Here is a 56,744-nt window from a genome sequence, read left to right as displayed (position 1 = left end):
TCTGCGCGCGATATCGACGCCTTCCCCGCGCAGCATCTCGACCAGCTTGTCGTCGGAGAGGACGCTGTCCGCCGTTTCCGCGTCGATCAGCGCGCGGATGCGGTGGCGCACGGATTCGGCGGAATGCGACTGGTCCCCCTCGGTCCCGGCGATGCGGGTGGTGAAGAAGTACTTGAGTTCGAACAGCCCGCGCGGACTGGCGATATATTTGTTGGAGGTAACGCGGCTGACGGTCGATTCATGCATTTCGATCGCATCCGCGATATCACGCAGCACCAGCGGTTTCAGATGCGCGACGCCGTGGCGGAAGAAGGCGTCCTGTTGGCGGACCAGTTCGCTCGACACCTTCAGGATGGTGGTGGCGCGCTGATGCAGGCTCTTCACCAGCCAATTGGCGGTCTGCAGCCGCTCGGAGAGATATTCCTTGTCCCGCCGCTCGCGCGCCGTGCCCGCGATCTCGGCGTAGAAGCGTTCGTTCACCAGCACCTTGGGCAGGGTGTCGGGATTCAACTCGATGATCCAGTCGCCCTTCGGCCCGCGTCGCATCAGCACGTCGGGGATCACGGGCTCGGCCGGCTCGAAGCCATGCGTCAGGCCGGGTTTGGGGTCGAGGGCGCGCAGCTCCGCCGCCATCTCCGTCAGGTCCTCGGCGTCGACGCCACACAGCTTCATCAGTTTCGCCCGTTCGCCCCGCGCCAGCAGGTCGAGATTGTCCAGCAGCGCGGCCATGGCGGGATCGAATCGGTTCTTCTCGATCAATTGCAGTTTCAAGCATTCCGCGAGCGATCGCGCGAAGAGACCCGCGGGCTCGAACCCTTGAAGCCGTGCCAACACGGCCTCGACTGTCGCGCGATCGGCGCCGAGGGCGTCCACCACCTCGTCCAGATCGATGGTGAGGTAGCCGGAGGGGTCCAGCGAATCGATCAGATAGAGGCCGATCATGCGCGCCGCCGGCTCGGCGGTGTCGAGGTGGAGCTGGGTGACGAGACGGTCCTGCAGGCTCTCCGGCCCGGCGAGCGTTTCCTCGAACCCCCGTGGATCGTCGTCGAAACCGCCCCCACCGCCGCCCATGCCGGGGCCGGTCAGGCTCAACCCCGCCTCGCCCCTGTCCTGTCCGCCATCGGCGCCGGGGCCGGCGATATCGCCCTCGTAGGTGCCGTCGTAATCCGCGTCGAGTGCCCGGTCATCGATGCCCTGGGCACCGTCGGCGGACAGCATTTCCGCGCTGTCGCGGCGCTCGTCCGTGGTGGAGGAGGGGGCGTGGCGGTCGGAATCCTCGGCGCGCAGGCGCTCGTCCGCCGCCTCGCGCTGGCCTTCGTCGCGCTCCAGCAGGGGGTTGCGTTCGAGTTCCTCCTCGACGAAGGCGGCGAGCTCGACGCTGGAGAACTGCAGCAGCTTGATCGCCTGCTGCAGCTGCGGGGTCATGACCAGCTGCTGGCTTTGTCGCAGATCGAGCCTTGCGGTCAGCGACATCGCTCTACGTCACTCCCCCTTCGGCACCGTCCCGCGCGGCGCCTTCCAAGGACCCGGGACAGACCGCCGCCCGATGCATCACAGGCTGAACCGGTCGCCCAGATAGACCCGCCGCACCTCCTGGTTGGCGACGATGTCGTTGGGCGAGCCTTCCATCAGCACGGTGCCATTGTGCAGGATGTAGGCCCGGTCGACGATATCCAGCGTCTCGCGGACATTGTGGTCGGTGATCAGCACGCCGATGCCGCGATCCTTGAGGTGGCTTACCAACTCGCGGATATCGCGCACGGCGATCGGATCGATGCCGGCCAGCGGCTCGTCGAGCAGGACGAAATGCGGCTGGCTCGCCAGCGCGCGGGCGATCTCGAGCCGCCGCCGCTCGCCGCCGGACAGCGCGATGGCGGGCGTGCGGCGCAGATGGCTGATCGAGAACTCGGCCATCAGCCCTTCCAGCGCGCTTTCCCGCCGGGTGCGGTCCTTCTCGATCAGTTCCAGCACGGCCATGATGTTCTGTTCGACCGTGAGGCCCCGGAAGATCGAGGCTTCCTGGGGCAGATAACCGATGCCCAGGCGCGCGCGCCGGTACATCGGCAGTTCCGTGATATCCTCGCCGTCCAGCTTGATCTCGCCGTAATCGGCGGAGATCAGCCCGGTGATGATGTAGAAGCAAGTCGTCTTGCCCGCGCCGTTGGGGCCGAGCAGCCCGACCGCCTCTCCCCGCTGCACCTTGACGGAGACATCGCGCAGGACCGGCCGTTTCTTGAAGGACTTGCCGAGGGAATAGACCTCCAGCCCCGCATTGGCGGCGATCAGCGTCGGCCCGTGATGTCCGGCCGCGGGCGTCCCGGATTCGGGCGCGGAACCGGCCGTGCGCGGCGTCCGGGGCGTGGTGGAGGCGGCGGCCTTCGGGCGGGCTTGCAGACGGCCTTCCGGATGCGGCCTGGCGGAAGCCTGCCGGTGGGGGCGTTCCTCTCCGCCGTGACCGGCGCGCTCCTCGTCCGCGGGTCCCTTTGCCGGCCTTGTGTCGGCGTCCTCGGTCGAGCGACGGCTTTTCTTTTGCGCGTCGCGCAGGCGTTCGCGAAGGCTGGGCGTCGCGGGTTCGTGCGCGCCGGATGTCCGTTCACGGGATGCCGCGCGCGGGGGCGCCATGGACTCGGCCCCGGTCGGCTCCCGTCGCGGGGAGGAAGGCCGGTCGCTCATCGACCGGGTCGAGGGTCGCCTATCCGGTTCGGTCTGGTTTGGCCCAGCTTGGCTTGGCCCAGCTTGGGGGGAGCGGCCCGGCAGGGCGCGGCTGCTATCGGCCGGCGGGGCGACCTCGTTGGCCGGGCGTTGGGAAGGCCGGGGGGAGGGTCGGGTCGGCGCTTGCGGGCGTGCCGCCTCGACCCAGGCCGGCGGTTCCGCCTGGGGTGGTTCGATATGGGACATTCCGGCGTGCGATGCATCCGGCCCACCCGATCGATAGGATGTGTCCCCCGATGTGGTGGGGCCCGATGTGGTGGGGTCCGAGGTGGGGGGCGGCGCGTGACGGGGTGGCTGTTCGCTCTTCCGTGTCGCCTCGGCGCCGGATGCGCGCGCGCCTGCCGCCGAGGCGTCGTCGCGTGGGGGCGTGTTCGTCGCATCGGTTGCCGCGTCGGCCGCCGCATCGGCCGTGTCCGCCTGATCGGCCCGGGACGGCCGGCGCAGCGGCGGCGGCGCGCCGAAGCGGGCAAGGCGGCGCGGCGGCTCCCCCTCGCCAGTAAGCGGGTCGCCGGAAAGGGGCGCGCGATCGCCGGCGTTCAGACGCGGCGGCCGGGGCCGCCATCCATCATCCTTTTGGTCGGGAGGATCGTCTCGCTCGCTCATTGCCCTCGAACTGGTTCCACCGGGGCCGTCGGCCCACCCACCGATTGATTCCGGGCCGGGTATCCGGTGCCACGGCGCCGCCGCCGATTCGGGCGTCGATGCCGATGCAAGAACCCTGCCTCGTTAACGAGTCTAACAGCTTCGTGCGCTATTGTGTGGGAAGAATCAACCCTTCCACCTTTTCGCCCCGCCCTTCCAGGCGCGAGCGCCCGGTCTTCATGTCGACGATGGCGCATTGGCCGTTGAGCTGGTTGTTCTCGCGCGTGATCTTGACGTCGCCGCACAGCGTGATGCGCTCGTTCGGGACGTCATAGACGCCTTCCTTGCCGGTGACGATCTCCTCCTTGGTGGAGACATGGACGCCGCCGGTGGCGTCGATCCGCTCGACCTCTCCGCCGCCGAGGGCATCCTCGTTCCCCGACGCATCCGATTCGCCGGTCGCGGCCTGCTGGGCCTTCTGCTTGATGAAGGCGGTAAGAACACCGGCCCGGAGACGCTGATCCTCGCGCACCACCAGCGCGTCGCCCCGCGCCACGGCGAGCGAGCGCGCCTCCCAATATTCCAGGCTCTCCTCCGCCGTGATCGTCGCGTTGTCGGTAATCATGCGGAGGTCGTCCCCCACCAGGACGGCCACCTGCCGCTCGACGTGATAGACGCCCTTGTCGCCATAGGCGATCCCGTTGGGGGAGCTGACGGTGACGTTGCCGATCGCGTCGAGGCGGAAGATCACCTGCCGTTCCCCATCCTCGCCGCCGCGATAATAGGCGATCAGCGTATCCGCATCGAGTTGCAGATTGTCCCGGATGGCGCGCGCATTGCCCCGGGCGCGATATTGCTTGGCGTCGCGGAACCATTCGATGCCGTCGTCGGCGGTGATCTCGATCGCGCCCCCGCCCGCGCCCCCGGTGGTGGCGCCTTGCGCCGACGCCGGCGCCGGAACCAACGCCAGCGCCGGGATCATCGCGAGCGCGGGCATCAGCAGCGCGCGCAACAGGCGCCGGGTCGCGGCCCCCCTCACGAGTCGCCGCCCTGGTCGGGATAGATCACGACCTTGCTCTTGCCGGTGAGCGCGATCCGGTCGCCGCGTTCGAGCACCCGGAAGCCCTCGCCCTCCAGCCAGCCGAACGGGCCCTGCCCGGAAACGGGAAGATTGCCGGAAGCCGTTCCTTCCGCCAAATCCAGCACCGCCTGATTGGTTCGGAATTCATAGCCGAGGTCGTGGAACAGATTCACGTCGTCCGTAAGCTCCAACACCTGCGTCGGGCGATTGAGCAGGCCGTTCTCCGCCGTGACCGCGACCCAGTTCCCGTTGGAAAGCAGAATGTCGGCCTTCGGCCGGACAAGGTCCACGAAGTCGGAATCGATGCTTTCCTGCTGCATCGATTCGGCCGTGATCGTAAAGGGTTGCCCGTTATCCTCGATCCCGGCGTAGCGTGGGTTCTTCACCGCCAGGTTCTCCGCCGCGCGGCGGTCGGCGCCGGTCAGCACCTCGACGAAGCGGCCGTCCTGTTCCGAGATCATCGGCCAGGCGATGGCCAGCAACACCAGCGCCACCGCCAGGGTCGGCAGCAAGACCTTGAGGCCGCCCACGAAACGGCCATAGAAGCGGTTGAAGCGCACGACGCGCTGGCCCAGCGGAATCCGGGCGCCGCGCGCATGCGGTGCTTGCGGGCTCTGGCCGTCATTGTCGCGGGGCGGGTTCATGCGGCTCCTCTTGGACGGGCCCGGATAGCCGGCGGGCCGGGGATCGCCCCCTTAGACCGTGCCTTCGTGGCACAGATAAGGCCGCATGCACGGCTTGCCCAGGCCCAAATTCCGCCGACGGGCGGGGCGTGGTGGCACGCTCAGGCCACGCCCGAGCGCAGGAAATCATGAATATGCACGATTCCGATCGGCCGGCATGCCTCGTCCACCACGAAAAGCGCGGTGATCGGTACCGTCCGCGTGTTCATGAAGGACAGCGCCTCGCCGGCGACCCGGTCGGGGGTGATGGTCGCGGGCGCGCGGGTCATGATCTCGGCCGCGTGCTTTTCCATCAGATCGGGCGCCATGTGACGGCGCAGATCACCGTCCGTGATGACGCCGACCAGGGCGCCGGTCGCCGGATCGGTGATGCCGACGCATCCGAAGCTTTTCGAGGTCATGACCAGCAGCACGTCCTGCATGCTGGCGTCGGGGCCGGTCAGTGGGATCTCCGCGCCGCGATGCATCATGTCGTCGACGCGGGCGAGTTGCCGGCCGAGCTTGCCGCCCGGGTGGAACAGCCGGAAATCGCTTGCCGTGAACCCCTTGCGCTCCAACAGCGCGACCGCCAGCGCGTCGCCGAGCGCCATGGCCATCGTCGTCGAGGTGGTGGGGGCGAGGCCCATGCTGGCGGCCTCCGGCTGGTCCGGCAATGTCAGGGTCACCTGGGCAACCCGCGCCAGCGTCGAATTCGACCGCGCGGTGATCGCCACCACCGGGATGTCGTAGCGCTTGGCATAGGACAGAACGTCGGAAAGCTCCGGCGTCTCGCCCGAATTGCTGAGCGCCAGGATCGCGTCGTCCTCGGTGATCATGCCCAGATCGCCGTGGCTTGCCTCGGCCGGGTGGACGAATTGCGAGGGCGTGCCGGTGGAGGCGAAGGTGGCGGCGATCTTACGCCCGACATGGCCGCTCTTGCCCATGCCGGTGACGACGACGCGCCCGCTGCGCCGTCCGTCGCGCCGCCGCGGGTCGGTGCCGCCCAGCAGCCGCACGGCAGTGGCGAAGCGCGCGTCCAGCGCTTCCGCGCAGGCGGCCAGCGCCGCGCTCTCCAACCGCAAAACGCGCTGGCCGGCGGCGAGGTCGCGGTCCGCCTGGCCTGCCCGGTCATGGTGGTCCGGGGAGGCGTCGTCCCGCGCGTCCCGCTCGTCGAGGTCGACGCGGCGCGCGGCCGCGTCCCCGCTGGTGATCGTCTTGCTCATGGATCGTTCCGTCCGATCGAGGCCGGGCCGGCCGCCGAGCCGCTTCCCGACCTTGGAAACTATGGTGGGCGGGCCCCTGTAAGTCAATGAATCCAGGATGTTCGGCCGTCCAGCGGTCGGGGTCGTCCCAGCTCCATCCGTTTGGCCCGCCCCTCAGGCCACCCCTTCAGGCCCATCTATTAGGAATGCGCGAAGATGTCGGTCTCCTCCCAACCGGCGAGGTCGAGCGCGGCGCGGGTGGGAAGGAAAGAGAAGCAGGCTTCGGCCAGATGCGTCCGGCCCTCCCGCGCCAGCATGGCGTCGAGCTTGGCCTTCAGGCGGTGAAGATAGAGCACGTCGGCGGCGGCATAGTCGAGTTGCGCGGCCGAGAGTTCCGGCGCCGCCCAGTCGCTCGACTGTTGCGCCTTGGAAAGATCGATGTCGCACAGTTCCTTCACCAGCGCCGCCAGCCCGTGCCGGTCGGTATAGGTACGGACCAGCTTGGAGGCGATCTTGGTGCAATAGACCGGCGACAGATCGACCCCCAGCCAGTGCCGGATGACGGCTACGTCGAAGCGCGCGAAATGGAAGATCTTGAGGACGTCCGGCCGGGTCAGCAGACGCTTCAGGTTCGGCGCGGCATAGTCGCCGGGCGCGAACTTGACCAGATGGCAGACCCCGTCGCCGGCGCTCAACTGCACGAGGCAGAGCCGGTCGCGCAGCGGGTTCAACCCCTGGGTCTCGGTGTCGATCGCGACGCTGTCGCCGAAATCGACATCGGCCGGCAGATCGCCATGATGCAGGTGAATGCTCAAACCGCTCGCCTTCCCCCAATGATCCACGTCCGGATGGTTTTCCCCGTCCGGCCCGCGCTATTCAAGCCTGTTTTTGCCCGGAAGGGCAATGGGGCGGCCGAAGGCTGTTGGTGCGGTGCGTAAAAACACGATCGGCCGGCGCGCCCCGGGGGATCGCTGGGCGATCGTCGGGGCGCGGCCGGCCGATGGTGAATGGTGCCCAGGAGAAGACTCGAACTTCCACGGCCGTTAGGCCACAGGTACCTGAAACCTGCGCGTCTACCAGTTCCGCCACCTGGGCATGGGTGCGGGCGAGTGGCGCGGGTTTTGCCGTTTGCGCCGGGGCTTGTCAACCATCTTCATCGATCTTCGGACGGGGGGCCGGTTTTCATGCGGCGGCGGTTGGCCTCGGCTCGCCGATCGGCTATATCGGGGGCGTCCGGACAGGCCGCCGGGGGCGGCGCGGCTGCGGAGAGCGGCTGGGGGAAGAGGACGGGAAAAGGCAGACAAATGACGGTTCAACTGGTCACCATCTTCGGCGGGTCCGGCTTCATCGGCCGTCAGATCGTGCGCGAGCTCGCGCGGCTCGGCTGTCAGATCCGCGTCGCGGTGCGCGATCCGCACGGCGCCCTGCCGCTGAAGCCATGCGGCGATGTCGGGCAGATCACGCCGATCCAGGCCAATGTCGCCAGCGAGCGTCAGGTGAAGGCCGCCTGCGAGGGCGCGGACGCGGTGATCAACCTCGTCGGCATCCTGCATGAGAAGGGCGGGCGTGGTTTCGAGGCCATGCATGTCCAGGCCGCCCGCCGCATCGCCGAGGCCGCGAAGGCCGGCGGCGCCGGGCGTTTCGTGCAGATGTCGGCGCTCGGCGCCTCGACGGAGAGCCCGGCGCGCTACGCCCAATCCAAGGCGCGCGGCGAGGCGGCGGTGCGCGAGGTCGTGCCCGACGCCGTCGTGCTGCGGCCGAGCGTGGTTTTCGGGCCGGAGGACAATTTCTTCAACCGCTTCGCTCAGTTGATGCGGTTTTCGCCGATCATGCCCCTGATCGGTGGCGGTCAGCAGAAATTCCAGCCGGTCTATGTCGGCGATGTGGCCGATGCCTTGCGCATGGCGACGCTGGAGCGCGCCATGGCCGGAGAAACCTATGAGCTGGGCGGCCCCAATATCTACAGCTTCCAGGAATTGCTGGAACTGATCATGGCGGAGACGGACCGCCATGTCGGGCTCGTGCCCTTGCCGTTCGAGTTGGCGCGTCTTCAGGCGGCGCTCCTGGAGCTGCTGCCGGTGCCGCCGCTGACGCGCGATCAGGTCGAGTTGCTGCGCGCGGACAATATCTGCACCGGTCGTCATCCGGGCCTGCGGGATTTGGGGATCGCGCCGACGGCGCCCGAGCTGATCCTGCCGAGCTATCTCGACGTCTATCGCAAGGGCGGGCGCTTCAAGCGAATGCGCCCGGTTTGAGCCACCCGATCCGCCGAGGCTAATCCGTCCCGTCCAATCCGCCCGGGCCACTCGTCCGGCATCTCCCGTTCCGGCTCCCCCCTGAACGGGCGTCCGCATGGGGCATGATCGACAAGATTTGGTATTAGATCGGGACCGCCCCGCTATAAACCCACCAGAGCAAGGCGCCGCCCAGCACGAGGCGGTAGATGACGAAGGGACCGAAGCCCGATCGGCGGAACCAAGCCATCATCGCCGAGATGGCGACGAAGGCGGAAACGAAGCTCAACCCCGCCGCGATGGCCATGTCCAGGCCGAGACGCAGGTCGCCCGCCCGATAGACGTCCCAGCCGGCGAGCCCGCCGGCGGCCAGGATGGTCGGGATCGAGAGCAGCATCGAGAAACGCGCGGCCTCCGAGCGCTCCATCCCCATGACGCGGCCGGCGGTCATGGTGACGCCCGACCGGCTCGCCCCCGGGATCAAGGCGAAGATCTGCATGAGGCCGATGGCCAGCGCCGAGGCGATGCCGATATGCTCGATCCGGCGGATCGTCATGCCGATCCAATCGGCGATCCAGAGCAGCAGGCCGAAGCCGATCGTCGCCCAGGCGATCACCTCCACATTGCGGAAGACGGACTCGACATAGGGCTTGGCGAAATAGCCCACGATCAGAACCGGCAGGCTGGCCACGACAAGGTTGACGACGAGACGCGCGGGCTCTCCGCCGCGTCCGGTCGCGAGCCGCCCGACGCCGGCCAGAAGCTGCCAGATGTCGCGCCAGAAATAGAGCAGCACCGCCAGCAGGCTGCCGAGATGCACCGCCACATCGATCGCGAGCCCCTGATCCGACCAGCCGAGAACCTTGCCGGTCACCACCAGATGGCCGGAAGAGGAGATCGGCAGAAACTCAGTCAGGCCCTGGATGAGTGCCAGCACCAAAATGTGGTGTAGCGCCACGGACTCCCCCCACTAGATGACTCCGCCATTGAAATAGCATGGCGCGCGGCGCGATGCATCCGGTTCGCGCTGGAAAAAATAGTACCAAAACGGGATTACTATAAAGCTCTATAGTTTCGTAACCCGAAACGATGACGTTGAGGGATCATGCTGCGGTGCAAAACAAGTAAGCAATATTGACCTATATTCGGATTTTCGCTGGATTCCCGGGCGATCGCCCTATATAGACTGCGGAATGTCAGCGCGGTGGCGCGGCCCGGCATCCGGGCGCCCGGACCCTGTTGAATGGTAACCCATGTTGAACGTGACGAGGAAGCGGACAGGGCGATGACCTCGAAGAGCATGCTGCGTTTCGTGTCGGTGGCGCGACAAACCCCGGAGAAGCGGGAGGTCGCCATCCGCCGGCATGATTTCGCCGAGATCTATGCCGGCTGGGCCGAGGCCAAGGCGGAGGAGCAGGCCGCGCGTTGCAGTCAGTGCGGCGTTCCTTTCTGTCAGGTTCACTGCCCCTTGCATAACAATATCCCCGATTGGCTGATGCTGACGGCGGAGGGCCGGCTGCGGGAGGCCTATGAGGTCTCCAGCGCCACCAATACCTTCCCCGAGGTCTGCGGGCGCATCTGCCCGCAGGACCGTCTGTGCGAGGGGAATTGCGTCATAGAGCAGTCGGGCCACGGCACGGTCACGATCGGCGCGGTCGAAACCTACATCACCGACACCGCCTGGGAGGAGGGCTGGGTCCAGCCCGTCGTCCCGCCGCGCGAGCGCGCGGAAAGTGTCGGTATCATCGGCGCCGGCCCCGGCGGGCTGGCGGCGGCGGAGCGGCTGCGCCGCCGTGGATATCAGGTGACCGTCTATGACCGGTACGACCGGGTCGGCGGGCTGATGATCTACGGCATTCCCAACTTCAAGCTCGATAAGCAGATCATGCTGCGCCGCGCCCAATGGCTGAAGGACAGCAAGGTGACGTTCGAACTGGGCGTGGAGATCGGCCGCGACATGTCTTTCGCCGATCTGCGCGCCCGGCATGACGCCGTGCTGATCGCGACCGGGGTCTACAAGGCGCGTGACATGCAGGCGCCGGGCATCGGGCTTGGGAACATCTTCCCGGCGATGCGCTTCCTCACGGCGTCCAACCGCAAGGGTCTCGGCGACACGGTGCCGGATTTCGAGGACGGCACCCTCGACGCCGAGGGCAAGCGCGTCGTCGTCATCGGCGGCGGCGACACCGCGATGGATTGCGTGCGCACGGCGGTGCGGCAGGGCGCCAAGTCGGTTTCCTGCCTCTATCGCCGGGACCGGGCGAACATGCCGGGTTCCCAGCGCGAGGTGCAGAACGCCGAGGAGGAAGGGGTCGAGTTCCGCTGGCTTTCCCAGCCGGAGGCGTTTCACGGCGACGATGTCGTGACCGGCGTCAAGGTGCAGAAGATGCGCCTCGGTCCGGCCGACGCGACCGGCCGCCGCGCGCCCAAGCCGGTGGAGGGGGAGAGCGAATTGCTCGACGCCGACATGGTGATCATGGCGCTCGGCTTCGATCCCGAGGATCTGCCGACCCTGTGGGAGCAGGAGGACCTGCCGGTCACCCGCTGGGGCACGGTCAAGATCGACCACGGCAGCAAGATGACCCGGGTGGAGGGTGTCTTCGCCGCCGGCGACATCGTGCGCGGCGCCAGCCTCGTCGTCTGGGCGATCCGCGACGGGCGGGATTGCGCGGATGCGATCCACAAGTACCTGACGGGTCTGGAGAAGGTCGCCGCGCCCGAGATGAGCCCCAGCCAGAAGGCCCCCGCGGCCGCCGAGTGAGGATGAGAGAGATGACCGACCGCGAGAGCGATTATCAAAGCTGGGTCGAGAACTATCGCCGCGACGCCGCCATGCTGGCCGAGCAGGGGATGTACAACCCGGCGGACGAGAAGGCGGCCTGCGGCGTGGGGCTCGTCGCCTCCATCGACGGGGTGCCGCGCCGCGACGTGGTGCTGCGCGCGATCGACGCGCTGCGCGCCCTGTGGCATCGCGGCGCGGTCGACGCCGACGGCAAGACCGGCGACGGGGCGGGCATCCATGTCCAGATTCCCCAGGATTTCTTCAAGGAACATGTGCGCCGCACGGGCCATGAGCTCGGCCGCGGGCGCCTCGCCGTCGGCATGGTCTTCCTGCCGCGCACCGATCTGGGCAAGCAGGAGCGCGTGCGCCAGATCGTCGAGAGCGAGATCCTGCGCATGGGTCACCGGATCTATGGCTGGCGTCAGGTGCCGGTCGATATCTCCGTGATCGGCGAGAAGGCGAACGCGACCCGGCCCGAGATCGAGCAGATCATGGTCGAGAACGCGCGCGACGTGGATGACAGCCAGTTCGAGGTGGACCTCTATGTCATCCGCCGTCGGATCGAGAAGGCGTTCCTGGCGGAGAATGTGGCGGAGGCCTATATCTGTTCGCTGTCCTGCCGTTCCGTCATCTATAAGGGTCTGTTCCTGGCCGAGCAGCTGACCGCCTTCTATCCGGACCTGCTGGACGAGCGCTTCACCTCCAATTTCGCGATCTACCATCAGCGCTATTCGACCAACACCTTCCCGAGTTGGCCGCTGGCGCAGCCCTTCCGCGTGCTCGCCCATAACGGCGAGATCAACACGCTGACCGGCAACGTCAATTGGATGAAGAGCCACGAGACCCAACTCGACGATCCGGTCTTCGGCGACCATGTCGAGGACATCAAGCCGGTGATCCAGCCGTCGAGTTCGGATTCGGCCGCCCTCGACGCGGCCTTCGAGGTGCTGCTGCGCACCCGGCGGCAATTGCCGGAAGTGAAGTCGCTGCTGATCCCGGAGGCCTGGGAGAATTCCCCCGCCATGCCGGAGAGCCTGCGGGCCTTCTATCAATATGCCAACGGCGTGATGGAGCCCTGGGACGGCCCGGCGGCGATCGCGGCCTATGGCGGGCGCTGGGTGCTGGCGGGCCTGGATCGGAACGGCCTGCGGCCCATGCGCTATGTGGTGACGGGCGACGGGCTGCTGATCGTCGGCTCCGAGGCCGGCATGGTGAAGACCGAGGAGACCAAACTGGTCGAGAAGGGCCGTCTCGGCCCCGGCCAGATGATCGCGGTGGACCTGAAGAACGGCAAGCTGCTGCGCGATCCCGCGCTCAAGGAACATGTGGCGAAGCTGAACCCCTTCGGCGAGTGGGTGAAGAACATCACCGAGCTGGCGCAGCTCGACGGCGCGGGCGCGGGCGATCCCGGCGATACCGACCGCGACGCCTTGCGCCGGCGCATGCTGACCGTCGGCTGGTCGATGGAGGATGTGGAACTGATCCTCCACCCCATGGCGGAGGACGCGAAGGAGGCCACCGGCTCCATGGGCGACGACACGGCGCTGGCCGTGCTGTCGGAGACCTATCGCGGCATGCACCATTATTTCCGCCAGAACTTCAGCCAGGTGACCAACCCGCCGATCGATTCCCTGCGGGAACGCTATGTCATGTCGCTGACGACGCGGCTCGGCAATCTCGGCAATATCCTGGAGGAGGACGCGCGCCAGCTCGCCATTCTCCAGCTCCCCTCGCCGATCCTGCTGAACGGCGATTTCGAGGCCGTGCGCACCCATCTGGGCGGCGCGGCGGTCGAGATCGACTGCACCTTCGAGCCGGCCCAGGGCCCGAACGCCATGCGCCAGCAGGTCTATGCCATCCAGCGCCAGGCCGAGGACGCGGTGCGCGGCGGCGCGCAGCATTTGTTCCTGACGGACGAGGCGGTATCGGACGGCCGCGCGGCGATCCCGATGATCCTGGCCGCGGGCGCGGTTCATACCCACCTGGTCAAGAACGAGTTGCGCACCTTCACCAGCATCAGCGTGCGCACGGCGGAGGCGCTCGACACCCATTCGCTGGCGGTGCTGATCGGCGTCGGCGTGACGGCGGTGAACCCCTATCTGGCGCAGGCGGCGATCGCCGACCGGCACGCGCGGGGGCTGTTCGGCGACCTGTCGCTCGATGATTGTTTGAGGAACTACAAGAAGGCGGCCGAGGATGGGCTGCTCAAGATCATGTCCAAGATGGGCATCTCGATCGTCAGTTCCTATCGCGGCGGCTATAATTTCGAGGCGGTCGGCCTGTCCCGCGCGCTGGTGGCGGAATTCTTCCCGGGCCTGCCGAGCCGGATTTCGGGCGTCGGCCTGACCGGCTTGCAGCAGAATGTGATGGACCGCCACGCCATCGCCTTCGACGAGGAGGTGCTGGCGCTGCCGGTCGGCGGCTTCTACCGGTATCGTCGGCGCGGCGAGGCGCACGCCTGGGAAGGCAAGCTGATCCACACGCTGCAACAGGCCGTCGGCTCCGATAGCTATTCCGTCTATAAGCGCTATGTCGAGCAGGTGCAGGCCCTGCCGCCGATCAATCTGCGCGATCTGCTGGATTTCACCTATCGCGGCGAGCCGGCGCTGGTCGACGACGTCGAATCCATCACCGAGATCCGCAAGCGGCTGGTCGCGCCCGGTATCTCGCTCGGCGCGCTCTCTCCGGAGGCGCATGAGACGCTCTCGGTCGCGATGAACCGCATCGGCGCCAAGTCTGACAGCGGCGAGGGCGGCGAGGATCCGGCGCGCTACAGCCCGCGGCCGAACGGCGACAATGCCTCCAGCGCGATCAAGCAGGTGGCCTCCGGGCGCTTCGGCGTGACGGCGGAATATCTCAACAATTGCAAGGAAATCGAGATCAAGATGGCGCAGGGCGCCAAGCCGGGCGAAGGCGGTCAGCTTCCCGGTTTCAAGGTCTCGGAGATGATCGCGCGGCTGCGTCACTCGACGCCCGGCGTGACCCTGATCAGCCCGCCGCCGCATCACGACATCTATTCGATCGAGGATCTGGCGCAGTTGATCTACGACCTGAAGCAGATCAGCCCGGACGCCAAGGTGTGCGTGAAGCTGGTGGCGCGCGCCGGCATCGGCACGATCGCCGCCGGTGTCGCCAAGGCGCATGCGGACACGATCCTGATTTCCGGCCATTCCGGCGGCACCGGCGCCTCGCCCCAGACCTCGATCAAATATGCCGGCCTGCCCTGGGAGATGGGGTTGAGCGAGGCGCATCAGGTGCTGACCCTGAACGGGCTGCGTCATCGGGTGCGGCTGCGCGTCGATGGCGGCATCAAGACCGGGCGCGACGTGGTCATCGCGGCCCTGCTGGGCGCGGAGGAATTCGGCGTCGGCACGGCCAGCCTCGTCGCCATGGGCTGCATCATGGTGCGCCAGTGCCATTCCAACACCTGCCCGGTCGGGGTCTGCACGCAGGACCCGAAGCTGATCGAGAAGTTCAACGGCACGCCCGAGAAGGTGATGAATCTCTTCAGCTTCATCGCCGAGGAGGTGCGCGAGATCCTGGCCTCGCTCGGCAAGACCACGATCGCGGAGATCGTCGGGCGCACCGATATGCTGGCCCAGATCAGCCGGGGGGCCTCGCATCTCGACGACCTCGACCTCAACCCGCTGCTGGCCCAGCCGGGCGCCCATGGCGGGGCGACCCATTGCACGATCGAGGGGCGGAACGAGGTGCCGGACACGCTCGACGCGCTGATCCTGAAGGACGCGGAAGGTCTGTTCAGCGACCACAGCGCCAAGATGCAACTCCAGTACAATATCCGGAACACCTATCGCGCCATCGGCACGCGGACGAGTTCGGCCATCGTGCGGAAATTCGGCATGACTGGCCTCGCCAAGGGGCACCTGACCGTGCGCATGCGCGGCTCGGCCGGTCAGTCGCTGGGCGCCTTCGCGGTGCAGGGGCTGAAGCTGGAGGTGCTGGGCGACGCCAACGACTATGTCGGCAAGGGTCTCTCCGGCGGGGAGATCGTGGTGCGTCCGATCGCGGCCAGCCCGCTACTGTCCCAGAAGAACGCGATCATCGGCAATACGTGCCTCTATGGCGCGACCGCGGGTGCGCTCTTCGCGGCCGGGCAGGCGGGCGACCGCTTCGCCGTGCGCAATTCCGGCGCCAGCGCGGTGATCGAGGGGTGCGGCGCCAATGGCTGCGAATACATGACCGGCGGCCTCGTCTGCATCCTGGGGGAGGTCGGCGACAATTTCGCCGCCGGCATGACCGGCGGCCGCGCCTTCGTCCATGATCCGGACGGAACCCTGGAGGAACGGATCAACCCAGAATCGGTTCAACTCCACCGGCTGGAGACGGCGCATTATGCCGAGGAATGCCGCCGCCTCGTCCAGGATCATCTGGAGCGGACCTACTCCAAATGGGCGGAGGAACTGCTCGCCGAATGGGACCGGGTGCGCGGCCAGTTCTGGCACATCGTCCCGCACGAGATCGTGGCGAAGCTGGAGCATCCCCTGAGCGAGGACATGGCGGCCAAGCAACCTGCGGAGTGAGACGGCGCGGGGCGAGAAGGCGGCAATGCGCGGCGCGCGTTGCCGGGGGCGAAAAGAAAGCGGCGGAAAAGAAAACCGCCCGGCGGAGCGATCCGCCGGGCGGTTTGTCTTAACGCGATCGTCGGGCGATGCGCGCGATCACTCGCTGCGCATGATGCCAATGATGTTCAGGATGTGGATGAACATCACGACGAAGCTGCCATAGAGCTGCAGCGCGCCGAAGATCGCCATCTTCGAGACCGCATCCTGACCGTAATGCTCCGCGTACATGTTCTTGATCATCTGCGTTTCCCACGCCGTCATGCCGGCGAAGAGAAGGACCGCGATGACCGAGAAGGCCATGGAGAACTCGGTCGAGGGCTCGAAGAAGATCCAGTTCACGAGGCCCGCGATGATCAGGCCGATGACCGCCATGAACAGGAACTTGGCGATCGGCGCCAGGTCGCGCTTCGTCACATAGCCGAAGATGCTGACACCCGCGAACATGCCGGCGGTGATGAAGAAGGCCCGCGCGATGTCGAGCGCGCCGCCCTCCAACTGCAGGAAGGCGTAGATCAGCGGCGAGATCATCAGCCCCCAGAGCGCGCAATAGACCCAGTAGAAGATCTGGGCGCTGACCACGCTCTTCATCGTCACGATCTTGTGGGAGAAGAAGCCCATGCCGAGCACGGCGATGAACAGCACCCACTTCGCCGGACCCATGGCGATCGTCTGCATCAGCGCCGGATTGGCGGCCATGAAGAGGCAGATCACGCCGGTACCGGCGACACCGAGCGCCATGTAGTTGTAGACCCGCAGCATGTAGCTGCGCAGCCCCTCGTCGATCGCGGCGCCCGTCTGGGTGCCGGCGGTCGCCGCGTAGTTGCGATTCGGATTAAGCGCCATCGTCGTCGAACCCCTTTTCAGTCCCTGGAGATGCCCGTTTTCAGACCCGTTTTCGGACCCGCCTCGGGCCCATTCTTATCCCTGCGCCTATATTGGCAGATCGGGGCCCGATTGCAACGGGCGCCGCCGTCGAAAACCGCGCGATTCTTAGGGTTCGGGCGGTTATTCGTTGCGCAGCAGCGGGGCCGCCTTGCGGCCGAGCGCGATCCAGGTCCCGATCAACCCGCAGCCGATCGTCACCGCGACGGCCAGAAGCACGGTCGCGCCCAGCGCCTCCGGCACGAAGATCCACTCCGCCCCCATGATCCGGGAAACCACGACATAGGCCGCGCCCGCGCCGACGGTGCCCGCGATCAGCGCCGTGATCAATCCCATCAGGCCGTATTCCATGGAGAAGGCCGCGATCACGTCGCGCCGCGTGGCACCGAGCACCTTGAGCACGACGCTGTCGTAGATTCGCCGTTCGTGCCCGGCGGCGAGCGCCCCGGCGAGCACCAGGATGCCGGCCAGGATCGCCACGCCCGCGATGGCGCGCACCGCGATGCCGAGATTGCCGAGAATCTCGTTGACGCTTTCCAGCACCTCCTTGACCCGGATGGCGGAGACATTGGGGAAGCGATCGACCACCGCCGCTTCCAATTCCGTCTCCCGGTCCGGCGGCAGATAGGCGGTGGCGATATAGCTTTGCGGCGCCCGTTCCATCATGCCGGGGGAGAACACCATGACGAAATTGATGCCCAGGCTGGTCCAGTCGATGGCGCGCAGATTGGCGATCTCCGCCTGGATTTCGCGGCCCAGCACATTGACCGTCAGCGTGTCGCCGGGGGCGAGGCCGAAGGCGCGCGCCGCCTCCACGTCGAAACTGACCAGCGGCGGGCCGTCGTAGTCCGCCGGCCACCAATCGCCCTCGACCACCTCGCTGCCCTGATTGGGCGGGGTGCGAGCCCAGGTGATGCCCCGGTCGCCGCGCAGGATCCAGGCTTCCTCCGGCGGCGGGTCGATCGCCTCCACCGGCGTGCCGTCCATCGCCGTGATGCGCCCGCGCAGCATCGGCACGGTTTCCACGTCGCGCACCCCGTCGAACCCGCGGGTCAGTTCCAGGAAGGGCTCGATCTGGTCGGGCTGGATGTCGATGAAGTAATAGCCCGGCGCCTCGCCCTTCAGCGTCTCGTTCACCTGCCGGTTCAGGTTGGCCTCGATCAGGGCGACCGCCGCGAGTACTGTAAGACCCAGGCCGAGCGAGACCACCACGCTGCCCGTCGGCGCGCCCGGCCGATGCAGGTTGGCGAGCGCGAGACCGAGGCGGATGCCCTTCGGCCGGGGGGCCTTGGCGGCCGCGCGCATGACGGCCCAGGCCGCGAGGCGGAAGGCGACCAGCGTCGCCGCCGCGCCGGCCACGAACCCGGCGGCGACGCGCGGGTCGTCCGCCGTCAGCAGTGCGAGCCCCGCGAGGCCCGCCCCGCCGATCGCGATCGCCACCAGGGTTCGCGGTCCCGGCCGGCCCGTCACCGGCGTCAGCACGTCGCGGAACAGGGTGGCCGCCGGCACGCCGCAGGCCTTGGCGAGCGGCCAGAGCGAGAAGACGAGCGTCACCAGCAGCCCGAATCCCACCGCGATCAGGAGCGGTTCCGGATAGAAGCCGAGGCGTGCCTCGACCGGCAGGCGGTCCGCGATCAGCGGACCCGCCACCATCGGCGCGCCCGCGCCGATGACGAGGCCGATGGCGATTCCCGCCAATGCCAGCACGCCCACCTGCATGAGATAGACCGAGAAGATCGTGCGTGCCGGCGCGCCGAGGCATTTCAGCGTCGCGATCGTCCCGGTGCGTTGGTTCAGGAAGGCGCGTACCGCATTGCCGACCCCGACGCCGCCGACCAGCAGCGCCGTCAGCCCGACGAGCGTCAGGAACAGCCCCACCCGGTCCACGAACCGCTGGATATTGGGGGCCGCGTTATCGAGCGCCTGGATACGCCATCCGGCGTCCGGGAAGCGTTCCTTCAACGCCGCGATCCAATCGCCGACCGCCTGTTCCGGGGCGAGGCGCACGCGGTAGTGATAGCGGATCAGGCTGCCCGGCTGGACCAGGCCCGTGGCCGGCAGGTCGTCATAGGCGATCATCACGCGCGGGCCCAGATTGAAGGCCTGGGTGCCGCCGTCCGGTTCCTGCGCGATGATGGCGGCGAGATGGAAGGTCTGCTCCCCCACCCGGAACCGGTCGCCGACGGCGATATCGAATCGCCGGGCCAGTTGCGGCGCCACCGCCGCGCCGGGCACGCCGTCCACGGGGTTGAGCGCCTCCTGGATATCGCCGCCGCCTTCGAGCGCCACCGCGCCATAGAGCGGATAGGCGCCGTCGACCGCCTTCAATTCCACCAAACGCCGGTCGGAACCGTCGGGCAGGATCGCCATGGCGCGCATGCGCACGGTTCGCCCGATCGCCTCCGTGTTGTCGTCGAGCCAGGTGAGTTGCGCGTCGCTCGCCGTCTGGTGGGTAAGCCGCAAATCGACATCCCCGCCGAGCAGCGTCTTGGCGTCGCGGCGCAATCCGTCCTCGATCGAGGACGCGACCGAGCCGACGCCCGCGATCGCCGCGACGCCGAGCGCGAGACAGGCGAGGAAAACCCGGAATCCCTTGAGCCCACCGCGCAGTTCGCGCCGCGCGATGCGCCAGGCGAGGGGCAGGGTGGCGGGCCGTGACGTGTCGTTGGTCGTCATGCGCCCGACCCTAGCCCGCCGCCGCCATGGAAGGCGCGCCCGCATCCTCGATGATGCGGCCGTCCGCCATGCGGATGACCCGGTCGCACCGCTCGGCCAGCTTCGGATCGTGGGTGATCAGCATCAGGGTGGTGTCGTGCGCGCGGGAGAGGTCGAACATCAGTTCCACGATCTGCTGACCGGTTTCGCCGTCGAGATTGCCCGTCGGCTCGTCCGCCAGGATCAGATCGGGTTCCGCCACGAAGGCGCGGGCCAGGGCGACACGCTGTTGTTCCCCGCCGGAAAGCTGGCCGGGATAGTGCGTCGTGCGGTGGCCGAGGCCGACCGCCTCCAGAATCTTCCCGGCGCGGGCGAAGGCATCGGACCGTCCGGCGAGTTCCAGCGGGATCGCGGTATTCTCCAGCGCCGTCATGGTCGGCACGAGGTGGAAGCTCTGGAAGACGATGCCGACATGGTCGCGGCGGAAGAGCGACAAATCGTCCTCGCTCAACCCGCCGAAATCGCGGCCGCCGACGGCGACCCGTCCGTCCGTCGCGCGTTCCAGCCCGGCGATCACCATGATCATCGATGTCTTGCCGGAGCCCGAGGGGCCGACCAGGCTGACCGTCTCGCCGCGACCGACGGCGAGGTCTATTCCGCGCAGAATATTGACCTCTCCCGCCCCCGACCCCAGTCTAAGTTGGACGTCCTGGAGCGAGATCATGGGGCCGGTCGGCCCGCTCTCGGAATTTCGCCGCGGCGAGGCATCTGGCATGGTATTTCCCTTGAGTAGAACCCGTGGCGCGCGCGTGGCGCGCTTGAGCCGATATGGCGCGGATGGGCACGGTTTCAACGGATTCCTGGCTGTCTGCTTGTTGACGGCCGTGATGGCTGTCGTCCTGGTGGGCTTGGGGGCGGCCATGAGCGCTGGCGCGCGCGCGCAGGAGGGCGGCGGGAAGCCGGTGATCCTGGCGCTGGGCGACAGCCTGACCGCGGGCTATGGGCTGTCCAAGCAGGACAGCTTCCCGGCGGAACTGGAACGCGCGCTGGCCGAGGCCGGGACGCCCGCGCGGGTCGTCAATGCCGGCGTGTCCGGCGACACGTCGAAGGGCGGGCTCTCGCGGGTCGATTGGCTGCTGGCCGAGGACCCGGACGTTCTGCTGCTCGAACTCGGCTCCAACGACGGGTTGCGCGCGCTCGACCCGACCCAGACCCACGACAATCTCAAGGCCATCATCGAGAAGGCGGAGAAGGCGGGTATCCACGTCCTGCTGGCCGGCATGATGGCGCCGCCGAATCTGGGGAAGGAATATGGCGAGGACTTCAACGCCATCTTCCCCCGCCTCGCCGAGGAGCATGACGTCACCTTCTATCCCTTCTTCCTGGAAGGGGTGGCGGCGCGGCCCGCCCTCAACCAGTCCGACGGCATGCATCCCAACGCCGAGGGCGTGGACGTCGTGGTCGAGAATATCCTGCCCAGCGTCCAGGAAGCGTTGAAGCGCGCCGGCGCGCTTTCGCGCGGGCAGGCGTCGGGATGAGTTCGAACGCGGAGAGCGAGAGCACCGCCCCGATCCGCTCCGCCTACGCGGCCGGGGACAATTGGCAGGTGGCGGCCGGCGCCCTGGTGCGGCGGCTGGGCGCGCTCGATCAGGGCTATCGGCTTGGAATCCTCTATGTCACCCCGCCCTTCGCCGCCTATCTGAAGGATATGGAGATATTCCTGCGGCAATCGACCGGTGTCCCGCATTGGGTCGGCACGGTTGGGCATGGCGTCATCGCCACCGGCATGGAGGCGGTGGAGGTGCCGGCCATGGCCGCCATGGTTCTGCCCATCGCCGAGGATGCCTTCCGTGTCTTCGACGGCGTGGAGGAGGAGACCGACGGCGTCACCCGCGCGCATGCCGACTGGCTGGCGACCACGACGGCGCCGCTGATCGTGGCGCATGCGGATGGCGCGAACGCCTATGTTCCGGGGCTGATCCGCGATCTGGTGGAGGAGACGGACGGCTATCTGGTCGGTGGGCTCGCCTGCGCCAGCGGGTCGGCCGCGCAACTGGCGGACGGGCCGACCGGCGGCGGTTTGAGCGGGGTGATGATCGCGCCGGAACGCACGCCGCTGCAGACCGCTCTGACCCAGGGGTGCAGCCCGATCGGCCCGGTGCATGCGGTCACCCGCGCCGAGGGGCCGGTTATCCTGGAGCTTGACGACCGTCCGGCATTGGAGGTCTTCAAGCGCGATATCGGGGAGCCCCTGGCGAGCAATCTCCAGGATTGCGCCGGGCGGATCTTCTCCGCCCTGCCGGTGCCGGGCTCCGACCGGCGGGACTACATGGTACGGCCGTTGACGGGGATCGACATGGGCCATGGCGCGATCGCCATCGGCCAGGCCGTCTCCGCGGGGGACAAGGTGCTGTTCTGCCGCCGCGGCACGGAGGCGGCGGTGGAGGACATGCGCGGCATGCTGGCCGATCTGAAGCGGCGCGTCGGGGGACGGCCGGTGCGCGGCGGGCTTTATGTCTCCTGCGCGGCGCGGGGGCCGCATCAATTCCGCGCGCCCGAGCGCGAGCACCAGTTGATCGCGGAGTGTTTCGGGGATATCCCCCTGGTCGGCTTCTTCGCCAATGGCGAGATCAGCCGCGACCGGCTCTATGGCTATACCGGGGTGCTGACGCTCTTCTTCTGACGGCGCGGCCGGTAGGGCCTTTCGGAAAATCCACCCATTCTCCCCCCTCTTATTCGCGAAGGAACCCGCGCGCATGGAATATCGTAAGCTAGGCCGCACCGATATCGAGGTCAGCATGATCTGCCTCGGCACCATGACCTGGGGCGAGCAGAATACCGAGGCCGACGGCCATGCCCAGATCGACCGCGCGATCGAGCGTGGGGTCAATTTCATCGACACGGCCGAGATGTATGCCGTTCCCACCCGCAAGGAGACCGCCGGGCGGACCGAGGAAATCCTGGGGAGCTGGCTCGCCGAGAATAAGGCGAAGCGCGGCGATCTGGTCATCGCGACGAAGGTCGCGGGTCGCGCCGGGAAGCTTTCCTATCTGCGCCCGCACCTGCATGGTGGGGAGACGCGCCTCGACCGGCAATCGATCACCGAGGCGGTGGAGGGAAGCCTGCGTCGCCTGGGCACGGACTATATCGACCTCTATCAATTGCACTGGCCGGATCGGAAGACCAACACCTTCGGCGCGCTCAACTACAGGCATCAGGCGGACGACGATCCGATTCCGGTGGAGGAGACGCTGCGCGCCCTCGACGACCTGGTGAAGGCGGGCAAGGTGCGGACCGTCGGCCTCTCGAACGAAACGCCCTGGGGCATGATGGAATTCGCGCGCGTGGCGGAGCGCGAGGGGCTGGCCCGCGTCGTTTCCTGCCAGAATCCCTATAACCTGCTGATGCGCAATTACGAGTTCGGGTGCGCCGAGGTCTCGATGCGCGAGGATATGGGCCTGCTCGCCTATTCGCCGCTGGCGATGGGGGTGCTGTCGGGCAAATATCTCGACGGTCAGTGGCCGGAAGGCGCGCGCCTCACGCTTTTCGGCGACGAGTTCAAGCGCTATCTGAGCGACCGCGCCCGCCGGGAGACGGCGAAATATGTCGATATCGCCAAGCGCCACGGCCTGGACCCGTCGGCCATGGCGTGCGCCTTCGTGAACCGCCGTCCCTTCGTTACCAGCAATATCATCGGGGCGCGGACGATGGACCAGTTGGAGGTGCTGCTGGACTCCGCCGATCTCGACTTGTCACAAGAGGTTCTTGGGGAAATCGAGGCAATCCACGCGGAAACCCCTATCGGATACTGAAGAATCGGGTATGAAGGAAGGGAAGGGGCGCCCCGCCAGGGTTCGCGCGGCCTTGCAGGAAGTTAGCACGAGCCCGCCCCGGGACGCTTCGCCATCGACGGTAAAGGAGCGCGCCCATGGTTCGTCTTTTCGTCGCGCTGCCGGTTCCCGACGCGGTTCGGGAAAGCCTGCGGGTCATCTCCAACGGCTTGCCTGGCGCCCGCTGGGTCCCGCCCGAGAACTTCCACATCACGCTTCGGTTCGTCGGCGAGATCGATCACGGCCTTGCCCACGACGTGCACGATGCGCTGGAGCGGATCGACGCCCCGGAAATCGATGTGGCGCTCGACGGGTTGGATTGGTTCGGCAGTAAATGGAAGCCGGCCAGCGTCTATGCGCGCGTGGCCAAGACCGACGCCATCATCCATCTTCAGCGTAAGGTGGAATCGGCCGTCGTGCGCGCCGGCCTGAAACCGGAAAGCCGGAAATACTGCCCCCATGTGACGCTGGCGCGCCTGCGTCACACGACGATCCAGGATGTGGAGCGTTATATCCGCGAACGCCACGCGCCGGAGCCGACGCGCTTCACGGCGGAGCGGTTCATCCTCTATTCCAGCTTCCTCAGCTCCACCGGCCCGATCTATCAGGAGGAGGCCGACTATCCCTTGCGCATGGTGGCGGAGCCGGTGTTCTAACCCCCTTTCGGCGCTACCCCACCGCGCGCCGCAGGATCGCGTCGGCCCGGCGGCCGTAGCCCGCGCCGAACAGCGTGGCATGCACCAGAAGGGGATAGAGCAGGTAGAGATCCCGGCGTATGTCGTGAAAGCCTGGGGCGATCGGCCGGTGCTCCGCATAGCGGGCGAAGAAGGTGCCCCCGAAGGTGCCGAACAGGGTGGTGAAGGCCAGTTCCACCTCCGGATGGGCGTAGTGGATGGCGGGGTCGATGAAGCCGGTGATCCGCTCCCGCCCATCGGCCGGCGCCACGATCACATTGCCACCCCACAGATCGCCATGGATCAGGCTGGGATGGGGCGGTTCCTCCAGATATCGGTCGAGGCGCGCGGTCAGCCGTTCGATGCGAGTCATGGTCTCCGCGCCGATTCCGCCGGCCTCCAGCGCGGCGCGGCCGAAGGGCAGCAGCCGCCGTTCGGCATAGAAGTCGAGCCAGCGCGCCGCCCATCCGTTCGGCTGGTCCAGCGGACCGATCAGCGTATCGCGCGCGAGCCCGAAGGCTTCCCCCCGAACGGCATGAAGGGCCGCGATGTGATCGGCCGCGTCGATCTCCGCCGCGCGGGTGATGGCGCCGCCGCCCGCGACATGGTCCATGATCAGCAGGCCAGGCGCGGCGTGATGCACCGCCGGGACGGGCAGGTCGCTTAGCCGCGCGAGTTCCCGCAGCATCCAGCCTTCCCGGTCGAGCCGCCCCGCCGCGTCCGACCCAATGGTGCCCGCCGTCTTCGCGACGAGTCGTCGCCCGCCGGCCATTTCCAGCAGCAGCACCTGCCCCGCCGCCCCGGCGCCGAGGGCGCGCATGGCGGCGGGCACCTCGCCCAGGGCCTCTTCCAGCGCGCGTGCGAGGGGGGCGCCGGTCGTGTCGCCGTCCCGGGTCAAGCCCGCTGCAGCCGGTCGATCCAGCCGCGGCATCCCGCCTCGATCAGGTCGAGGGCATATTCATATTTCGCCGGGCCGCCGTAATACGGGTCCGGGACCTCGTGGGCGGCGGCGTCCGGCGCGGCGGCGAGGAAGAGGGCGATGCGCGCGGCCTGATCGCCCCGGGCCATGCGGCGCAATTGCGCCTCATGGCCGCCATCCATCGCCAGGATCAGGTCGAAGCGGTCGAAATCCACGCGCTCGAACCGGCGCGCCCGCAGGGTGGAGAGATCGTAGCCGCGCGCCGACGCCGCGTCTTGCGCGGCGCGGGTCGGCGCCTCCCCCACATGATAGGAGGCGAGGCCGCAGCTATCCGCCGCCGCCCGCTCGGCGAGGCCGGCGGCCGCCGCCATGTGGCGGAACACCCCCTCCGCCGAGGGGGAGCGGCAGATATTCCCGGTGCAGACGAAGAGGAGGCGGGTCGGCGCGGCCATGCGGGTTTCCTCTCGTGGACTTGTGACGTCGGGGGCGCTTGGTACCATGTTCGGGCTCGTGACAGAAGGATTGGAAGGAGATGCTGGGACCATGGCGACGGATCTTGACCGGCTGGGCTTGGCACGGGTGGACGGCCCGATCGTGATTCTGACGGGGGCGGGCATCTCCAAGGAATCGGGGATCGACACCTTCCGCGACAAGGGTGGCCTCTGGTCCCGCGTCTCGATCGAGGAGGTGGCGACGCCGCAAGCCTTCGCGCGCGATCCGGCCCGGGTCCATGATTTCTACAATACCCGGCGCCGCGATCTGCAACGCCGGGAGATTCGCCCCAATCCCGCCCATCACGCCATCGCGCGGCTGGAACGCATCTGGCCGCATCCGGTGCTGACCGTCACCCAGAATATCGACGACCTGCATGAGCGTGGCGGGGCCGAACGCCTGATCCACATGCATGGTGAGTTGCTGAAGGCGCGGTGCGCCCACTGCGGCGATGTGCGCGGCTGGCGCGACGACGTGACGGTCGCGACGGAATGCGCGGCCTGCGGCCTCGCCGGCGGTATGCGCCCGCATGTTGTCTGGTTCGGGGAAATGCCCTTCGCGATGGAGGAGATCGAGGCGGCGCTGGCCGAGGCCGCGCTGTTCATCGCCATCGGTACCTCCGCCACGGTCTATCCGGCGGCCGGCTTCGTGATGGCCGCGCGGGAGCATGGCTGTCCCCTGACGGTCGAGATGAATAGGGAGGAGACCGACGGCTCCGGCTTCTTTCACCACACGGTGGAAGGCCCGGCGGGGGAGACCGTGCCGGCCCTGGTGGACCGGTTGCTGGCGGCGCGCGTGGCGTGACGGGCGGGGACACGGGCCTTAGCGATTTGCTGGCATCCGTGCGCGGTTGCCGCCTGTGCGCGGATCACCTGCCGCTCGGCCCCCGGCCGGTGGTGCGGATGCGGGAGACCGCGCGGCTTCTCATCATCGGTCAGGCGCCGGGAACCCGGGTGCATGAAAGCGGCGTGCCCTGGGACGACCGCAGCGGGGAGCGGCTGCGGGACTGGCTGTGCCTCGACCCCGCGGCTTTCTATGATGAGAGCCGCGTCGCCATCATGCCGATGGGGTTCTGCTATCCCGGCCGCGACGCGAAGGGCGGCGACAAGCCGCCGCGCCCGGAATGCGCGCCCGCCTGGCACGACGCGCTGCGCGCGCATCTGCCCGATGTGGCGCTGACGCTGTTGGTCGGGGCCTACGCGCAGAAACGCTATCTCGGCGGGCGGGACAGCATGACGGCGCGCGTGCGCGATTTTCGCCGCCATCTGGCGGCCGGTTTCCTGCCGCTGCCGCATCCGTCCTGGCGCACGACCCATTGGCAGAAACGGAACCCCTGGTTCGATACCGAGGTCCTGCCGGAATTGCGGGCGCGGGTGGCGGCGCTTCTATAGCAACTCAGCGTGCCCGCTCGAACGCGCCCATATGGAAGGCGGACTGGGCGTCGTCATAGGTGAAGGTGCTGCCGACCGGGCAGGCATGGCGCGCGCGGCAACCGCGATCGAGGCAGTCCGTGCCGGCGGGGCTTCGGATATGGGCGGTGCAGGCGGGCACGTCATAGCCCGTCTCCGCGTCGAAGGCGCCCACCGGGCAGGTCGAAAGACAGGGGCGCGCGACGCAGCTCTCGCAAGGGCTCGGCCGTCTATCGCGGGGCGGCAAGGCCAGCCGCTCCCGGAACAGCAGCGCCGCGCGATAGGCGTGCCACAGCCCGTAATCCGGATGGATCAACAGACCGAGAGGGGAGGGATGCACCGCCTCCGCCCGCATGGCCCAGCGCTGGAAGGGGTGATAGGGCGGCCCGCCGAAGGGATAGAGCGCGCGTGCCCCGAAAAGCGCCGCCACATCCTCCATCACCGCGCGGGTCCAGCGGTCCATCGGATGCGGATCGGTATCGCGCGCCGCCACCCCCTCGAACACGCGCCACAGGGCGGGGCCCGCATTGCCGATCATCACCACGGTGGCGGCGTCCAGGCCGTCCTCCGCCGTGGGGTGGAAGCCGCCGCGCGCGATCAATCCCTTCGGCGCGAGCGCATGGGCCAGCGCCGCGAGCCTGGGATCGGCGGCGGGCGCCTCAGCCACCACCGCCGTTCCGATCCGTATTGGGTTGGTCCATGCCGGGACGCCAATCGGGGGGCGCCATCTCGAACCCGTCGAAGGAGAAGGCGGGCGCCACCGTGCAGCCGACGAGGGTCCAGTCGCCGAGGCTCTCCGCCGCCTGCCACCATCCCTTGGGCACCAGCACCTGTGGCGTCTGTCCCGCCATCAGGTCGGGGCCGAGGCGATGGGCCTGCGCCTCCACGCCATCGGGCGAGAGGGTGAGCGCCAGCGGCGCGCCGGCATGGAAATGCCAGATTTCGTCCGCGTCGCTCACCCGGTGCCAATGGGAGCGGTCGCCCGCCTCCAGCAGATAGTAGATCGCGGTCATCGCGCCGCGCGCGTCGGCTCCCGGTCCGTCCGGGTCCGGCCGGTGGCGATAGGTCTCGCGGAACCAGCCGCCTTCCGGATGCGGTTCAAGGCCGAGATGCTCGACGATCGCGCGCGCGTCCCGCATGGCCGAACCGCCTCAGGCCGGGGGCGGGGCGGTCGCGGCCATGGACGGCCGCGCGGCGAAGGTCTCGTACCAGGCGGCGAGCTTTTCCCGCCCCTGGCGCCACTGCAATTCGTCGAAGCGGAGATCGAGATAGCCGAGCGCCGTCGCGACGGAAATCTGACCCAGGTCGATTTCGCCTTCCAGCGCGCCCATCTCCGCCTCCAGCGCGTCGGCGCCGGCGTGGATCGCCTGACGCTGACGCTCGTGCCACCAATCGTCGGGCAGGGGCTGGCCGGACTTACGCTCCCGCACCCGCTGGACCTGGAGCAGCAGGGCCGCGTCGGTCATCCCCTGGCCCAGCGCGTGGATGCGCAACACCCGGTCGCGCGCCGATCCGCCCTCGGGGATGAGGCGCGGGGCGTCGCCGATCCGGTCCAGATGGTCGCAGATCACGATCGAATCATAGAGCGCGGGCCCCCCGTCGTCCGGCACCAGGGCCGGCACCTTGGCCAGCGGGTTGGCCGGGCGGTGCTCCTCCCCGAAACCGTCGGTGGGGAGGCGCTCGATCCGGTCGTCCAGGCCGCGCTCGATGGCGGCGATCAGCACCTTGCGCACATAGGGGGAGGTCGCGCTGTAATAGAGCTTCACCGACGGGTTTCCTTTCCATGGTTCTTGTAAGGCGGCGTTCCCGCCACTTATGGGGCGGGCGTTAGAAGCTGTCCTTGCGGCGACGCACCTCGGCGAAGACCTCGACCGGCGGGGCGCCCACCATGTCCATCGCCTGGGCAAGCGCGGGGTCGTCCGCGCGCAGGAAGGGATTGGTGCGCTTCTCCTCGCCCAGCGTCGAGGGCACGGTCGGCTTGCCGGCGGCGCGGGTCGCGTCGATCTCCTTCGCGCGGGTGGCGAGCGCGGCGTTGTCCTCCCCGAGGCTCAGGGCGAAGCGGGCATTGGCCTGGGTATATTCATGGGCGCAATAGACGCGCACGCCGTCCGGCAGGCGCTTCAGCTTGCCCAGGCTCTCCCACATCTGCGCGGGCGTGCCCTCGAACAGCCGGCCGCAGCCCAGCGCGAAGAGCGTGTCGCCGGGGAAGAGGACATCCTCCGCCTCGAACCAATAGGCGATATGGCCGCGCGTATGGCCCGGCACGTCGAAGACGCGCGCCCGCGCGGCGCCGAAATCATAGATATCGCCGTCGCCCACCTCCGTCTGGATGCCGGGAATGCGTTGGCGGTCGGCGCGCGGGCCGACGATATGACAGCCGGTCGCGCGCTGGATTTCCAGATTGCCGCCGACATGATCGCCGTGATGATGGGTGTTCAGAATATGGGTGATGGTCCAGCCGAGCTTGTCGGCCTCCCGCAGCACGGGTTCCGCCACAGCCGGGTCCACGACGGCGACGGCGCCTGTCCCGCTCTCGCGTACGAGATAGACGTAATTGTCGTTCAGGACCGGAATCTGTCGAACATCGAGGCTCATCGGCTACATCTACTCCCGCTCGCGCCCCTCGTCGGGCATGGTCGGCGATATCCAATCGATGGAATGCGGCCCCCCCGATAAGGACACCGCCGCATTCTAACACGCGCGGCCCCGGGCGAAAGGGTCGCCGGGGCCGCGCGTCCGTCCGGAAACCGGGCGATCAGAGCTTGTAGCCCAGATCCTCCGCGTTCTTCTTCACCTCCATGAAGGCTTGCTGGGCCATCTGCTGGCTCCACTGGCGGCTGATCTGGCGCGCCATGCCGACGGCCTGCGGCATCTTCTGGGCGATGGCCTGGCCCTCGGGCGTGTCATAGAAGGCCACGAGGCGGTCCAGCTCATCGTCCGTGAAGGTCTTGGCATAGACCGGCACCAGCGCCTGGGTCAGCTCGTCCCTGCCGGCGTCGAAGGTGGTGGAAACGCTCTTAAGCAGTTGCTTGCGTTTCGCCTGGCCCATGTCGGGGGCGCGCTTCTCCAGCATCGCGTTCATCTGCTTGGCGGCAAGCGGCTTGATCGTCTCGACGGTGCTGTCGACCCGCGTCAGATCCAGCAGACGCTCGATCTTCTCGCGCTTGGCGTCCGAGATGTCGATCTGCTGGGTCTGCTGCCCCTGTTGGGCGGTGCTGTCCTGATTGGCGGATTGGGCCGCCGCCGGAACCGGCGCGAGGCCGAGGCCGAGCGCGATCACCGCGGCGCCCCCCAGGGCCATTCCGGTGTGAAGAAAGGGGCCGGCGTGAAGAAAGGGGCCGGCGTGAAGAAAGGGGCCGGCGTGGAGGAAGGGGGCGCGGGCCTTGGTCTTGATCGTCATATGCTGTCGCTCCGTTCGGTTTCTCCGGACGTGCCGGAATGGTATTCTCGCGTCGCGTGGGAGATAAAGGCGGCACCATTCCGGCGCCGTCGTCCCGACCCCCCACCTAATGCGCCTCGGCGCGAGTTTAAGGGGTGGGGCATGGCAAGTCGGGGCCCGGCGGGTGGGCGAAGCGATCGGAAACGGGATCATGTGGACCGATGTCGTCGATCTGAACGAGTTCTATCGCGGACCGCTCGGCAAGACCGCGCGCCATATGATCCGGTTGGAAATCCGGCGTGTCTGGCCGGATGTCGGCGGGGACGTCGTGGCCGGAGTCGGCTATGCCACGCCCTATATGAAGCAGTTCGCCGGGGAGGCGGAGCGGCTGATCGCCGTGATGCCCGCCTATCAGGGCGTGACCCATTGGCCGCGCGGCGAGCCGAACCGCGTGGCGCTGGCGGACGAGACGGCGCTGCCCTTCGCGGACATGTCGATCGACCGGCTGCTGTTGGTCCATGCGGTCGAGAATACCGAGCATCTGCGCGACCTGATGCGCGAATGCTGGCGGGTGCTAAACGGGGCGGGGCGGCTGCTGGCGGTCGTGCCGGCGCGCCGGGGCCTGTGGGCGCGCAGCGAGCGCACGCCCTTCGGGCATGGAAAACCCTTCAGCCGCGCCCAGTTCCAGCGCCTGCTACGGGACGGGGAATTCGATCCGACCCACACCAGCCGGGCCCTCTATGTGCCGCCGGTGCGCTGGCCGATGCTGCTGCACGCCGCCCCCGCCTGGGAGCGGATCGGCCGGCGCTGGTTCAACACCGTCGGCGGTGTCCTGGTGATCGAGGCGCGCAAGCAGGTCTATGCGCCGACCCCGGCGCGGACGCGGCCGGTCATGCGGCCGCGTCTCCTGCCGGTGCCCCGCCCGCAGCCGGTCGCGGGACGGCTACGGACGGGGGATTGACCATCCGTTCCAGGCGAGTCAGGCGGCAGGCGCGGGCCGGGCCGCGCGCACGATCGGCCGTTCGTCGATCGGCAGATGGATCACGGCCGCCATCAGCCCCAGCACCACGCCGGCCCACCAGACCGGATCGTAGGTGCCCATCGTGTCGTAGAGATAGCCGCCCAGCCAGACGCCGAGGAAACTGCCGATCTGGTGGCTGAGGAACACGATGCCGAAGAGCGTCGCCATGTAGCGCATGCCGAAGACCTGGGCCACGATTCCCGTCGTCAGCGGCACTGTGGAAAGCCACAGCAGCCCCATGACGCCGGCGAAGACCAGGATGGTAACCTCCGTCTTCGGCAATAGCAGCAGGGCCGTGATGGCGATCGCGCGCACGAAATAGATGGCCGAGAGGCCCGAGCGCTTCGACCAGCGCTGGCCGAAGGCGCCGCTGGCGAAGGCGCCGACGATATTGCACAGCCCGACCAGCGCCAGCGCATAGGCGCCGATCGCGGGGTCGAGACCGAGCCCGGTGACATAGGCCGGGAAATGCACCGTGATGAAGGCGATGTGGAATCCGCAGACGAAGAAACCGGCGGTCAGCAACACATAGCCGCGATGACTCAGCGCCTCGCGCAAGGCACCGCCGATCGTCATGTCGGCGAGCGGGTCGCTCTCATCCTGGGATGCGCCGGGCAGGATGAAGGCGAGCGGGATCACCAGCAGCGTCGTCGCCGCCACCACGAACAGCGCGTCGTGCCAGCCGATGCCCGCGATCAGCGCCTGGCCGAAGGGCGAGAACACGACCTGACCGGCCGATCCCGCCGCCGTGCCGAGTCCGAGCGCGAGCGAGCGCCGCGACGGGGCCACGACCTTCGCCATCGCGGCCAGCGCGATCGAGAAGGCGGTGAAGGCGACGCCCAGTCCGGTCAGCACGCCGCCGGTCATCTGGAAGGCGAGGCCGCTGTCGCTCACCGCCATGCCGGCGACCCCGGCGGCGTAGAGCAGCGCGCCCACGGCGAGCACGCGCGGCGCGCCGAACTTGTCGGCCAGCGCGCCCGCGAAGGGCAGGCCGAGGCCCCAGAACAGATTCTGGATTGCCATGGCGAGCGCGAAGGTCTCCCGGCTCCAGCCCTTGGCGAGCGTCATCGGCTCCAGCCACAGGCCGAAGGAGGAGCGCACGCCGAACCCGACGAGCGCGATGAGACAGCCGCAAATTACGACGATCAGCGGCGTGCGCCACGGGGCGGCCGCCGGATGGGAGGGGGATGTCATGGCATCGACCTTTCGAGGCGGGCCCTCCGCCGAGGGCCGCGCGCGGACGGGCGAACTATCGATCCACCGCGCGGGGAAGGCAAGAGATCGCGCGCGCAAAAGACTCGTGACGGCGGGGGAATAAAAGGGCGCCGATGGGGGTGGTGACGGGTGGCCGGACTCATGGGGGCTTGACGCCCCGGCCCGATACCTCGACATCGGGGCGGGGAAATAGGGGTTTGTAGCCGGGGAGCCATTCGAGACCATGTCGGAAAAGATCGAATCCATTCTGTTGAACAATATCCCGCCGATCCTGCGGCTCGTGGCGGGCAAGATCGACGCGTCCGGGGAACTGATGGTGCGTAACGCCCTGTTCGCGATGGCGGGCGAGCTGTCGAGCGAGCAGACGATCGCGATTTCGGAGGAGGACGGCCCCGCCCGGATCGAAGGTCTGGTGCGCGCGCAGAAGGCGGTGACCGACAAGCTCGGTGCGCTGCCGAACGACAAGCAGGAAACCCCCGCCGCCCAGCAATTGGCGCTGTGCGGCGAGGCGTTGGGCGAGATCAAGGAATCCTTCCTGCTCGCCATCGAGGAAGGGTTGACCGCCAAGGTCAATGTGCGCCGTCTCGCCGATGCGCTGCGTGAGGATGACGGCGAGGAGGAGGACGCGGAAGACGCCGCCGGCTAGGTCTCGCGGCCTTTCCGGCTGGCGAACGCGAAAGCCGTGAGGCCGATCACGCTGACCGCGAGCAGGGTCTGGAGAACCAGGTCGTAACCGCCGGTTCGCCAGATCAGCGCGCCCGCGACCGGGGCCAGGGCGAAGGCCGCGAGGAACGGCACCGCCAGCGCGCCGGAGACGGCGCCGAACCCTTCTTCCCCCAGGATATCCCGGGTGACGACGGGTTTCATGATGCTGGAGACGCCGGCGCCGCTTCCAAGCAGCGCGACGAAGGGCAGCAGCATCAGCGGGGTCGCCGCCGCCGCCATCAGCGCCAGAACGGCCAGCGCCAAGGCCAGGAAGCAGGCCAGCGTGATGGCGCGGTTCGTGACCCGATGCTCCACCGCCAGCATGGCCAGCCGCCCCAGCACCTGCATCGGTCCGATCGCGGCGGCGGCCAGGACGGCGATATCCGGGTCGACCGCCCGTTCCTCCAGGATCGGCAATAGATGGGTGACGCAAATCCCATGCGTCAGCGCCAGAGCCGCGAAACAGACGGCCAGCAACCAGAAGGACGGGTGCGTCATATAGCGCAGACCGCGATCCGGTTCCGTGGGGTGGGTCTCATGGGCTTCATCGGCGGGCACGCCGCGCGGCGCATATTCCGCCTCCAGGCGCCGGGCCGCCATCCCGGCCAAGGGCAGCGCGATTCCCAGGATCAGGGCCGAGAAGACGATCAAGGGGCCGCGCCAGCCGAGTAGATCGCTCAACAGATGCGCGCACGGGAAGGCGAGGGTGCCGGCGAAACCGGCGACCAGGGTGATCAGCGTGATCGCGCGCCGGGCCCCCGGGCCGCGCGCCCGCGTCACCAACGAGAAACAGGGGATGTAAAGCGCCCCGCCCATCGCCAGGCCGATCACCGCCCAGAGCGCGGCGAAGGACCAGAAGCCGTCCGCCACCGCCAGTCCGGCCAGCGCGACCCCGCCGAGGCCCGCGCTTCCGGCCAGGACGCGCGGGCCGTGTCCCCGGTCGATCAACCGTCCGGCGATCGGGGAACAAAGCGCCGAGAAGCCGATCGATAGGGTGAAGACGGCCGAGAGGTCCGTGCGCGCCAGCCCCGTCGCCGCCTCGAAACGCAGGATCATCGCCGGGAACATATAATAGAGGCCGGCCCAGACAATCGTCTACGAGACGGCCAGCATCCAGATCGGCCGGTTGTCCGGTGTCCCCGGCGCGCGATGGGCGCCCGTGGCATGCGGTTCGCCGGAAGGAATGCCGGGACGGCCGGCGTTACGTACGCTCATGGTGAAACCATGCGGGGTGAAACCATGCTGGGTGAAACCATGCTGGGTGAAACCCTGCCGGGTGAAATCACGCCGGGCGCGCCGGGGAATGAGTGCGGGGAACGGATACGCGCCGGTTCCGCGGATAGTAGCCCACGCGCGCGGTGGCGCAATGGGGTGACCGGCCCGGCGGCGTGACCGGCCCGGCGCATGGAATGGCGCGCCGGGCCGGTGGGCCCATCAGTCCGCGCGCATCGTATTCAGGAAACCGTCCACGGCGCCGCGTAGCGTCTCCGCCTGCCGGGACAGTTCCCCGGCGGCCTGCAACACCTCGCTCGCCGCCTGCCCGGTATCCCGTGCCGCCTCCGACACGGTGCCGATCGTCTCGCTCACGCCGCGCGCGCTGGCGGCGGCCTCCTGGACGTTGCGGGCGATCTCCTGCGTCGCGGCGTTCTGCTGCTCCACGGCGGCCGAGATGGTGGATGCGATCTGCTGCGTCTCGTCGATGATCGCGCTGATCTCGCGGATCGAGGCGACGGTCTCCGCCGTGATGCTCTGCATGTCGCCGACCTGGCGGGTGATCTCCTCGGTCGCCTTGGCGGTTTGGCTCGCCAGGGTCTTCACCTCGTTGGCGACGACGGCGAAACCCTTGCCGGCCTCACCGGCGCGTGCCGCCTCGATGGTCGCGTTGAGCGCCAGCAGGTTGGTCTGGTCCGCGATGTCGCGGATCAGGTCGATCACCTCCCCGATATGAGTGGCGGCGGTGTTCATGCCTTCCACCTTGCGGTCGGCCTCGGCGGCGGCGTCGACCGCCTTGGCCGTCACTTCGCTGGATCGGCCGACGGATCGGCCGATCTCCTGCGTCGAGGCGGCGAGTTCCTCCGAGGCGGCGGCGACCGTCTCGACATTCTGGGAGGTGGAATCCATCGCCTCGCGCACGCTCTCCGACCGGTTGGCGGTCTCCTCCGCCTGACCACGCATGCCGCCCGCCGTCGCCTCCATCTCCGTCGCGGCGGAGGCGAGAACCTCGACCACGTCCTTCACCGAGTCCTCGAATCGGTCGGCCATATGGGAAACCCGGCGGTCGCGGTCGCGCATATAGGCCACGGCCTCGTTGATCGAGCCGGCGGCGCGCTGGAATTCCCCCTGGAGACCACGCAGCAGGATACGGCGATAGAACTTGCCCTCCGCGACATGCCTCAGGGAGGCTTCCGATTCCCGCGTGAAGGCATCGACCACGTCGAGCAAATGGTTGATCGCGTGATGCAGTTCCGCGGTCGGCGTGCCCTCCGCGATGCCGACGATACGCGCCTCCATGTCACCGGCCGCGGCGCGTTGGCAAATCGCGGTCGCGCGCGCGATCTCCGCCTCGGGGGACCGGCGCTTGGGTTTCGCGCCGGCGGGCGCGGTACCGGGGCCCGGACGCCCGTCCGTCGCGTCGTGCCTAGAGCGTGAAAACAAATTCATCATAGACCATCCCTGTTTCGTCGATTTTCTCGTTCAGCATCCGCACGCCCGCTTCCAGCCCCGACTTCGCGTTGTCGTGCCGGGCTTCCTCCGCGAGCAGCGCGGCATAGAGCGGCTCGACCTTCTCCACGGCGGCCGGGTCCGGCAGGCGTCGGTTGGAATGATAGGCGCTGATCTCGCCGGCCTCGTTAAAGGTCGGTGTCACATGGGCGAAAACCCAATAATGGTCGCCGTTCCGCGCCATGTTCTTCACATAGGCGAAGATTTCCCGTTTCGCCTCGATCCGCGCCCACAACAGCTTGAAGACGCAGCGCGGCATGTCCGGGTGGCGCAGGATCGAATGCGGCGCGCCCAGAATCTCCGATTCCGCATAGCCCGCGACCCGGAGGAACACGTCGTTGGCGTAGGTGATGCGACCCTTGGGGTCGGTCTTGGAGACGATGATCTCGTTCTCCCCGAAGGTACGGGCCCGGCCCGTCGGCGTGGCGGCGTATTTTGCCATGCGATCGTTGTTCTCCCATCATACTGGCACGCGGGTGCTCCGGCTTTCGTCGATTGATATGTTAGTACGAAACCCTAGATGTTGAGCGAGATCAATCGGCTGGTGCGTGTCCCGGTCGGCGCGGCGAAGGACGCGCGCGCCGGTTGAAGCGCGGGCCGGAGTTGGGCAACATGCCGAGTCAAGAAAGCGCGCCTTTGCCCGGGCCCGGTGTCAAGCCGGGTGCGATGGAGGGTACTGGCGTGGAACGGGACCGATCGTCGGCGCGTCGCCCGCGCCCAAGCGGGTCGGTTCGTGAGAGCAGAGGGGAACACTGCCCATGTCGGAAGAACAGGTCTTTCCCGTGCCGGACGCGATCGCGGAACAGGCATGGATCGACAACGATACCTACGAGAAGATGTACAAGCAGTCGGTCGAGGACCCGGAAGCGTTCTGGGCCGAGCACGGCAAGCGCGTCGATTGGATCAAGCCCTTCTCGACGGTCAAGAACGTCGATTTCAATGCGCCCGGCGTGTCGATCAAGTGGTTCGAGGACGGTACGCTCAACGCCTGCTATAACTGCGTCGACCGCCATCTCGAGAAGCGTGGCGATCAGGCGGCGATCATCTGGGAAGGCGACGAGCCGGACCAGGACAAGACCATCACCTTCAAGGAACTGCACGAGAAGGTAAGTCGCCTGGGCAACGCCATGAAGGCCCAGGGCGTGAAGAAGGGCGACCGGGTCTGCATCTACATGCCGATGATCCCGGAGGCGGCCTATGCGATGCTGGCCTGCGCGCGCATCGGGGCGATCCATTCGATCGTCTTCGGTGGTTTCTCGCCCGACTCGCTCGCCAACCGCATTCAGGATTCCGAATGCAAGATGGTGATTACCGCGGACGAGGGGCCGCGCGGCGGCAAGAACGTGCCGCTCAAGGCGAATACCGACAAGGCGGTGGAGAACTGCCCGTCGGTGACCAGCGTCCTGGTGGTCAAGCGCACCGGCAATCCGATCGACATGAAGGACGGCCGCGACCATTGGTATCATGAGGTCACCGAGGCGGCCGATACCGACTGCCCGTGCGAGGAGATGAGCGCGGAGGACCCGCTCTTCATCCTCTATACCTCCGGCTCGACGGGTAAGCCGAAGGGCGTGCTGCACACGACCGGCGGCTATCTCGTCTATACCTCGATCACGCACCAGTACGTCTTCGACTACAAGGATGGCGAGGTTTATTGGTGCACGGCCGATGTCGGCTGGGTGACGGGTCACAGCTATATCGTCTACGGCCCGCTGGCCAACGGCGCGACCACGATGATCTTCGAGGGCACGCCGACCTACCCGGACGCCTCGCGCCATTGGCAGGTCATCGACAAGCACAAGGTCAATATCTACTACACCGCGCCGACGGCGATCCGCGCCCTGATGGCCAAGGGCGAGGAGCCGGTGAAGAAGACCAGCCGCAAGAGCTTGCGCATCCTGGGCACGGTCGGCGAGCCGATCAATCCGGAGGCATGGCGCTGGTATTACGAGGTAGTGGGCGACAAGCGCTGCCCGATCGTCGATACCTGGTGGCAGACCGAGACCGGCGGCATCCTGATCACCCCGCTGCCAGGCGCCACGAAGCTGAAGCCCGGGTCGGCCACCCGCCCCTTCTTCGGCGTCAAGCCGGAGATCGTGGACAATGAAGGCCATCTGCAGGAAGGCGCGACGGAGGGCAATCTCTGCATCGCCGATAGCTGGCCGGGTCAGATGCGCACGGTCTATGGCGATCATGAGCGCTTCGAGCAGACCTACTTCATGACCTATAAGGGCAAGTACTTCACCGGCGACGGCTGCCGCCGCGATGCCGACGGGTACTATTGGATCACCGGCCGCGTGGACGACGTGATCAACGTCTCCGGGCACCGCATGGGCACGGCCGAGGTCGAGAGCTCCCTGGTCGGCCACCCCAAGGTCGCGGAAGCGGCCGTGGTCGGCGCCCCGCACGATCTGAAGGGCCAGGGCATCTATGCCTATGTCACCCTGAATTCGGGCGAGGAGCCGTCGGACGACCTCAAGAAGGAACTCGTTCAGTGGGTGCGCAAGGATATCGGTCCCATCGCCAGCCCCGATTGGCTGCAATGGGCGCCGGGCCTGCCGAAGACGCGCTCGGGCAAGATCATGCGCCGCATCCTGCGCAAGATCGCCGAGGATGATTTCGGCAGCCTGGGCGATACCTCGACCCTCGCCGACCCGGGCGTCGTCGACGACCTGATCGACAACCGTCAGAACCGCAAGGACGCCTGACGGCGGCATCTGCTATCGGCGGAACGAAGAAGGGCGGGGCCGCGTGGCGCCGCCCTTTTTCTTGAACGGGTTTTTGGGGTGGGGTTTCTCGGGCTGGGAATCGCGGCATTGCGTCGACGGCCGTCAGTCCCCACAATCGCGCATGGGAAGGGCGGCACCTGGGGCCGCGACGACATTATGAATTCCGATCCGCGCGAGGTGCTGAAGTGGCGCTATGGGGTGTGCGCGCTCGATGCCGCGCCGGAGCGCTTCGGCCCCTTCGCCGAATTGGTCGCGCTGTGGCGCGGGCGAACGCCAGCGGGCGCGGTCATGCCGCGCCGGGCCGATATCGATGTCCTTGATCTCAGGCGCTGGCTCGGCCGGATCTTCATCGCCCGTGTTGAACGCGATCCCTTCGCCCTGCGCTTCGCGCTCTGGGGCACGGTGCTGACCCGCTGGTGGGGGGTGGACTATACCGGCAAGATCCTCGGGGAGGAATCGCGTAACCCCGATCTCTGGACGTTGGTCGAGATCGCCTATTTCAGGGAAATGGACCGCGCGCCCTTTCTCGGCATCGCTACCGGCTATCTCGACCAGCATGACCGCTCGCATATCAAGGTGATCAGTATCGACCTGCCGCTCGGCGAGGCGGGGCGGATGATGCATGTCCTGTCCGTGCATCAGAAGATCGGCCTGGACGAAACACCGGAAAGCCTGATGCCGGACTGCCCGATCGATCGTTATTTTTGAGAGGGTGTCCCCCGGGCGATGGACGGTATTAGGCCATCACGAGATCGAGCGCCCAGTAAAGGACCGCCGAGAGCAGCGCCGCCGCCGGCACCGTCACGACCCAGGCGGCGATGATGGTCAGGAAATGCGCCCGGCGCACGAGGCGGCGGCGTTGGCGTTCCTCGCGCGAGAGCGGTGGAGGCTCCGCCCCGCCGCTTACTAGCCGGCGGCGGCGCTTGCTGCGTTCCACGAAGGCTTCCCGGAAGAAGCCGACACCGAAGACCGCGCCGACCGCGATATGGGTGGAACTGACCGGCAGGCCGAGCCAGGAGGCGACGATGACCGTGATCGCCGCCGACAGCGCGACGCAATAGGCCCGCATCGGGTTCATCTTGGTGATCCGCGAGCCGACCATGCGGATCAGCCGGGGACCGTAGAGGAACAGGCCGAGCGATATGCCGAAGGCGCCGATGATCATCACCCAGCCCGGCACCACGACCGCGCCCGCGATGTCGCCGACCTCGACCGCATGGAGGATGGCGGCCAGCGGCCCGATGGCGTTCGCCACGTCGTTCGCCCCGTGCGCGAAGGAAAGCAGCGCCGCCGCGCAGATCAACGGCAGGCGGAAAAGCCGCCGCAGCGATTGGTTGCGATTCTCCATGCCCGCCGATTGCCGGCGGATCACGGGCCGCATGACGGCATAGGTCGCCGCGAAGACAGCCGCCGACAGCAACAGGACGGTCGCCGTGTCGGGGCGCCAGATGCGCTTCAACCCCTTCACCGCCAGATAGCCGGCGAAGGCGGCCGCCATGATCGCGACCAGGATCGGAATCCAGCGCCGCGCGGCGGCGATCTTGTCGTCCCGATAGATCAGGCGCAGCTTGATGAAGGCCAGGAACAGCGCCGCGATAATTCCGCCGAGCAGGGGGGAGATCACCCAGCTCGCCGCGATCGCGCCCATGGTCGGCCAATCGACCAGCCCGAAGCCCGCGACCGCGATACCGGCGCCCATGACGCTGCCGACCACGGCATGGGTGGTGGAGACCGGCGCGCCGATCACGGTGGCGAGATTGACCCACAGCGCGGAGGCCGCGAGCGCCGCCATCATCGCGCGCACGAAGATCGCGTCGTCGCCGACCTGACCGGGGTCGATGATCCCCTTGGAGATCGTATCGACCACGTCGCCGCCGGCCAGCAATGCCCCGGCGCTCTCGCACAGCGCGGCGATGACGAGCGCGCCGGTCAGCGTCACCGCCCGCGCGCCGACCGCCGGGCCGACATTGTTGGCGACGTCGTTGGCGCCGATATTGAGCGCCATGTACCCGCCCAGCACCGCCGCGATCACGACCAGCACGATGCCGGACTGATCGCCCGCGAAACCGTAGGCGACGGCGCCGGACAGCAGCAGGAAAAGGCTCGCCAGAGCCGGCGCGGTGAGGCCGCCGGTCAGCGCGCGGCTCGCCGCCTCCACATGGGTCAGCTTCTCCAGGTCGCGGTCGAGCGTGCCGCGCGCGGCGGCCGCGTCGCCCCGCGTCCCCTCATTCCGACCGCCGAATCGCGCTCTACGGTTCCCGTCGTCCTGCGCCAAGGGTCACCCGGATTCCGGGCCGGTTGTACGGGCGGCGGATGGGCGCAGCCACTGGCCGACCCTGTCCATCAGCCGAACGAGTGGCGGGTCGGCGGGCAGGGGACGGGGATGGGCCAGGAAGACCTCCAGCCCCGCTTCGTCGAATTCGTCGGACAACCGGCGCAGTAATCGCCGTAGGCCGGGCTCCGCGACCAGCGTGGCGGCCTCGGCGGGGGGCACCCATTGGATACGGCGCTCCCCGCGTTCCGGCCAATCCGCATGTTCGGTGGTCACCCGCATCGGATAGACGCTGACCGCGCAGGGTACGCGATAGCCGCTGCGAACCCGCTTGATATAGCGGTAATGGCCGATCGCGCGCGGCGCCACCTCGCCATGCACGCCGGCTTCCTCGAAGGCCTCCTGGCCGGCCATCTCGGCCAGGGGGTCGCCGGCCTTGGGCCAGCCCTTGGCCAGAATCCACCGCCCGCGCCGGCGGGAGGTGATCAACAGGAACCGCAGCCCTTCCGCATCGTTGCGATAAGGCAGTACGGAAACTTGTTGCACCGTCCTTGCCGAGAAAAACATGCCACCGCCGGTCCGCTCGCGCGGCCGCCCTGTCATCAAAGTGTTACCCAAGCGTCACATTTCATGACATATGATTCGCCCCAAGGAAACCAGCGGGGGAAACCAGCGGGGGAAACCAGCGGAGGGAAACCGGCGGGGACGAAACCGGCCGGCGATTCATTGTTCGTAGAGGTCGCACTCCCAGGCGCGGGTCAGGATATAGAATTGCGGCTCCGTATGGGCGTCCACCGGGTCCGCGCCGTCATCGGCGCGGCGCGTCCACCGGCCGTCATGCGCGACACCGGACGCCATCTGACCGTCGGGCGTGTCGTAGAGGCGGGTGATATTGAAACTCCACCCCCACCCGACGCGGGCGGAAAGCGCCGCGTCGCGCGCCGATACGCTCGGCGCGCGATAGATATACGCGCCGTCGCCGCGTGGCGCGCAGGCAATGTCGAACTCTCCCGGCGCGAGGCGCGACTCGGTCCCGATATCGGAGACCGGCCGTTCCTCCGCCGACGGGGAAGCGTGGAGGCCGCCCGCCCACGCGGGCATCACGCACCCGGCGGCCACGACCGCGGAGAGAAGCACGGCGATCCGGGTGGCTCGCGCCGTCGTTCGCGCGGTCACAGGCTTTCGCGCACCTGCCTCGCCCCCTGGGCGAGCGCGGTCAGCTTCGCATAGGCCAGATCCCGGTTCATCGGGGCCATGCCGCAATTGGTGCAGGGATAGATATTCGCGGCCGGCATGTGGCGCATCGCGTCGCGGATGACGGCCGCGACCTGATCCGGCGTCTCGACCGTGTCGCTCGCCACGTCGATCGCGCCGACCAGCACGTCCTTCCGGTCGCCGACCAGTTCCAGTACATCGACCGGCACGCGGGAACCCGCGAATTCCAGCGAGATCTGGTCGATATCGCTGCCGACCAGCGCGGGCAGAATCTCGCGATACTGCGCCCAGACCTTGCCAAGCGTCTTCTTCCAGTCGTTGTTCTGCTGGATGCCGTAGCCATAGCAGATATGGACCGCCGTCTTCTTCGCGCCCACGCCCGCGACCGCGCGGTTCAGCGCCGCCACGCCCCAGCCCGGAACCAGATGGGTGTAGGCGTTGAAGGCGGGCTCGTCGAACTGGATCACGTCGGCGCCGGCGGCGACGAGGTCGCGCGCCTCCGCGTTCAGGATATCGGCGAAGGCCATCGCCATGGATTCCCGGTCGCCATAGTGATCGTCGGCCAGTGTGTCGACGATGGTCATCGGGCCGGGCAGGGTGAATTTCAGCGTCCGACCGGTCTGCTGGCGGGCGAAGGCCACCTGATCCGCATGGACGGGCTTGGGCCGGGACAGCGCGCCGACGATCACGGGGCAATCGGCCTCGTACCGGTCGTCGCGGATGCCGATGCGGCGCTTGTTCGTGAAATCGATGCCCTCGATCCCTTCCAGGAAACCGTGGACGAAATGCTGGCGGGATTGCTCCCCGTCGCTGACGATGTCGAGGCCGCTACGCTCCTGATCGGCGATGGCGAGGCGGGTGGCGTCGCGCATCGCTTCCAGCCGCCGTTCCGGCGATTCCTGCGCCCAGGGGGCCCAGAGCCGCTCCGGCTCCGCGAGCCATGCGGGTTTCGGCAGCGAGCCGGCGAGCGTGGTTTCGAGCATTCTCGTTTCCTTCCCTGGGGCATGCACCCTGGGCATGCATGGTGTGGTGGCCGGCGGACCGGTGGGTTCGGAACGGTCGCCGGCACGCATCGGATCATGGCCGCGCGGAGTATCGCACCACCCGCGCGCGGATGACAATCGGGACCCGCGTCGCCGCACCCTCCCGTGTCCCACGCGCGCCCGCGCCGACCCGTCCTAGGACGTCTTCTGGACGGATATGCGAGAGCGCATCGGGAATTTTTTCGGCCAATCCCTTGGTTTTGCCCCAGTCCTACCAGGTATTAAGGCCTATTGCGCGTTGGAGCGATCCCGAGAGTTAGCCTGTTTTGACTTGCTAACCTTCTTTCAGAACGCGGAAGGCGGGAGGCAAAATTTAATTGCTTTCGGCCACGGCATGATATGTTATCACATCACATTCTGACGTCTGAAATTCTACGCAACCTTGCGGTGGGGCAATTTTGCGGCGTCAGGGAGTCCGAAAAAAATGAAAAGGGCAATGTAATGCAAAGGGTTAGCGCTGTTCGAAAGGTAGCTGCGGGCGTTTTTGCCGGTGGGATGATGGCCGCCACAATGGTGACCGAGGTAGGGGCCGCCGAATTGAGTACTGAGGAGCTTCTTCACAGGATCGAGGCGCAGCAGCGTCAGATCGACGAGCTGCATGCGGCGCTGACGGAAACGAAGGCGGCCGCAGAGACGGCGGCCGCAGAGACGGCGGCCGCAAAGACGGCGGCGGCTCAAGCGGCGCAGGAGCCCGCGCCGCCACCAAGTTTCCTCGACACCGTCCAGATCGGCGGTCTTGCCGAGGTCGAGTTGACCGATACCGAGGACTTTACGGGCCAGGGCGGCAACGACATCACCCTCTCGAAGGTTGAGCTGTTCGTGGATGCACAGCCGCACAAATATCTCTCGACCCATGTCCAGGCGATCTACGAAGACGATGGGAACGAAACCATAGAGCTGGACGAAGCCTTCGCCATCGTCGGCAACACGGAGGAATTTCCCGTCTTCCTGCAGGCCGGCAAATGGGCCCTGCCGTTCGGCGGCTTCGATACGGCTATGAGCAGTGATCCCCTGACACAGGATCTGGGCGAGACGAAAGAGGCCGCCGTGCTGGTGGGCGCAGAGTACCAAGGGTTCCATCTAGCCGGCTTCGGCTACAATGGCGACACGCAGAAGGCTGGCCGCAGCAATTACGTCGACCAATTCGGCCTGGCCGCCGGATACGCGGGCGAGACCGGCGACGTCACCTATTCGGCTGGTGTCGGATACATCAACAATATTGCGGATTCGGACGGGCTGACTGATGGGTTGGGCGGGGTGGCCGGTACCCTTGACCACTACGTCGCCGGGTTCGAAGGGCATGGTGAGATCGGATTCCGCGGCTTTGCGGTGCGCGGCGGATATTTGACCACGCTGGACTCGTTCGAAGCCGGCGAACTGGCCTTCAACACGCAGGGCGCGCGACCGGCTGCCTGGAATGCCGAAGCCGCCTATACGGTGCCGATCCTGACCAAGGAGGCGACCTTTGCGGCGACGGTCCAGGGAACCCGTGAAGCCTTGGCGCTCGGCCTTCCCGAACTGCGCATGGGAGGCGCGGTAACGGTCGGGCTGTTCGAACATTTATCCGTCACCGGTGAGTACCTGCACAACGAGGACTACAAGCCGTCCGACGGGGGCACCGGAAGCAGCGGCCACTCGGCGACGCTAAAACTCGCAGCGGAGTACTGACCGAAACATTGTCACGTCAACCTTGCCAACATTTTGGATGGGGGGAGGTTGGCGTGACAATACGAAAGGAAAGCAGGTCAAACTTTAGGTGCTCAACCATCTGGATTTGTGTTGTGTGTGGTGCATTGGTCTCCGCATTGAGCGGAGGTTCTGTGATGAACGCGAAGCGGTACGAACTGACAGATCGTCAGTGGGAGGGGAGTGCCGGGCTTCTGCCGGGCAAGGCAAGCGATCCAGGCCGAACGGCTTCGGGCAATCGGGTCTTTGTGAATGGCTGCCGCTGGGTACTCCGTCGGGCGCTCATTGGTGTGACCTTCCCGACCGTTACGGCACGTGGAAAACCGTCCATCGCCGGTTCAGCCGATGGTGCCATGCCGGTGTCTGGGAGCGGGTGTTCGAGGCTCTGACCGCCGACCGCGATAATCAGTATCTGATGCTCGCCGCTTCAATGATATGGATGATTTGAGTGTCGACCCGGCCTAGGGCGTCATTCCGCCCTTCTCGCGGATCATCGACCAGGCGTCGGCCGGGATCGGCATGACGGAAAGGCGCGATTGCTTGATCAGCGGCAGGTCGGCGAGCGCCGGATCGGCCTTGATGTCGGCCAGGGTGACCGGATTCGGCATCGGCTCCACCGCCTTGACGGTGACCATGCCGAAACGGCCGCTCTCGTCCGTCGGGTCGGGGTGATATTCCTCGATCACCTCGACCACGCCGACGATCCGCTTCTCGTTGACGGAATGGTAGAAGAAGGCGTGGTCGCCGATCTTCATGGCCTTCATGTTGTTCGAGGCCTGATAGTTGCGAACGCCGTCCCAGCCCTCGCCCACATCGCCCTTGGCGACCTGATCGTCCCAGGACCAGGTGCCGGGCTCCGATTTAATCAGCCAGTAGTTTCGCGCCATCTTCCCCGTTCCCGTCTATCGCGGCCGCGCGGTCAGCCGGCCGTGTCGGCGACGTTCGCGCCCTTCGGCCAGATATTCTTGTAGATGGTGATCTTGGCCATGTCGTAGACGCCCGCCTTGGTGAAGGGCTCCTCCGAGATCCAGGCGCGCGCCGCCTCGATCGAGGGGAAGTCGACGACCAGCATGCTGCCGATCGGCGTCTCGCCATCATCCGCGATCAGCGGGCCGGCGCAAAACATGTCGTCCTTCTTGGTGTCGAGATATTCCCGGTGCGCGGGCCGGATCTCGGTGCGCTTCTCGGTCATTCCAGGCGCATCGACGAGATGAAAACAGACCAGCATTGCGGCTTACTCCTCTTGTTATTCGTGGTCGCAAAAGGCGGCCCCGGCCGGAGGCACAATAGCCGACGCGGATCGGGCGCGCCCGGCCGACGGCATGCGCCGCCCGCGCGCCCGTCCCGATCGGATACCGATGATCCCGGTCCCAGGCGATTCCGGATCGACGGAAATCGACCGAAATCCAACGAGGCCGCTCGAATGTCTCAAGCGCGCGGAGCGTAACGCCCGCGGCCGGCTATTGAAAGCCCGACCCCGATCGCGGCATATCCGGCGCAGAGCAGCAGGATCGTCTCGATATCCAACCCGGCATCGATCAGGGCCCCCAGGATGAAGGGCGAGGCCGCCGTGCTGAACACCATGCAGGCGGTGGTCAGCGCCCGGATCGCGCCCAGATGCCGCACGCCATAGACCTCCGCCCAAAGCGCGGAACCGAGTGTCTGGGTCATGCCCGCGTTCGCCCCGCCGAAGATCATGAAGATCCAGACGGTCAGCGGATGGTCCCCCGTCGCCAGCACGATGCAGGCGATCACCATGCCGGGCAGGAAATAGGGCAGGGCCCGGGCCGCCCCGATCCGGTCGATGACCACGCCGTAGATCAGGCCCGCCGGCACGGTGGCGGCGGCATAGGCGACGAAGGCGGCCGAATACCAGGCGAGCGACCAGCCCTTCACCTCCACGATATGGACCTGATGGAAGAAGATGCCGGTGATGATGAAGCTCGGCGCCAACATCGCCGGCATCACGAGATGGAATCGCGGATCGCGCAGCACCTCCGCCCGTGTCCAGTGCGGGCCGCGCATGCCGCTGGGACGGGTGGCGGCGGCCGCGCGCTCGGCCTCCTCCTCGCGGGCCAGGCGCGCGACATAATCCCGTTGGCGCGCCCCGTGCCCGCCGAGCAGCGCGAGCTGCGCCGGCAGGAAACCGACCAGCATCGCCCCGGCGGCGATCAGCCACATCTCCCGCCAGCCGACGGCCGCCATCAGGGCCACGGCGGCGAGCGGGAACAGCGCCTCGCCCAGCGGATAGCCGGCCCCCGCCATGCCGATGGCGCGCCCCCGGCCGGTGGTGAAATAGCGCGCCAGGCTGGTGGCGCCGGTATGGCTGAGCAGCCCCTGGCCGAAATGGCGCAGCATGAACAGGGTGACGAGCAGCAGCGCCACGCTTTCCACCTGGCTCATCAAGGCGCAGGCGGCGGCGAGCGCCAGGATGATCGCGCTGGTCCATAGCCGTAGGTCGATGCGGTCGATCAGTTTGCCGGTCCAGATCAGCGCGCCCGCGCTGGCCAGCGTCGCGGTGGAATAGACGGCTCCGAAATCGCCATGGCCGAGGTCGAAGGTATCGCGAATCGCGCCACCGGAGAGCGCGATGAAATAGGTCTGCCCGAAACTGCTGGCGAAGGCGGCGGTAATACCGAAGCCGAGGAGCTTCGGGTCCGTGCCGAGGAACCGCCCCGTCCGGGCGGCGAGCGAGGCGGCCATGGACATCGGTCCCCCTCTCAGCCGCCGCTTCCGCCGCCGCCCGCGCAATCCACGCAGGTCGCGATCGAGGGGTCGGCGGCGAGGCGCTTCGCGCCGATCACCTCCTCGCACAGCACGCAATAGCCGTAGTCGCCGGCTTCGAGACGGTCGAGCGCCGCCTCGATCCGCTTCACCTCCGCTTCCCGCCGACGGTTCTGGGCCAGCGCCATCTCCTGCCCCTGCATCGCGTCCATGCGCGACAGGCGTCCGATGCTTTGCTGGTCGAGGGTGACGGGGCGGCGGCTCTCGGCGCTCGATTCCGCGACGGCGCGCAGTTCCGCCCGACGCGTCTCCAGCATGGCGCGCACGCTATCGGTATCGTATCGGGGGCTATCGTCGGTCATGATCCGGGAATAGCATCGGCCGTCCGGGGGATCACGCCTTCAAGGGCGTGTCCGGGCGATCGTCGTCGGGCTCGTCCGGGTCGATCGCGTCGGGCGAGCGTTCGTCGGGGGCAAGCGGCGGCTCCGGCATGTCGTCCTGCAGATCGTCGGGGGCGGGCGCGTCGGCGCTGTCCGGCCAGTCGATCTCCGGGTTGAGGGAGGCCGTGACCGGCGTCGGGTTGGCCGGCACGGCGACATAGGCGCCCTGTTCCTCCAGCGGACGGGCCGGGCGGCGGCTGATGCGGTAGATCGCGAAGAGACCGAGTATGGTTTGAAGGACCGCCAACGCCCAGAAATAGCCCCAGGGCCCGACCGAATCCATGGCCGCGGCCGCCATCATCGGCCCCATGATCGAGCCGATGCCGGTCAGCATCACCAGCGTGCCCGAGGCGCGCACCATCTGTTTCGGCGTCAGGAAATCGTTGGTGTGCGAGATGCAGAGGGAATAGAGCGGCTGGTTGAAGCCGCCGAATAGCGCCATCGCGAGATAGAGCATCCAGTCGAGCCGGTTCGTCAGCAGCGCCCCGCCGACCGCCGCCAGCGCGGCGCAGAAGGTGGTGCCGGTCAGAATCAGCCGCCGATCGAAGACGTCTGAGAGCCGGCCGATCGGCCATGTCATGATCATGCCGCCGACGAAGGCGCCCATCATGAAGATCGAGGTTTCCGGCACCGATAGGCCGGCGCGCGTCGCGTAGACCGCGCCCATGCCGAAGAACAGCCCCTGGGTGGAGCCGACCAGCAACGCGCCGACGACGCCGAGCGGCGAGGCCTGATAGAGCCGCTTGAGCGACATCGCCTCCGGCTGGTCGACGGCGGGCGCCGGGGCGGCCGACAGCAGGATCGGGATCACCGCGAAGGACATCAGCACGGAGATCAGGATGAAGGGCCGGAAACTCCATGGCGCGACCGTGCCGAGCAGCAGCGAGCCGGCCGCCGCGCCGCCCAGCATCACGATCATGTAGGCCGCCAGCAACTGGCCGCGCGTCTTGTTGGTCGCCCGGTCGTTCAGCCAGCTTTCGCACACGATATAAAGGCCGGCATAGCCGAGCCCGGTCAGGAACCGCATCGCCGTCCAGACCCAGGCATCGACATAGGCCGGGTGGATCAGGATCGTGATCGAGGTGAGCGAGGCGAGCGCCGCGAAGGTCCGGACATGGCCGACCTTCAGGATCATGTAGGGGACGAGACGGGAGCCGACGAGGAACCCGACGAAATAGCCGGTCATGATGATGCCGGTGACGGTGGCGCCGAATCCTTCGAGTTCCGCGCGCACGCCGAGCAGCGCGCTCTGTAGACCGTTGCCGATCATGATGAGCGCCAACCCGAAGAAAAGCGCCCAGGCCGAGCCTACCGCCGCCAGCATGTCGATACTCCCCAGCCGGACCCGTGCCGTCGCACCGGTCGATCCGTCCCCTTGAAACGCCGCTCCTTCGGCGCCTTATGCCTTTGGGCGCGAGGCGCAACCAATGAATTTTTTGCATTGCCCGGGGCGGGCGCATCGATACCGTGCATATCCCGTCCGTTCCCTGACCGGTTGGTCCGGCGATTCGGCCCCAACGGCTTGGTCATGAACAGCGAGGAGCGACGAACGGCCCATGCGCATCTCCGACAGTTTCGATTCCGGCAATATCCTGGTGACCGAGATCGCGGGCCCCCGCGCGCGCCTCGCGATCAAGCCCGACCCGGGCGAGGACGGCTTCTTCCAATGGTTCCATTTCCGGGTCAGCGGCGCCAAGGGCGAGGCGCTGGAACTGGTGATCGAGAATGCCGGAGAGGCGTCCTTCCCCAAGGGGTGGGAAGGGTACGCGGCCTGCGCGTCCCATGACCGGCGCCATTGGTTCCGTTGTCCGACCGACTATGCCGACGGGCGCCTGACCATCCGGGTCACGCCGGAGACGGACAGCATCTGGCTGGCCTATTTCCCGCCCTATTCCCGCGAACGCCATCACGATCTGATCGCGCGCTGCCAGGGCCGGCCGCGCTGCCGGCACGAGGTGCTGGGCCTGACCCTCGACGGCGAGGATATCGACCTGTTGACGATCGGCGAACCGGGGCCGGACAAGCAATCCTACTGGGCGATCGCCCGCCAGCATCCGGGGGAGAGCCAGGCGGAATGGTGGATGGAGGGGTTCCTCGACCGGTTGCTGGACCCGGACGACCCGGTCGCCCGGGAAATCCTGAAGGCCGGTGTCTTCCATGTCGTGCCCAACATGAACCCGGACGGCAGCCGGCGCGGTCATCTGCGGACCAACGCGGCGGGCGCGAACCTCAACCGCGAATGGGACAAGGCGAGCCCGGAGCGCAGCCCCGAGGTCCATCACGTCCTGGCGCGGATGGACCGAACGGGTCTCGATTTCTGTCTGGACGTCCATGGCGACGAGGCCCTGCCCTATGTCTTCATCGCCGGCGGTGAAGGCGTGCCGGGGTTCGATGCGCGGCAGGAAAACCTCCTCGCCCGTTTCCAGGAGGAACTCGTTCTCGCCAATCCCGATTTTCAGACGGCCAAGGGCTATCCGAAACCCGCGCCCGGCAGTTCGACCACGCTTTCCACGGCGACGAAGCAACTGACCGACCGGTTCGGCGCGCTGGCGATGACTCTGGAGATGCCGTTCAAGGACAATGCCGACGCGCCCGATCCGGTTCACGGCTGGTCGCCGGAACGGTGCCGGGCGATGGGGCGCGCGGCGCTCGACGCGTTGCACCGGATCAAGGGGGCCCTGCGCTGAACCGGCGGGGCACGGCGGACCGCGCGACATATGTCCGCATGAATGGGGGCGTGGGATGACGCTCGACCAATGCCTGATCCTCGGGCTTCTCGCCCTGTTGCTGTGCTTCTTCGCCTGGGGGCGGTGGCGTTACGATCTGGTCGCGATGGCCGGGTTGCTGGCGGGCGTGCTACTCGGTCTCGTTCCGGCAGAGGAGGCATTCCAGGGCTTCGGCCATCCGGCGACGGTCACGGTGGCGCTTGTCCTGATCCTCTCCCGCGCGCTCGCGGTCTCCGGCGCGATCGACGGGCTGGCCCGATTGGTCCAGCGGGGTTCGCGCGGCGTGCCGACCCATGTGGCGAGTCTGTCCGGCACGGCGGCGCTGCTTTCCGGTTTCATGAACAATGTGGGGGCGCTGGCCCTGTTGCTGCCGGTCGCGCTGCAATCCTCGCGCAAGGCCGGCTTCATGCCGGGACCGGTGCTGATGCCGCTTGCCTTCGCCTCGATCCTCGGCGGCTTGGTAACGCTGATCGGCACGCCGCCTAACATCCTGGTCAGCAGTTTTCGCGACGATGCGCTCGGCGAGGGGTTCGCGATGTTCGATTTCGCGCCGGTCGGCGGCGCGGTCATGCTGGTCGGCGTGCTCTATCTGGTGACGATCGGCTGGCGTCTCGTCCCGGCCGGCGACAATGCGCGCGGTGTCGCGGAGAGCTTCGAGATCGAGAATTATCTGAGCGAGGTGCGGATTCCGAAGAAAAGCGGCGCCCACGGCCGCACCGTCGCCGCGATGGAGGAGGAGGCCGGGGATATCGACATCCAGGTCGTCGCCTTGATCCGGCGGGGGCGGCGCTATGCCGTCCTGCCCCGGCATGAGCCGTTGCAGGCGGTCGATGTCCTGACCATCGAGGGCACGGCGGAGGAGATCGACCGCTTCGTCGATAAATTCGATCTGGAGGTCGCGGCCGGACCCGGCCAGGCGGCGAAGGACCTGAAAAGCGGCGATGGCGCCATCATGGAAGCCGTGGTCAGTCCCGGCGCGCGGGTCGAGGGCCGCACGGTCGAGCAATTACGCTTCGGTCCCCGCCACGGCGTCACCCTGTTGGGGCTTTCGCGCCATGGGCGACCCTATCGCGGGCGCTTGCGCAAGTTCCGCCTGCAGGTCGGGGACGTGCTGCTGTTGCAGGGGCACGCCAAGGATCTGCCGGATGTTATCGCGCAACTCGGCTGCCTGCCTTTGGCGGAGCGCGCGCTCGCGGTCGGGCGGCGCTCGAAAGGTCTTTGGGCGCTCGGTCTGTTCGCGGCGGCCGTGGCCGCGGCGGCCCTGGGCGTCGTGCCGATCACCATCGCCTTCGGGCTGGCGGCGCTGGGGGTGGTGTTGGTCGGCGTGCTCAGTCCGCGCGAGCTCTATCAGGCGATCGAATGGCCGGTGATCGTCCTGTTGGGCGCGTTGATCCCGATCGGCCATGCCATGGATACTTCCGGGGCCACGTCGTTGATCGCGACGGGCCTGATCGATTTGACCGACGGTCTGCCGGCATGGGTCCTGGTGACGGTGTTGCTGGTCGTCACCATGACGTTGTCGGATGTGCTCAACAACGCGGCCACGGCGGTGGTCATGGCGCCGATCGCCGTCACGGTGGCGCAGACGCTGGGCGTACCGCCGGACGGTTTCCTGATGGCGGTCGCGCTCGGCGCGTCCTGCGCCTTCCTGACGCCGATCGGACACCAGAATAACGCGCTGATCATGGGACCTGGAGGCTACCGCTTCGGCGATTACTGGCGGGTCGGCCTGCCGCTGGAGGCGCTGATCGTCGCGGTCGGCGTGCCGATGATCCTATGGGTCTGGCCGGTATCCGGCGGGTGATCCGCGAGATCACAACAGCGGCGCCAGCATGAAGCATAGGCCGGCCAGCGCCGAGGCCACCGTGCGCCGATGGTTCCACGCGGTCCAGCGTTCCAGATAGCGCGCCCACAGCCGCGCCGCCTCCGCCCCCGCCGGGTCGAGTGGCGCCAGTCGCTCGTTCAGCGGCACGTTGCGCAGCCCCGTGACCGCGAGGCACCCCAGAAGATAGGCCCCCGCCCCGATAAGCAGCGCGAGGCCCCGCGCCACGCCCCCATCCGCCACGCCCCCGTCCGCCACGCCCCCGTCCGCCAGGGCGAGGCCGCCGGCGACGCCGAGCCCCAGGGATACCATCCCCGTGCCGAACAGCAGCGCCATGATCGGCGCGTTCAGGACCCGCACATTGATCCGCTGCATGGCGAGGATGCCGGCGGCCGGCGGCATGTCGGCCAGCGCCCGCATGACGAAGCCCGAGAAGGCGAGGAATATCCCCGCCACCAGACCCGCGCCCAGGCCGCCGCCAATCGCCAGGAGGTCGAGCGTCGAGATATCGAGCACCGGTATATCGACGGCGGATGCATCGACGGTGGATGCATCGACGTCGGGGGCGGTGGGCGTGGCGGGAGATGTCGCGGCGCTCATGCCGCCCGCTCCCACAGGCCGGTCGCGGCGATCGCCGCCAGGGTCTCCGACACGGGCCGGGGCGGGCGCCCCAAGGCACGTTGGACGCCGTCACCCAGGCTCTCGTTCCGCCCGTCCGTCACCTCGGTCATGAGATAAAGCAGCAGATCGATCATCTCCTCCGGCAGACCGGCGGCGGTCAGGTCCGCGCGATAGCGCGCCGCCGAAATCCGCTCGAATCGGACGGGACGGCCAATCGTCGCCGAAAGAGCTTCCATCATCTCCTCATAGGAGAGAAGCGCGGGGCCGGTGACTTCGTAAAGCTGGCCTTCATGGCCGGGTTCGCTCAACGCGGCGGCCACCACGTCGGCGATGTCGTCGGCATCGATGAAGGGTTCGCGTGCCGTGCCGACCGGCAGGGTCACATGACCGGCGCGGACCGGGTCGATCAGGAAGCTTTCCGAGAAATTCTGAGTGAACCAACTTGCGCGCACGATGGTCCAGTCGCAATCCGCCGCTTGCAGGACGGCCTCCGCGCGCTGGGCTTCCGCCTCGCCACGTCCGCTCAACAGCACGAAGCGGCGCACCCCCTGGGCCAGCGCTTGCCCGACCAGGGCGCGGACCGCCTCCGGCGCGCCGGGCACGGCGAGATCCGGTTGGTAGGTGATGTAGACGGCCGAGACGCCGTCCAGGACGGCGGGCCACCCTTCCGGCCGGTTCCAGTCGAAGGGACGGTCGCCCGACCGGGAGCCCGCGCGCACCGGAATGCCGCGTCGGGTCAGGCGTTCGGCGACGCGCCGCCCGGTCTTGCCGGTGGCGCCGAGGACGAGAACCGGGGCGTGAGGGGACAGGGGCGCGGCGGACACGGGCGCGGCGGCATCGGTTGGTGAAGGGGGCATGAGGACGTCTCCAAATATGAGGAAGATTCACGTTTGCATGATCTGATAAATCCTCATATTCTCGGCGTCAATGAAAAATGATATATCCTCACATTCTGAAAAGGGCGCCATGCGTCGCCGGCCCGCGCAGAAGCGCAGTCGGGAACGGGTGGAACGTCTTCTGGAAGCGGCCGCGACATTGATCGCCGAGTCGGGCAGCGACGGTCTCCGAATGAGCGAGGTCGCCGCCCGGGCGGGTGTTCCGATCGGTTCGCTCTATCAATATTTCCCGGACAAGAGCGCGATCATCCATGCCCTGTCGGAGCGCTATTTCGCGGAAGGACGGCGGTGCGTCGAGGATGGGCTCGACGGGGTGGAGACACCGGCGGCGCTGTCCACCGCCTTCGCCGATCTGGTCGACGAATATTACGCACTCTTCAAGGCGGAGCCGGTGCTCTGCGATATTCGCACCGGAACCCAGGCCGATCGCTCACTGCAGGCGCTCGACCTGGAGGACAGCCGCGCCAACGGCGCGATCCTGGCGGCGGCGCTGAGGCGTGTCGGAAGCGGCGCGCCGGATGCGGTCCTGACGGCGGAAACCGTCCTGATCATGCATTTCGGGGAATCCGCGATGCGTCTCGCCGTCGTGACCGGCGGGGCGGAGGGGGATGCGCTGGTCGCTGCCTATAAGCGCATGGCTCTCGACCGCATCGCCCGGCTCGTGGAATAGAGCGGACGATGCGGTGGGGAGATCAACGGCCTCAGCAGGTCGCGGTGCCGGACGCCTGACAATTCGCTCCGATCGCGGCGGCGGTATCCGTCCCGCTCAGGTCCGGGGCGGTCGCGAAGCGGGCCTCGGTCTCGCGCATGACGGTCTCGAAGCGGGTCAGGTCGGCGCCGGCCAGCACCTTGCCGGTCGGTAGCTTGACGCCTTGCGGGTTCACCTGCCGGCCATCCTGATGGACTTCGTAATGCAGATGGGGGCCGGTCGAGCGGCCGGTGGTACCGACATAACCGATGATCTGTCGCTGGCGTACCCGTGTCCCCGCCTTAACCCGGCTGTCGATTCGCGACATATGGGCATAGGCGGTCTTGTAGGTGCCGTTGTGGCGGATGCGGACATATTTGCCGTAACCGCCGTTCCAGCCGGCGGCCTCGACAACGCCGTCGCCGGCGGCATAGATCGGCGTGCCGGTCGGCGCGGCGAAGTCCATGCCCTTGTGCATCCGGGTATAGCCGAGGATCGGGTGGGTCCGCTTGCCGAAGCGCGAGGAGATGCGCGCGCCGTCCACCGGCGTGCGCAGCAGCGCCTTGCGCACGCTGCGCCCCGAGGCGTCGTAGAAATCGACGAAGCCGTTCTCGTCCTCGAACCGGTAATAGCGGCGTTGCTCGCCGCGCACCGTCATCTCGGCCATCAGGACGTCGCCGGTATCGACAAGCCGGCCATCCTCGGCGCGTTGCTCCTCGAACAGCAGCGCGAACCGGTCGTCCGGCTGAATCTCGCGCTGGAAGTCGATGTCGAAGGAGAAGATATTGATCATCTCGCCCAGGATCGGCATCGGCACGCCGGCTTCCACCGCCGCGTTATAGAGGGAGCTGTCTATTGCCCCCTCGGAGCGTGACAGCCGCGTGATAACGGGCCGGTCGGTCGCGTTCGCGAGAAACGTCTTCTCGGCATCCGCCCCGACGGAGGGCGCGCGCGTGACCCGCACGGTCTTCGTCAGATCCGGGGCGAAGGTCAGTTCGCGCAACGTGGCGGGAATATCCCCCGTCGAGGGCTCTAGAAGAAGGTCGAAGGAATGGCCCGGCCTCAGCTTGCGGGGGCTATAGACCTCGGCCAATGCCTGGATCGCGCGGTGCGCTTGCGGCGGGTCCAGCCCGGCCTCGGTCAACAGGCCCATCAGCGTATCGCCGGATTCCACGGTCAGGGTCACGCGATAGGGTTCGGAGAGCAGCGCCGCATTGCTGGCCGCGTCGGAGATCGCGGCGACACGCGGGCGCTCCGGTGGCATGGGGTGGGCCGAAATCGGGTCGCCGTCCTGCGCCGGCGCGGCCAGCGCGGCATCGATGCCCGGCTCGGGCAGCAGGTTCGGCCCATTACCCGGCAAGGCGAAGTAAAGTGTCACGGCCATGAGGACCAGTCCCGCCGCCGCGGCCGCCGCGCGCAGCACCAGACGCCGCGCCGGGTTGGGTGATGGGGCGTCGAGCGAGGGGGGTGAATCAGGATGGGTTTGCATCACCTGGACTACTCCATGGGCGGTGGCTACTTCACGAGGCCGCGCGGCCGAATCGCCACCATGACCGCCCAAGGAACGACGGGGTCGGCGACGCAATCGATCGGCCGGGAGGAGGCTCGTCGTGCGAGACTCGCGGATGGGTCGTCAGGGAAATGGCACATGCCCGGCACCTCGTGGCGCGGTCAATGCTTCGCCATCCCCATCGGAGCCGGCAATAGCGCCGGATTCGTCCCATGCGCGGGTAACGACGTGCCCCTCCGTCGGTACCGCAAGCCTTATCAGATTCGTGGCGCGAAGTGAAAGGCGAAAGCGTGCGTCGCGCGCGGATCGGCATCGCTGCGGGCGCCGGCCGACGGGGACGTTCCGGGCGCCGGATAAGAGCCCGGAACCCCGGGGCTTTCGCGGGGGCTTTCGCGGCCCGCAAAAAAATCGTCATGAAAGGGTTTGACACCCCACGGCGCCGCCCGTATAAGCCGCCCCCGCAGCACGGAGCAACTCGGCGACGCGCTGCGGCGGACGGCAAAAAAAGTTCCCTCAACCGCTTGATCTTGCGGAGAAAGGGGAGTAGAAGCCGGCCTCGCTTTATCGGACATTGTTAAGAATTCGGAAGGGATATGCGGGCGGCGATGCTGTTCGGTATTTCGGGGCTGGTT

General features: G+C 67.5%; 52 protein-coding genes and 1 tRNA gene (1 of these 53 running past the window's edge). 19 read left to right on the top strand and 34 right to left on the bottom strand.

The genetic code is table 11. The annotated features are described in order from the left end of the window. The 7 genes from rpoN to KAJ83_RS13175 form a co-directional block, all read right to left on the bottom strand. A protein-coding gene (rpoN, locus tag KAJ83_RS13205) for an RNA polymerase factor sigma-54 (protein ID WP_210682559.1) crosses the window boundary here: on the bottom strand, positions 1–1,473 show its 5' portion. 78 nt of this gene lie to the left of the window's left edge; 1,473 of the gene's 1,551 nt are visible here — the first part of the coding sequence; its start codon is at positions 1,471–1,473; its stop codon lies off the left edge, out of view. A gap of 78 nt (positions 1,474–1,551) precedes the next feature. Continuing rightward, positions 1,552–2,286, bottom strand: a complete 735-nt coding sequence (gene lptB / locus KAJ83_RS13200) for an LPS export ABC transporter ATP-binding protein (RefSeq protein ID WP_246484601.1) — start codon at positions 2,284–2,286, stop codon at positions 1,552–1,554. Positions 2,287–3,463: 1,177 nt separating this feature from the next. Next, positions 3,464–4,333, bottom strand: a complete 870-nt coding sequence (locus KAJ83_RS13195; protein WP_210682558.1) for an LptA/OstA family protein — start codon at positions 4,331–4,333, stop codon at positions 3,464–3,466. Beyond that, positions 4,330–5,019, bottom strand: a complete 690-nt coding sequence (gene lptC, locus KAJ83_RS13190; protein ID WP_210682557.1) for an LPS export ABC transporter periplasmic protein LptC — start codon at positions 5,017–5,019, stop codon at positions 4,330–4,332. The genes KAJ83_RS13195 and lptC overlap by 4 nt, the downstream gene beginning before the upstream one ends. A gap of 140 nt (positions 5,020–5,159) precedes the next feature. After that, a complete protein-coding gene (locus KAJ83_RS13185) occupies positions 5,160–6,260 on the bottom strand; it encodes a KpsF/GutQ family sugar-phosphate isomerase (protein ID WP_210682556.1) in 1,101 nt (366 codons plus the stop codon). A 179-nt stretch (positions 6,261–6,439) separates the two neighbouring features. Then, positions 6,440–7,054, bottom strand: coding sequence for a ribonuclease D (locus KAJ83_RS13180; RefSeq protein WP_210682555.1), 615 nt, complete (start codon positions 7,052–7,054; stop codon positions 6,440–6,442). A gap of 193 nt (positions 7,055–7,247) precedes the next feature. Then, positions 7,248–7,334: transfer RNA gene (locus KAJ83_RS13175), tRNA-Leu, on the bottom strand. Between the two features lie 209 nt (positions 7,335–7,543). Here KAJ83_RS13175 and KAJ83_RS13170 point away from each other — a divergent pair. Continuing rightward, positions 7,544–8,494, top strand: a complete 951-nt coding sequence (locus tag KAJ83_RS13170) for a complex I NDUFA9 subunit family protein (protein ID WP_210682554.1) — start codon at positions 7,544–7,546, stop codon at positions 8,492–8,494. Between the two features lie 124 nt (positions 8,495–8,618). Here KAJ83_RS13170 and KAJ83_RS13165 read toward each other — a convergent pair whose 3' ends face one another. After that, positions 8,619–9,431: an undecaprenyl-diphosphate phosphatase gene (locus KAJ83_RS13165; protein WP_210682553.1), complete on the bottom strand. Its 813-nt coding sequence runs from the start codon at positions 9,429–9,431 to the stop codon at positions 8,619–8,621. A 327-nt stretch (positions 9,432–9,758) separates the two neighbouring features. Here KAJ83_RS13165 and KAJ83_RS13160 point away from each other — a divergent pair, with 327 nt between their 5' ends. Then, on the top strand, positions 9,759–11,234 hold the full coding sequence (locus KAJ83_RS13160; protein ID WP_210682552.1) for an NAD(P)-dependent oxidoreductase: 1,476 nt from the start codon (positions 9,759–9,761) through the stop codon (positions 11,232–11,234). Positions 11,235–11,245: 11 nt separating this feature from the next. Next, positions 11,246–15,796 carry a glutamate synthase large subunit gene (gene gltB, locus KAJ83_RS13155; RefSeq protein ID WP_210682551.1) on the top strand — a complete coding sequence of 1,517 codons (4,551 nt, stop codon included), beginning with the start codon at positions 11,246–11,248 and terminating at the stop codon, positions 15,794–15,796. A 138-nt stretch (positions 15,797–15,934) separates the two neighbouring features. On the opposite strand, the gene KAJ83_RS13150 is transcribed toward gltB, so the two are convergent. The 3 genes from KAJ83_RS13150 to KAJ83_RS13140 all read right to left on the bottom strand — a co-directional run bounded on the left by KAJ83_RS13150 (position 15,935) and on the right by KAJ83_RS13140 (position 20,099). Beyond that, positions 15,935–16,681 (bottom strand): Bax inhibitor-1/YccA family protein, encoded by a 747-nt coding sequence (locus tag KAJ83_RS13150; protein ID WP_210682550.1) that lies wholly within the window; start codon positions 16,679–16,681, stop codon positions 15,935–15,937. A 162-nt stretch (positions 16,682–16,843) separates the two neighbouring features. Further along, positions 16,844–19,396: an ABC transporter permease gene (locus KAJ83_RS13145; protein ID WP_210682549.1), complete on the bottom strand. Its 2,553-nt coding sequence runs from the start codon at positions 19,394–19,396 to the stop codon at positions 16,844–16,846. Between the two features lie 10 nt (positions 19,397–19,406). Beyond that, entirely contained in the window at positions 19,407–20,099 is a 693-nt protein-coding gene (locus KAJ83_RS13140; RefSeq protein WP_210682548.1) for an ABC transporter ATP-binding protein, read from the bottom strand. Between the two features lie 61 nt (positions 20,100–20,160). Here KAJ83_RS13140 and KAJ83_RS13135 point away from each other — a divergent pair, with 61 nt between their 5' ends. The 4 genes from KAJ83_RS13135 (at position 20,161) to thpR (ending at position 23,861) form a co-directional block, all read left to right on the top strand. Further along, on the top strand, positions 20,161–20,913 hold the full coding sequence (locus tag KAJ83_RS13135) for an arylesterase (RefSeq protein ID WP_246484548.1): 753 nt from the start codon (positions 20,161–20,163) through the stop codon (positions 20,911–20,913). Further along, a complete protein-coding gene (locus tag KAJ83_RS13130) occupies positions 20,910–22,058 on the top strand; it encodes an FIST signal transduction protein (RefSeq protein WP_210682547.1) in 1,149 nt (382 codons plus the stop codon). Before KAJ83_RS13135 ends, KAJ83_RS13130 begins: the two co-directional genes overlap by 4 nt. A 73-nt stretch (positions 22,059–22,131) precedes the next feature. Beyond that, entirely contained in the window at positions 22,132–23,187 is a 1,056-nt protein-coding gene (locus KAJ83_RS13125) for an aldo/keto reductase (protein WP_210682546.1), read from the top strand. A 116-nt stretch (positions 23,188–23,303) separates the two neighbouring features. After that, complete coding sequence (thpR, locus tag KAJ83_RS13120) at positions 23,304–23,861, top strand: RNA 2',3'-cyclic phosphodiesterase (RefSeq protein WP_210682545.1); 558 nt, start codon at positions 23,304–23,306, stop codon at positions 23,859–23,861. Between the two features lie 13 nt (positions 23,862–23,874). On the opposite strand, the gene KAJ83_RS13115 is transcribed toward thpR, so the two are convergent. Both KAJ83_RS13115 and KAJ83_RS13110 read right to left on the bottom strand, forming a co-directional pair. Continuing rightward, positions 23,875–24,777, bottom strand: a complete 903-nt coding sequence (locus tag KAJ83_RS13115) for a fructosamine kinase family protein (protein WP_210682544.1) — start codon at positions 24,775–24,777, stop codon at positions 23,875–23,877. Further along, entirely contained in the window at positions 24,774–25,250 is a 477-nt protein-coding gene (locus KAJ83_RS13110) for a low molecular weight protein-tyrosine-phosphatase (protein WP_210682543.1), read from the bottom strand. The genes KAJ83_RS13115 and KAJ83_RS13110 overlap by 4 nt, the downstream gene beginning before the upstream one ends. Positions 25,251–25,341: 91 nt before the next feature. Between KAJ83_RS13110 and KAJ83_RS13105 the strand changes: the two genes are divergently transcribed. Both KAJ83_RS13105 and KAJ83_RS13100 read left to right on the top strand, forming a co-directional pair. Further along, complete coding sequence (locus KAJ83_RS13105) at positions 25,342–26,094, top strand: NAD-dependent deacylase (protein ID WP_210682542.1); 753 nt, start codon at positions 25,342–25,344, stop codon at positions 26,092–26,094. Further along, positions 26,091–26,681 (top strand): uracil-DNA glycosylase family protein, encoded by a 591-nt coding sequence (locus KAJ83_RS13100; RefSeq protein WP_343222002.1) that lies wholly within the window; start codon positions 26,091–26,093, stop codon positions 26,679–26,681. Before KAJ83_RS13105 ends, KAJ83_RS13100 begins: the two co-directional genes overlap by 4 nt. Before the next feature lie 4 nt (positions 26,682–26,685). Here KAJ83_RS13100 and KAJ83_RS13095 read toward each other — a convergent pair whose 3' ends face one another. The 5 genes from KAJ83_RS13095 to KAJ83_RS13075 all read right to left on the bottom strand — a co-directional run bounded on the left by KAJ83_RS13095 (position 26,686) and on the right by KAJ83_RS13075 (position 30,099). Next, positions 26,686–27,366: a ferredoxin gene (locus tag KAJ83_RS13095; RefSeq protein WP_343222001.1), complete on the bottom strand. Its 681-nt coding sequence runs from the start codon at positions 27,364–27,366 to the stop codon at positions 26,686–26,688. Beyond that, positions 27,359–27,838 carry a cupin domain-containing protein gene (locus tag KAJ83_RS13090; protein ID WP_210682541.1) on the bottom strand — a complete coding sequence of 160 codons (480 nt, stop codon included), beginning with the start codon at positions 27,836–27,838 and terminating at the stop codon, positions 27,359–27,361. Before KAJ83_RS13090 ends, KAJ83_RS13095 begins: the two co-directional genes overlap by 8 nt. 12 nt (positions 27,839–27,850) lie before the next feature. Further along, on the bottom strand, positions 27,851–28,465 hold the full coding sequence (locus KAJ83_RS13085; protein ID WP_210682540.1) for a glutathione S-transferase family protein: 615 nt from the start codon (positions 28,463–28,465) through the stop codon (positions 27,851–27,853). Positions 28,466–28,526: 61 nt separating this feature from the next. Then, on the bottom strand, positions 28,527–29,294 hold the full coding sequence (gene gloB, locus KAJ83_RS13080; protein WP_210682539.1) for a hydroxyacylglutathione hydrolase: 768 nt from the start codon (positions 29,292–29,294) through the stop codon (positions 28,527–28,529). Between the two features lie 160 nt (positions 29,295–29,454). Continuing rightward, the gene (locus tag KAJ83_RS13075) at positions 29,455–30,099 is read right to left on the bottom strand and encodes a DUF2059 domain-containing protein (protein WP_210682538.1); all 645 of its coding nucleotides are present in this window, start codon (positions 30,097–30,099) and stop codon (positions 29,455–29,457) included. A 190-nt stretch (positions 30,100–30,289) separates the two neighbouring features. Between KAJ83_RS13075 and KAJ83_RS13070 the strand changes: the two genes are divergently transcribed. Continuing rightward, the gene (locus KAJ83_RS13070) at positions 30,290–31,039 is read left to right on the top strand and encodes a methyltransferase domain-containing protein (RefSeq protein WP_210682537.1); all 750 of its coding nucleotides are present in this window, start codon (positions 30,290–30,292) and stop codon (positions 31,037–31,039) included. An 18-nt stretch (positions 31,040–31,057) separates the two neighbouring features. Here KAJ83_RS13070 and KAJ83_RS13065 read toward each other — a convergent pair whose 3' ends face one another. Then, on the bottom strand, positions 31,058–32,293 hold the full coding sequence (locus KAJ83_RS13065; protein WP_210682536.1) for an MFS transporter: 1,236 nt from the start codon (positions 32,291–32,293) through the stop codon (positions 31,058–31,060). A gap of 244 nt (positions 32,294–32,537) precedes the next feature. Between KAJ83_RS13065 and KAJ83_RS13060 the strand changes: the two genes are divergently transcribed. Beyond that, the gene (locus KAJ83_RS13060; protein WP_210682535.1) at positions 32,538–32,960 is read left to right on the top strand and encodes a hypothetical protein; all 423 of its coding nucleotides are present in this window, start codon (positions 32,538–32,540) and stop codon (positions 32,958–32,960) included. On the opposite strand, the gene KAJ83_RS13055 is transcribed toward KAJ83_RS13060, so the two are convergent. Next, positions 32,957–34,111: an MFS transporter gene (locus KAJ83_RS13055; protein WP_343222019.1), complete on the bottom strand. Its 1,155-nt coding sequence runs from the start codon at positions 34,109–34,111 to the stop codon at positions 32,957–32,959. The two genes, KAJ83_RS13060 and KAJ83_RS13055, sit on opposite strands and share 4 nt — an antisense overlap. Positions 34,112–34,243: 132 nt before the next feature. On the opposite strand from KAJ83_RS13055, the gene KAJ83_RS13050 reads away from it, so the two are divergent. Next, entirely contained in the window at positions 34,244–34,411 is a 168-nt protein-coding gene (locus KAJ83_RS13050) for a hypothetical protein (protein WP_210682533.1), read from the top strand. A gap of 42 nt (positions 34,412–34,453) precedes the next feature. On the opposite strand, the gene KAJ83_RS13045 is transcribed toward KAJ83_RS13050, so the two are convergent. Continuing rightward, positions 34,454–35,683, bottom strand: coding sequence for a methyl-accepting chemotaxis protein (locus tag KAJ83_RS13045; RefSeq protein WP_210682532.1), 1,230 nt, complete (start codon positions 35,681–35,683; stop codon positions 34,454–34,456). Further along, the gene (locus KAJ83_RS13040) at positions 35,658–36,182 is read right to left on the bottom strand and encodes a PAS domain-containing protein (RefSeq protein WP_210682531.1); all 525 of its coding nucleotides are present in this window, start codon (positions 36,180–36,182) and stop codon (positions 35,658–35,660) included. The genes KAJ83_RS13045 and KAJ83_RS13040 overlap by 26 nt, the downstream gene beginning before the upstream one ends. 316 nt (positions 36,183–36,498) lie before the next feature. Here KAJ83_RS13040 and acs point away from each other — a divergent pair, with 316 nt between their 5' ends. Further along, a complete protein-coding gene (gene acs, locus KAJ83_RS13035) occupies positions 36,499–38,448 on the top strand; it encodes an acetate--CoA ligase (RefSeq protein ID WP_210682530.1) in 1,950 nt (649 codons plus the stop codon). A 177-nt stretch (positions 38,449–38,625) separates the two neighbouring features. Further along, on the top strand, positions 38,626–39,177 hold the full coding sequence (locus KAJ83_RS13030) for a PAS domain-containing protein (protein WP_210682529.1): 552 nt from the start codon (positions 38,626–38,628) through the stop codon (positions 39,175–39,177). Positions 39,178–39,205: 28 nt separating this feature from the next. On the opposite strand, the gene KAJ83_RS13025 is transcribed toward KAJ83_RS13030, so the two are convergent. From KAJ83_RS13025 to KAJ83_RS13010, 4 genes are all read right to left on the bottom strand, one after another. Beyond that, complete coding sequence (locus tag KAJ83_RS13025) at positions 39,206–40,744, bottom strand: inorganic phosphate transporter (RefSeq protein WP_210682528.1); 1,539 nt, start codon at positions 40,742–40,744, stop codon at positions 39,206–39,208. Between the two features lie 3 nt (positions 40,745–40,747). Then, positions 40,748–41,287 (bottom strand): NUDIX hydrolase, encoded by a 540-nt coding sequence (locus KAJ83_RS13020; RefSeq protein WP_210682527.1) that lies wholly within the window; start codon positions 41,285–41,287, stop codon positions 40,748–40,750. 177 nt (positions 41,288–41,464) lie between these two features. Beyond that, entirely contained in the window at positions 41,465–41,878 is a 414-nt protein-coding gene (locus KAJ83_RS13015) for a hypothetical protein (RefSeq protein WP_210682526.1), read from the bottom strand. A gap of 35 nt (positions 41,879–41,913) precedes the next feature. Beyond that, on the bottom strand, positions 41,914–42,939 hold the full coding sequence (locus KAJ83_RS13010; RefSeq protein ID WP_210682525.1) for a methionine synthase: 1,026 nt from the start codon (positions 42,937–42,939) through the stop codon (positions 41,914–41,916). 570 nt (positions 42,940–43,509) lie between these two features. Here KAJ83_RS13010 and KAJ83_RS13005 point away from each other — a divergent pair. Together KAJ83_RS13005 and KAJ83_RS19755 are read left to right on the top strand one after the other, a co-directional pair. Beyond that, positions 43,510–44,667, top strand: coding sequence for an LbtU family siderophore porin (locus KAJ83_RS13005; protein WP_210682524.1), 1,158 nt, complete (start codon positions 43,510–43,512; stop codon positions 44,665–44,667). A gap of 88 nt (positions 44,668–44,755) precedes the next feature. After that, a complete protein-coding gene (locus tag KAJ83_RS19755; RefSeq protein ID WP_210682523.1) occupies positions 44,756–45,133 on the top strand; it encodes a transposase in 378 nt (125 codons plus the stop codon). Positions 45,134–45,146: 13 nt separating this feature from the next. On the opposite strand, the gene KAJ83_RS12995 is transcribed toward KAJ83_RS19755, so the two are convergent. The 5 genes from KAJ83_RS12995 to KAJ83_RS12975 form a co-directional block, all read right to left on the bottom strand. Further along, the gene (locus KAJ83_RS12995) at positions 45,147–45,572 is read right to left on the bottom strand and encodes an EVE domain-containing protein (protein WP_210682522.1); all 426 of its coding nucleotides are present in this window, start codon (positions 45,570–45,572) and stop codon (positions 45,147–45,149) included. Between the two features lie 32 nt (positions 45,573–45,604). After that, positions 45,605–45,913 (bottom strand): YciI family protein, encoded by a 309-nt coding sequence (locus tag KAJ83_RS12990; RefSeq protein ID WP_210682521.1) that lies wholly within the window; start codon positions 45,911–45,913, stop codon positions 45,605–45,607. Between the two features lie 200 nt (positions 45,914–46,113). Further along, a complete protein-coding gene (locus tag KAJ83_RS12985; RefSeq protein WP_210682520.1) occupies positions 46,114–47,394 on the bottom strand; it encodes an MFS transporter in 1,281 nt (426 codons plus the stop codon). A gap of 11 nt (positions 47,395–47,405) precedes the next feature. After that, a complete protein-coding gene (locus KAJ83_RS12980; RefSeq protein WP_210682519.1) occupies positions 47,406–47,771 on the bottom strand; it encodes a TraR/DksA family transcriptional regulator in 366 nt (121 codons plus the stop codon). Between the two features lie 31 nt (positions 47,772–47,802). Beyond that, a complete protein-coding gene (locus tag KAJ83_RS12975; RefSeq protein ID WP_210682518.1) occupies positions 47,803–49,173 on the bottom strand; it encodes an MFS transporter in 1,371 nt (456 codons plus the stop codon). Positions 49,174–49,405: 232 nt separating this feature from the next. Here KAJ83_RS12975 and KAJ83_RS12970 point away from each other — a divergent pair, with 232 nt between their 5' ends. Both KAJ83_RS12970 and KAJ83_RS12965 read left to right on the top strand, forming a co-directional pair. Then, positions 49,406–50,536, top strand: a complete 1,131-nt coding sequence (locus KAJ83_RS12970) for a M14 family metallopeptidase (RefSeq protein WP_210682517.1) — start codon at positions 49,406–49,408, stop codon at positions 50,534–50,536. Between the two features lie 55 nt (positions 50,537–50,591). Next, a complete protein-coding gene (locus KAJ83_RS12965; protein WP_210682516.1) occupies positions 50,592–52,379 on the top strand; it encodes an SLC13 family permease in 1,788 nt (595 codons plus the stop codon). A gap of 9 nt (positions 52,380–52,388) precedes the next feature. Here KAJ83_RS12965 and KAJ83_RS12960 read toward each other — a convergent pair whose 3' ends face one another. After that, entirely contained in the window at positions 52,389–52,997 is a 609-nt protein-coding gene (locus tag KAJ83_RS12960; RefSeq protein WP_210682515.1) for an anthrone oxygenase family protein, read from the bottom strand. Further along, positions 52,994–53,875 (bottom strand): NAD(P)H-binding protein, encoded by an 882-nt coding sequence (locus tag KAJ83_RS12955; protein WP_210682514.1) that lies wholly within the window; start codon positions 53,873–53,875, stop codon positions 52,994–52,996. The genes KAJ83_RS12960 and KAJ83_RS12955 overlap by 4 nt, the downstream gene beginning before the upstream one ends. 109 nt (positions 53,876–53,984) lie before the next feature. Between KAJ83_RS12955 and KAJ83_RS12950 the strand changes: the two genes are divergently transcribed. Further along, positions 53,985–54,584 (top strand): TetR/AcrR family transcriptional regulator, encoded by a 600-nt coding sequence (locus tag KAJ83_RS12950; RefSeq protein ID WP_246484544.1) that lies wholly within the window; start codon positions 53,985–53,987, stop codon positions 54,582–54,584. 31 nt (positions 54,585–54,615) lie between these two features. Here the strand turns inward: KAJ83_RS12950 and KAJ83_RS12945 are convergent, their stop codons facing one another. Further along, positions 54,616–56,091, bottom strand: coding sequence for a M23 family metallopeptidase (locus tag KAJ83_RS12945; RefSeq protein WP_210682513.1), 1,476 nt, complete (start codon positions 56,089–56,091; stop codon positions 54,616–54,618). Between the last annotated feature and the right edge of the window lie 653 nt (positions 56,092–56,744).

Origin of the sequence: Marivibrio halodurans, from assembly GCF_017963645.1 — a bacterium.
GTDB lineage: Bacteria > Pseudomonadota > Alphaproteobacteria > UBA8366 > Aestuariispiraceae > Marivibrio > Marivibrio halodurans.
Note: the sequence above shows the minus strand (reverse complement) of the source record. Positions and strands in the feature narration are given on the sequence as shown.

Excerpts from the sequence above, each read along its gene's own strand:
- KAJ83_RS13140 (WP_210682548.1), bottom strand. The coding sequence starts at position 20,099 with ATGATCTCGCTCCAGGACGTCCAACTTAGACTGGGGTCGGGGGCGGGA.
- acs (WP_210682530.1), top strand. The coding sequence starts at position 36,499 with ATGTCGGAAGAACAGGTCTTTCCCGTGCCGGACGCGATCGCGGAACAG.
- KAJ83_RS12985 (WP_210682520.1), bottom strand. The coding sequence starts at position 47,394 with ATGTCCATGGCCGCCTCGCTCGCCGCCCGGACGGGGCGGTTCCTCGGC.
- KAJ83_RS13160 (WP_210682552.1), top strand. The coding sequence starts at position 9,759 with ATGACCTCGAAGAGCATGCTGCGTTTCGTGTCGGTGGCGCGACAAACC.
- KAJ83_RS13040 (WP_210682531.1), bottom strand. The coding sequence starts at position 36,182 with ATGGCAAAATACGCCGCCACGCCGACGGGCCGGGCCCGTACCTTCGGG.
- thpR (WP_210682545.1), top strand. The coding sequence starts at position 23,304 with ATGGTTCGTCTTTTCGTCGCGCTGCCGGTTCCCGACGCGGTTCGGGAA.
- KAJ83_RS13030 (WP_210682529.1), top strand. The coding sequence starts at position 38,626 with ATGAATTCCGATCCGCGCGAGGTGCTGAAGTGGCGCTATGGGGTGTGC.
- KAJ83_RS13075 (WP_210682538.1), bottom strand. The coding sequence starts at position 30,099 with ATGACGATCAAGACCAAGGCCCGCGCCCCCTTCCTCCACGCCGGCCCC.
- KAJ83_RS12970 (WP_210682517.1), top strand. The coding sequence starts at position 49,406 with ATGCGCATCTCCGACAGTTTCGATTCCGGCAATATCCTGGTGACCGAG.
- KAJ83_RS13130 (WP_210682547.1), top strand. The coding sequence starts at position 20,910 with ATGAGTTCGAACGCGGAGAGCGAGAGCACCGCCCCGATCCGCTCCGCC.
- KAJ83_RS13170 (WP_210682554.1), top strand. The coding sequence starts at position 7,544 with ATGACGGTTCAACTGGTCACCATCTTCGGCGGGTCCGGCTTCATCGGC.
- KAJ83_RS13005 (WP_210682524.1), top strand. The coding sequence starts at position 43,510 with ATGGTGACCGAGGTAGGGGCCGCCGAATTGAGTACTGAGGAGCTTCTT.
- gltB (WP_210682551.1), top strand. The coding sequence starts at position 11,246 with ATGACCGACCGCGAGAGCGATTATCAAAGCTGGGTCGAGAACTATCGC.
- KAJ83_RS12950 (WP_246484544.1), top strand. The coding sequence starts at position 53,985 with ATGCGTCGCCGGCCCGCGCAGAAGCGCAGTCGGGAACGGGTGGAACGT.
- KAJ83_RS12965 (WP_210682516.1), top strand. The coding sequence starts at position 50,592 with ATGACGCTCGACCAATGCCTGATCCTCGGGCTTCTCGCCCTGTTGCTG.
- KAJ83_RS13010 (WP_210682525.1), bottom strand. The coding sequence starts at position 42,939 with ATGCTCGAAACCACGCTCGCCGGCTCGCTGCCGAAACCCGCATGGCTC.
- KAJ83_RS12995 (WP_210682522.1), bottom strand. The coding sequence starts at position 45,572 with ATGGCGCGAAACTACTGGCTGATTAAATCGGAGCCCGGCACCTGGTCC.
- KAJ83_RS12945 (WP_210682513.1), bottom strand. The coding sequence starts at position 56,091 with ATGCAAACCCATCCTGATTCACCCCCCTCGCTCGACGCCCCATCACCC.
- KAJ83_RS12980 (WP_210682519.1), bottom strand. The coding sequence starts at position 47,771 with ATGACCGACGATAGCCCCCGATACGATACCGATAGCGTGCGCGCCATG.
- KAJ83_RS12990 (WP_210682521.1), bottom strand. The coding sequence starts at position 45,913 with ATGCTGGTCTGTTTTCATCTCGTCGATGCGCCTGGAATGACCGAGAAG.
- KAJ83_RS12955 (WP_210682514.1), bottom strand. The coding sequence starts at position 53,875 with ATGCCCCCTTCACCAACCGATGCCGCCGCGCCCGTGTCCGCCGCGCCC.
- lptC (WP_210682557.1), bottom strand. The coding sequence starts at position 5,019 with ATGAACCCGCCCCGCGACAATGACGGCCAGAGCCCGCAAGCACCGCAT.
- KAJ83_RS13045 (WP_210682532.1), bottom strand. The coding sequence starts at position 35,683 with ATGATGAATTTGTTTTCACGCTCTAGGCACGACGCGACGGACGGGCGT.
- gloB (WP_210682539.1), bottom strand. The coding sequence starts at position 29,294 with ATGAGCCTCGATGTTCGACAGATTCCGGTCCTGAACGACAATTACGTC.
- KAJ83_RS13065 (WP_210682536.1), bottom strand. The coding sequence starts at position 32,293 with ATGACATCCCCCTCCCATCCGGCGGCCGCCCCGTGGCGCACGCCGCTG.
- KAJ83_RS13125 (WP_210682546.1), top strand. The coding sequence starts at position 22,132 with ATGGAATATCGTAAGCTAGGCCGCACCGATATCGAGGTCAGCATGATC.
- KAJ83_RS13185 (WP_210682556.1), bottom strand. The coding sequence starts at position 6,260 with ATGAGCAAGACGATCACCAGCGGGGACGCGGCCGCGCGCCGCGTCGAC.
- KAJ83_RS13150 (WP_210682550.1), bottom strand. The coding sequence starts at position 16,681 with ATGGCGCTTAATCCGAATCGCAACTACGCGGCGACCGCCGGCACCCAG.
- KAJ83_RS13050 (WP_210682533.1), top strand. The coding sequence starts at position 34,244 with ATGCGGGGTGAAACCATGCTGGGTGAAACCATGCTGGGTGAAACCCTG.
- KAJ83_RS13110 (WP_210682543.1), bottom strand. The coding sequence starts at position 25,250 with ATGGCCGCGCCGACCCGCCTCCTCTTCGTCTGCACCGGGAATATCTGC.
- KAJ83_RS13145 (WP_210682549.1), bottom strand. The coding sequence starts at position 19,396 with ATGACGACCAACGACACGTCACGGCCCGCCACCCTGCCCCTCGCCTGG.
- KAJ83_RS12960 (WP_210682515.1), bottom strand. The coding sequence starts at position 52,997 with ATGAGCGCCGCGACATCTCCCGCCACGCCCACCGCCCCCGACGTCGAT.
- KAJ83_RS13090 (WP_210682541.1), bottom strand. The coding sequence starts at position 27,838 with ATGCGGGACGCGCGCGCGATCGTCGAGCATCTCGGCCTTGAACCGCAT.
- KAJ83_RS13060 (WP_210682535.1), top strand. The coding sequence starts at position 32,538 with ATGTCGGAAAAGATCGAATCCATTCTGTTGAACAATATCCCGCCGATC.
- KAJ83_RS13070 (WP_210682537.1), top strand. The coding sequence starts at position 30,290 with ATGTGGACCGATGTCGTCGATCTGAACGAGTTCTATCGCGGACCGCTC.
- KAJ83_RS13105 (WP_210682542.1), top strand. The coding sequence starts at position 25,342 with ATGGCGACGGATCTTGACCGGCTGGGCTTGGCACGGGTGGACGGCCCG.
- KAJ83_RS12975 (WP_210682518.1), bottom strand. The coding sequence starts at position 49,173 with ATGCTGGCGGCGGTAGGCTCGGCCTGGGCGCTTTTCTTCGGGTTGGCG.